The sequence below is a fragment of the Geothrix edaphica genome, assembly GCF_030268045.1.
GTDB lineage: Bacteria > Acidobacteriota > Holophagae > Holophagales > Holophagaceae > Geothrix > Geothrix edaphica.
This window is the reverse complement of the sequence record NZ_BSDC01000002.1, coordinates 1-53439: the sequence shown is the minus strand read 5'-3', so window position 1 is coordinate 53439 and position 53439 is coordinate 1. Positions and strand designations below refer to the sequence as shown.

General features: G+C 63.8%; 60 protein-coding genes, 2 tRNA genes and 1 riboswitch (1 of these 63 only partly in view). Of the genes, 28 read left to right on the top strand and 34 right to left on the bottom strand.

The genetic code is table 11. From position 1 onward, the window contains the following. From gltX to QSJ30_RS08030, 14 genes are all read left to right on the top strand, one after another. Positions 1 to 3, top strand: the final stretch of a protein-coding gene (gltX, locus tag QSJ30_RS08095) for a glutamate--tRNA ligase (RefSeq protein WP_285608185.1). Its footprint begins 1470 nt before the window's first position; the window shows 3 of its 1473 coding nt (coding positions 1471-1473); its start codon lies off the left edge, out of view; the stop codon is at positions 1 to 3. After that, positions 3 to 347, top strand: a complete 345-nt coding sequence (locus QSJ30_RS08090; RefSeq protein ID WP_285608183.1) for a hypothetical protein — start codon at positions 3 to 5, stop codon at positions 345 to 347. The genes gltX and QSJ30_RS08090 overlap by 1 nt, the downstream gene beginning before the upstream one ends. Before the next feature lie 182 nt (positions 348 to 529). Then, on the top strand, positions 530 to 1345 hold the full coding sequence (gene proC / locus QSJ30_RS08085) for a pyrroline-5-carboxylate reductase (RefSeq protein WP_285608181.1): 816 nt from the start codon (positions 530 to 532) through the stop codon (positions 1343 to 1345). A gap of 59 nt (positions 1346 to 1404) precedes the next feature. After that, positions 1405 to 3114, top strand: a complete 1710-nt coding sequence (locus QSJ30_RS08080) for a glutamine--tRNA ligase/YqeY domain fusion protein (RefSeq protein ID WP_285608179.1) — start codon at positions 1405 to 1407, stop codon at positions 3112 to 3114. A 222-nt stretch (positions 3115 to 3336) separates the two neighbouring features. Beyond that, on the top strand, positions 3337 to 4398 hold the full coding sequence (gene nuoH / locus QSJ30_RS08075; protein WP_285608177.1) for an NADH-quinone oxidoreductase subunit NuoH: 1062 nt from the start codon (positions 3337 to 3339) through the stop codon (positions 4396 to 4398). A gap of 11 nt (positions 4399 to 4409) precedes the next feature. After that, positions 4410 to 4973, top strand: coding sequence for a NuoI/complex I 23 kDa subunit family protein (locus QSJ30_RS08070; protein WP_285608175.1), 564 nt, complete (start codon positions 4410 to 4412; stop codon positions 4971 to 4973). Positions 4974 to 4983: 10 nt separating this feature from the next. Then, complete coding sequence (locus QSJ30_RS08065; RefSeq protein WP_285608173.1) at positions 4984 to 5478, top strand: NADH-quinone oxidoreductase subunit J; 495 nt, start codon at positions 4984 to 4986, stop codon at positions 5476 to 5478. 19 nt (positions 5479 to 5497) lie between these two features. Beyond that, positions 5498 to 5818 carry an NADH-quinone oxidoreductase subunit NuoK gene (gene nuoK / locus QSJ30_RS08060; RefSeq protein WP_420798780.1) on the top strand — a complete coding sequence of 107 codons (321 nt, stop codon included), beginning with the start codon at positions 5498 to 5500 and terminating at the stop codon, positions 5816 to 5818. A 7-nt stretch (positions 5819 to 5825) separates the two neighbouring features. Then, the gene (gene nuoL / locus QSJ30_RS08055; protein WP_285608170.1) at positions 5826 to 7730 is read left to right on the top strand and encodes an NADH-quinone oxidoreductase subunit L; all 1905 of its coding nucleotides are present in this window, start codon (positions 5826 to 5828) and stop codon (positions 7728 to 7730) included. 8 nt (positions 7731 to 7738) lie between these two features. Beyond that, positions 7739 to 9355, top strand: a complete 1617-nt coding sequence (locus QSJ30_RS08050) for a complex I subunit 4 family protein (protein ID WP_285608168.1) — start codon at positions 7739 to 7741, stop codon at positions 9353 to 9355. Further along, positions 9355 to 10854 (top strand): NADH-quinone oxidoreductase subunit N, encoded by a 1500-nt coding sequence (locus QSJ30_RS08045; protein ID WP_285608166.1) that lies wholly within the window; start codon positions 9355 to 9357, stop codon positions 10852 to 10854. The genes QSJ30_RS08050 and QSJ30_RS08045 overlap by 1 nt, the downstream gene beginning before the upstream one ends. Before the next feature lie 111 nt (positions 10855 to 10965). Continuing rightward, positions 10966 to 12510 (top strand): efflux RND transporter periplasmic adaptor subunit, encoded by a 1545-nt coding sequence (locus QSJ30_RS08040; protein WP_285608164.1) that lies wholly within the window; start codon positions 10966 to 10968, stop codon positions 12508 to 12510. Positions 12511 to 12521: 11 nt separating this feature from the next. Next, positions 12522 to 13739 carry an ABC transporter permease gene (locus tag QSJ30_RS08035; protein ID WP_285608162.1) on the top strand — a complete coding sequence of 406 codons (1218 nt, stop codon included), beginning with the start codon at positions 12522 to 12524 and terminating at the stop codon, positions 13737 to 13739. Between the two features lie 6 nt (positions 13740 to 13745). After that, positions 13746 to 14993 carry an MFS transporter gene (locus QSJ30_RS08030; protein WP_285608160.1) on the top strand — a complete coding sequence of 416 codons (1248 nt, stop codon included), beginning with the start codon at positions 13746 to 13748 and terminating at the stop codon, positions 14991 to 14993. Between the two features lie 43 nt (positions 14994 to 15036). Here the strand turns inward: QSJ30_RS08030 and tpx are convergent, their stop codons facing one another. Further along, entirely contained in the window at positions 15037 to 15534 is a 498-nt protein-coding gene (gene tpx / locus QSJ30_RS08025; RefSeq protein ID WP_285608158.1) for a thiol peroxidase, read from the bottom strand. A 403-nt stretch (positions 15535 to 15937) separates the two neighbouring features. Here tpx and QSJ30_RS08020 point away from each other — a divergent pair, with 403 nt between their 5' ends. Then, on the top strand, positions 15938 to 16495 hold the full coding sequence (locus tag QSJ30_RS08020; RefSeq protein ID WP_285608156.1) for a ferritin-like domain-containing protein: 558 nt from the start codon (positions 15938 to 15940) through the stop codon (positions 16493 to 16495). 130 nt (positions 16496 to 16625) lie between these two features. Then, complete coding sequence (locus QSJ30_RS08015) at positions 16626 to 18680, top strand: catalase (RefSeq protein WP_420798779.1); 2055 nt, start codon at positions 16626 to 16628, stop codon at positions 18678 to 18680. Between the two features lie 139 nt (positions 18681 to 18819). On the opposite strand, the gene QSJ30_RS08010 is transcribed toward QSJ30_RS08015, so the two are convergent. After that, the gene (locus tag QSJ30_RS08010; RefSeq protein ID WP_285608152.1) at positions 18820 to 19365 is read right to left on the bottom strand and encodes a DUF4136 domain-containing protein; all 546 of its coding nucleotides are present in this window, start codon (positions 19363 to 19365) and stop codon (positions 18820 to 18822) included. Positions 19366 to 19535: 170 nt separating this feature from the next. Here QSJ30_RS08010 and QSJ30_RS08005 point away from each other — a divergent pair, with 170 nt between their 5' ends. The 4 genes from QSJ30_RS08005 (at position 19536) to QSJ30_RS07990 (ending at position 23971) form a co-directional block, all read left to right on the top strand. Continuing rightward, complete coding sequence (locus QSJ30_RS08005) at positions 19536 to 20999, top strand: aminotransferase-like domain-containing protein (RefSeq protein WP_285608150.1); 1464 nt, start codon at positions 19536 to 19538, stop codon at positions 20997 to 20999. A 23-nt stretch (positions 21000 to 21022) separates the two neighbouring features. Then, positions 21023 to 22135, top strand: a complete 1113-nt coding sequence (locus QSJ30_RS08000) for a branched-chain amino acid aminotransferase (RefSeq protein ID WP_420798774.1) — start codon at positions 21023 to 21025, stop codon at positions 22133 to 22135. Positions 22136 to 22161: 26 nt separating this feature from the next. Continuing rightward, positions 22162 to 23535, top strand: a complete 1374-nt coding sequence (locus QSJ30_RS07995; protein WP_285608147.1) for a hypothetical protein — start codon at positions 22162 to 22164, stop codon at positions 23533 to 23535. 85 nt (positions 23536 to 23620) lie between these two features. Further along, positions 23621 to 23971 (top strand): cytochrome c3 family protein, encoded by a 351-nt coding sequence (locus QSJ30_RS07990; RefSeq protein ID WP_285608146.1) that lies wholly within the window; start codon positions 23621 to 23623, stop codon positions 23969 to 23971. Positions 23972 to 24059: 88 nt separating this feature from the next. Here QSJ30_RS07990 and QSJ30_RS07985 read toward each other — a convergent pair. Further along, positions 24060 to 24149 (bottom strand) — tRNA-Ser (locus QSJ30_RS07985). 83 nt (positions 24150 to 24232) lie between these two features. Between QSJ30_RS07985 and QSJ30_RS07980 the strand changes: the two genes are divergently transcribed. Further along, positions 24233 to 24325 (top strand) — tRNA-Ser (locus QSJ30_RS07980). A 285-nt stretch (positions 24326 to 24610) separates the two neighbouring features. On the opposite strand, the gene radC is transcribed toward QSJ30_RS07980, so the two are convergent. The 3 genes from radC to QSJ30_RS07965 form a co-directional block, all read right to left on the bottom strand. Then, the gene (radC, locus tag QSJ30_RS07975) at positions 24611 to 25291 is read right to left on the bottom strand and encodes a RadC family protein (protein WP_285608144.1); all 681 of its coding nucleotides are present in this window, start codon (positions 25289 to 25291) and stop codon (positions 24611 to 24613) included. Between the two features lie 96 nt (positions 25292 to 25387). After that, on the bottom strand, positions 25388 to 25888 hold the full coding sequence (locus tag QSJ30_RS07970) for a hypothetical protein (protein ID WP_285608142.1): 501 nt from the start codon (positions 25886 to 25888) through the stop codon (positions 25388 to 25390). Positions 25889 to 25897: 9 nt separating this feature from the next. Further along, a complete protein-coding gene (locus QSJ30_RS07965; protein WP_285608141.1) occupies positions 25898 to 26212 on the bottom strand; it encodes a ComEA family DNA-binding protein in 315 nt (104 codons plus the stop codon). Between the two features lie 254 nt (positions 26213 to 26466). Next, a riboswitch (S-adenosyl-L-homocysteine riboswitch) is annotated at positions 26467 to 26555 on the top strand. A 64-nt stretch (positions 26556 to 26619) separates the two neighbouring features. Here QSJ30_RS07965 and ahcY point away from each other — a divergent pair. Continuing rightward, positions 26620 to 28017: an adenosylhomocysteinase gene (gene ahcY / locus QSJ30_RS07960; protein ID WP_285608139.1), complete on the top strand. Its 1398-nt coding sequence runs from the start codon at positions 26620 to 26622 to the stop codon at positions 28015 to 28017. 66 nt (positions 28018 to 28083) lie between these two features. On the opposite strand, the gene QSJ30_RS07955 is transcribed toward ahcY, so the two are convergent. Then, complete coding sequence (locus tag QSJ30_RS07955) at positions 28084 to 28962, bottom strand: caspase family protein (RefSeq protein WP_285608137.1); 879 nt, start codon at positions 28960 to 28962, stop codon at positions 28084 to 28086. Positions 28963 to 29177: 215 nt separating this feature from the next. On the opposite strand from QSJ30_RS07955, the gene QSJ30_RS07950 reads away from it, so the two are divergent. Further along, positions 29178 to 29708, top strand: coding sequence for a DUF4337 domain-containing protein (locus QSJ30_RS07950; protein WP_285608135.1), 531 nt, complete (start codon positions 29178 to 29180; stop codon positions 29706 to 29708). Continuing rightward, positions 29708 to 30148 carry an NUDIX domain-containing protein gene (locus tag QSJ30_RS07945; protein ID WP_285608133.1) on the top strand — a complete coding sequence of 147 codons (441 nt, stop codon included), beginning with the start codon at positions 29708 to 29710 and terminating at the stop codon, positions 30146 to 30148. Before QSJ30_RS07950 ends, QSJ30_RS07945 begins: the two co-directional genes overlap by 1 nt. Before the next feature lies 1 nt (position 30149). Here the strand turns inward: QSJ30_RS07945 and QSJ30_RS07940 are convergent, their stop codons facing one another. Together QSJ30_RS07940 and QSJ30_RS07935 are read right to left on the bottom strand one after the other, a co-directional pair. Further along, positions 30150 to 30671, bottom strand: coding sequence for a DUF4199 domain-containing protein (locus QSJ30_RS07940; RefSeq protein ID WP_285608131.1), 522 nt, complete (start codon positions 30669 to 30671; stop codon positions 30150 to 30152). Continuing rightward, positions 30668 to 31171 (bottom strand): DinB family protein, encoded by a 504-nt coding sequence (locus QSJ30_RS07935; protein WP_285608129.1) that lies wholly within the window; start codon positions 31169 to 31171, stop codon positions 30668 to 30670. Before QSJ30_RS07935 ends, QSJ30_RS07940 begins: the two co-directional genes overlap by 4 nt. A 43-nt stretch (positions 31172 to 31214) precedes the next feature. Between QSJ30_RS07935 and QSJ30_RS07930 the strand changes: the two genes are divergently transcribed. Continuing rightward, positions 31215 to 32126, top strand: coding sequence for a glutaminase (locus tag QSJ30_RS07930; protein ID WP_285608126.1), 912 nt, complete (start codon positions 31215 to 31217; stop codon positions 32124 to 32126). 3 nt (positions 32127 to 32129) lie between these two features. Here the strand turns inward: QSJ30_RS07930 and QSJ30_RS07925 are convergent, their stop codons facing one another. From QSJ30_RS07925 to QSJ30_RS07905, 5 genes are read right to left on the bottom strand one after another with little or no spacing between them, the layout of a single operon-like run. Beyond that, positions 32130 to 32453: a hypothetical protein gene (locus QSJ30_RS07925; RefSeq protein ID WP_285608124.1), complete on the bottom strand. Its 324-nt coding sequence runs from the start codon at positions 32451 to 32453 to the stop codon at positions 32130 to 32132. A gap of 49 nt (positions 32454 to 32502) precedes the next feature. Beyond that, a complete protein-coding gene (rlmF, locus tag QSJ30_RS07920; RefSeq protein ID WP_285608122.1) occupies positions 32503 to 33477 on the bottom strand; it encodes a 23S rRNA (adenine(1618)-N(6))-methyltransferase RlmF in 975 nt (324 codons plus the stop codon). A gap of 1 nt (position 33478) precedes the next feature. Next, positions 33479 to 34066, bottom strand: a complete 588-nt coding sequence (locus QSJ30_RS07915; RefSeq protein ID WP_285608120.1) for a hypothetical protein — start codon at positions 34064 to 34066, stop codon at positions 33479 to 33481. 28 nt (positions 34067 to 34094) lie between these two features. Beyond that, positions 34095 to 34568, bottom strand: a complete 474-nt coding sequence (locus tag QSJ30_RS07910; protein WP_285608118.1) for a methyltransferase family protein — start codon at positions 34566 to 34568, stop codon at positions 34095 to 34097. Continuing rightward, positions 34561 to 35382, bottom strand: a complete 822-nt coding sequence (locus tag QSJ30_RS07905) for a class I SAM-dependent methyltransferase (RefSeq protein WP_285608116.1) — start codon at positions 35380 to 35382, stop codon at positions 34561 to 34563. Before QSJ30_RS07905 ends, QSJ30_RS07910 begins: the two co-directional genes overlap by 8 nt. A gap of 551 nt (positions 35383 to 35933) precedes the next feature. Between QSJ30_RS07905 and QSJ30_RS07900 the strand changes: the two genes are divergently transcribed. Beyond that, a complete protein-coding gene (locus QSJ30_RS07900) occupies positions 35934 to 36296 on the top strand; it encodes a hypothetical protein (RefSeq protein ID WP_285608115.1) in 363 nt (120 codons plus the stop codon). A gap of 19 nt (positions 36297 to 36315) precedes the next feature. Here the strand turns inward: QSJ30_RS07900 and QSJ30_RS07895 are convergent, their stop codons facing one another. The 6 genes from QSJ30_RS07895 to QSJ30_RS07870 form a co-directional block, all read right to left on the bottom strand. Next, complete coding sequence (locus QSJ30_RS07895; protein ID WP_285608113.1) at positions 36316 to 36750, bottom strand: pyrimidine dimer DNA glycosylase/endonuclease V; 435 nt, start codon at positions 36748 to 36750, stop codon at positions 36316 to 36318. 60 nt (positions 36751 to 36810) lie between these two features. Continuing rightward, entirely contained in the window at positions 36811 to 37035 is a 225-nt protein-coding gene (locus QSJ30_RS07890; protein WP_285608111.1) for a C40 family peptidase, read from the bottom strand. A gap of 462 nt (positions 37036 to 37497) precedes the next feature. After that, entirely contained in the window at positions 37498 to 37962 is a 465-nt protein-coding gene (locus tag QSJ30_RS07885) for a PAS domain-containing protein (protein WP_285608109.1), read from the bottom strand. Positions 37963 to 38055: 93 nt separating this feature from the next. Beyond that, positions 38056 to 38451 carry a hypothetical protein gene (locus tag QSJ30_RS07880; RefSeq protein WP_285608107.1) on the bottom strand — a complete coding sequence of 132 codons (396 nt, stop codon included), beginning with the start codon at positions 38449 to 38451 and terminating at the stop codon, positions 38056 to 38058. 58 nt (positions 38452 to 38509) lie between these two features. Next, positions 38510 to 38854, bottom strand: a complete 345-nt coding sequence (locus QSJ30_RS07875) for a cupin domain-containing protein (protein ID WP_285608105.1) — start codon at positions 38852 to 38854, stop codon at positions 38510 to 38512. Next, positions 38829 to 39479: a hypothetical protein gene (locus QSJ30_RS07870; RefSeq protein ID WP_285608103.1), complete on the bottom strand. Its 651-nt coding sequence runs from the start codon at positions 39477 to 39479 to the stop codon at positions 38829 to 38831. The genes QSJ30_RS07875 and QSJ30_RS07870 overlap by 26 nt, the downstream gene beginning before the upstream one ends. 379 nt (positions 39480 to 39858) lie before the next feature. Between QSJ30_RS07870 and QSJ30_RS07865 the strand changes: the two genes are divergently transcribed. Then, positions 39859 to 40023 (top strand): hypothetical protein, encoded by a 165-nt coding sequence (locus QSJ30_RS07865; RefSeq protein ID WP_285608101.1) that lies wholly within the window; start codon positions 39859 to 39861, stop codon positions 40021 to 40023. A gap of 199 nt (positions 40024 to 40222) precedes the next feature. Here the strand turns inward: QSJ30_RS07865 and QSJ30_RS07860 are convergent, their stop codons facing one another. From QSJ30_RS07860 to QSJ30_RS07805, 12 genes are all read right to left on the bottom strand, one after another. Beyond that, entirely contained in the window at positions 40223 to 40732 is a 510-nt protein-coding gene (locus tag QSJ30_RS07860) for a hypothetical protein (RefSeq protein WP_285608099.1), read from the bottom strand. A gap of 219 nt (positions 40733 to 40951) precedes the next feature. Continuing rightward, positions 40952 to 41476 (bottom strand): hypothetical protein, encoded by a 525-nt coding sequence (locus QSJ30_RS07855; protein ID WP_285608097.1) that lies wholly within the window; start codon positions 41474 to 41476, stop codon positions 40952 to 40954. A 180-nt stretch (positions 41477 to 41656) separates the two neighbouring features. Further along, on the bottom strand, positions 41657 to 41932 hold the full coding sequence (locus tag QSJ30_RS07850; RefSeq protein ID WP_285608095.1) for a hypothetical protein: 276 nt from the start codon (positions 41930 to 41932) through the stop codon (positions 41657 to 41659). Positions 41933 to 42092: 160 nt separating this feature from the next. After that, positions 42093 to 42557, bottom strand: coding sequence for a hypothetical protein (locus QSJ30_RS07845; RefSeq protein WP_285608093.1), 465 nt, complete (start codon positions 42555 to 42557; stop codon positions 42093 to 42095). Positions 42558 to 42720: 163 nt separating this feature from the next. Beyond that, positions 42721 to 43407: a tetratricopeptide repeat protein gene (locus QSJ30_RS07840; RefSeq protein ID WP_285608092.1), complete on the bottom strand. Its 687-nt coding sequence runs from the start codon at positions 43405 to 43407 to the stop codon at positions 42721 to 42723. 780 nt (positions 43408 to 44187) lie between these two features. Continuing rightward, positions 44188 to 44568 (bottom strand): hypothetical protein, encoded by a 381-nt coding sequence (locus QSJ30_RS07835; protein ID WP_285608090.1) that lies wholly within the window; start codon positions 44566 to 44568, stop codon positions 44188 to 44190. Positions 44569 to 45460: 892 nt separating this feature from the next. Beyond that, positions 45461 to 46153: a hypothetical protein gene (locus QSJ30_RS07830; protein WP_285608089.1), complete on the bottom strand. Its 693-nt coding sequence runs from the start codon at positions 46151 to 46153 to the stop codon at positions 45461 to 45463. A 119-nt stretch (positions 46154 to 46272) separates the two neighbouring features. After that, positions 46273 to 46743 (bottom strand): hypothetical protein, encoded by a 471-nt coding sequence (locus QSJ30_RS07825; RefSeq protein WP_285608087.1) that lies wholly within the window; start codon positions 46741 to 46743, stop codon positions 46273 to 46275. Between the two features lie 402 nt (positions 46744 to 47145). Continuing rightward, complete coding sequence (locus tag QSJ30_RS07820) at positions 47146 to 47535, bottom strand: hypothetical protein (protein WP_285608085.1); 390 nt, start codon at positions 47533 to 47535, stop codon at positions 47146 to 47148. A gap of 143 nt (positions 47536 to 47678) precedes the next feature. Further along, positions 47679 to 47969 carry an HNH endonuclease signature motif containing protein gene (locus tag QSJ30_RS07815; protein ID WP_285608083.1) on the bottom strand — a complete coding sequence of 97 codons (291 nt, stop codon included), beginning with the start codon at positions 47967 to 47969 and terminating at the stop codon, positions 47679 to 47681. A 139-nt stretch (positions 47970 to 48108) separates the two neighbouring features. Further along, the gene (locus tag QSJ30_RS07810; RefSeq protein ID WP_285608081.1) at positions 48109 to 48834 is read right to left on the bottom strand and encodes a hypothetical protein; all 726 of its coding nucleotides are present in this window, start codon (positions 48832 to 48834) and stop codon (positions 48109 to 48111) included. A 761-nt stretch (positions 48835 to 49595) separates the two neighbouring features. Next, complete coding sequence (locus tag QSJ30_RS07805; protein WP_285608080.1) at positions 49596 to 50090, bottom strand: hypothetical protein; 495 nt, start codon at positions 50088 to 50090, stop codon at positions 49596 to 49598. A gap of 970 nt (positions 50091 to 51060) precedes the next feature. On the opposite strand from QSJ30_RS07805, the gene QSJ30_RS07800 reads away from it, so the two are divergent. Further along, a complete protein-coding gene (locus QSJ30_RS07800) occupies positions 51061 to 51279 on the top strand; it encodes a hypothetical protein (RefSeq protein ID WP_285608078.1) in 219 nt (72 codons plus the stop codon). A 589-nt stretch (positions 51280 to 51868) separates the two neighbouring features. Here the strand turns inward: QSJ30_RS07800 and QSJ30_RS07795 are convergent. Next, positions 51869 to 52339 carry a DUF2314 domain-containing protein gene (locus tag QSJ30_RS07795; protein ID WP_285608076.1) on the bottom strand — a complete coding sequence of 157 codons (471 nt, stop codon included), beginning with the start codon at positions 52337 to 52339 and terminating at the stop codon, positions 51869 to 51871. 170 nt (positions 52340 to 52509) lie between these two features. After that, the gene (locus QSJ30_RS07790; RefSeq protein WP_285608073.1) at positions 52510 to 52956 is read right to left on the bottom strand and encodes a hypothetical protein; all 447 of its coding nucleotides are present in this window, start codon (positions 52954 to 52956) and stop codon (positions 52510 to 52512) included. Positions 52957 to 53439 lie beyond the last annotated feature (483 nt).

Genomic DNA, 53439 nt, shown 5'->3' with positions numbered 1-53439 from the left:
TGATGGACCTCCAGGAGTTCACCCACATCACCCTGGCCGTGCTGGAGGACCAGGGCGCCGCGGCCTACGCCCCCACCATCATCGCCGGGGAGACCGTGCAGGTGATCCAGGGCATCCCCGAGGGCATGGACCACCGGGAAGCCCTCCAGGAGACGGCGGTTCGGCTGGGCCTCGAACAGTCCGAGTTCTACTTCGGTGTGCGCTCGGGCCCCGGCGAGGTCACGACCGGCTTCCACACGCCCGCCTGCACCCGCTTCCAGCGCATCTCCGAGATGCGCCAGGGCTTCGTGGTCTCCGACCTGGAGGCCTGTGACTGGTGGACCCTGGGCCAGGGGCGGGACCAATAGCGGTTTTCTCCCGCCGGAAGCCCGAACTCGTTATATTGGTTGGCATGATCCTCATTCCGGCCATCCACCCGCGCCCTAGCACCTTGCGTGCGGGGGGAGTCGCGTGATCGGCTGACCTGGATCCAGGTTCCGCCATCCACCCCCGCCCCCCCGGCGGGGGTTTTTCGTTCCAGGGAGTCGCCATGAGCCGCCATCCCCAGCTCGCCATCCTCGGCTTCGGCACCATGGGCCAGGCCATCAGCGCCGGCCTGGTGGAGGCGTCGGGCTATCCCGCGGGCCGGATCCACGCCGCCACCCGGCATCCCGCGGCCGCCCAGGGCCGGGCCGAGGCCCTGGGCATCGCGCTGTCGAACGACGCCAACGCCGCGGTGCGGCGCGCGGAGGTGGTGCTGCTCTGCGTGAAGCCCAAGGAGCTGAAGGGCCTGCTGGCGGGCCTGGCCGCTGCGGGGGCGCTGGAGCACCGGCCCCTGGTGGTCTCCATCGCCGCGGGGACGACTCTGGACTTCCTGGCGGCGCACACGCCGGAGGGCACGCCCCTGGTGCGAGCCATGCCCAACACGCCCTGCTCCATCCGCCGGGGCATGACGGTGCTGGCGGCGGGGCAGGGGGTCACCGAGGCCCAGCTGGGCCAGGCTCGGACCCTCTTCGAGCCCCTGGGCCGGGTCATGGACCTGGACGAGCGGCACATGGACGCGGTAACGGGCCTCAGCGCCAGCGGCCCGGCCTTCATGTTCGTGATCCTCGAGGCCCTGGCCGAAGGCGGCGTCCAGTGCGGCCTGCCCCGGGCCGTGGCCGTGGAGCTCGCGGCCCAGATGACCCTGGGAGCCGCCTCCATGGTGCTGGAGACCGGCCGCCACCCCGCTGCCCTCAAGGACGATGTCACCACCCCCGCCGGCTGCACCATCGCCGGCCTGCTGGCCCTGGAGGACGGCCGCATCCGCTCCGTCGTCGCCCGCGGCATCGAGCGGGCCACCCAGGTGGCGGCGGGGCTGGGATGACCATTACCGGGGAGGGCCGGCCAGCGGGTATCTTTGAGGTTTGCATCCTGTGAGCCCCGATGTCCGCTGACCTGCCGACCCCCGAACCCAAGAGCCTCCACTTCATCGAGGAGATCGTGGAGGCGGACCGCGCCTCGGGGAAGCATGGGGGGCGGGTGCTCACGCGCTTCCCGCCGGAGCCTAACGGCTACCTGCACATCGGGCACGCCAAGAGCATCTGCCTGAACTTCGGCCTGGCGAAGGCCTATGGCGGCGCCACCAACCTGCGCTTCGACGATACGAACCCCGTCAAAGAGGATGTCGAATATGTGGACTCCATCCGCGAGGACGTCCAGTGGCTGGGCTTCCAGTGGAAGGGCGAGCACTACGCCTCGGACTACTTCCCCTTCCTCTATGACTACGCGGAGTACCTGATCCAGCAGGGCAGGGCCTACGTCTGCGACCTCACCGAGGCGGAGATCCGGGAGTACCGCGGCAACTTCCACACCCCGGGGCGGCCCAGCCCGTACCGCGATCGCAGCCCCGACGAGAACCTGGATCTCTTCCGGCGCATGAAGGCCGGCGAGTTCCCGGATGGCTCGAAGGTCCTGCGCGCCAAGATCGACATGGCGAGCGGCAACATGAACCTGCGGGATCCGCTCATGTACCGCATCCGCCGGGCGCACCACCACCGCACGGGCGATGACTGGTGCATCTACCCCATGTACGACTACGCCCACGGCGTGTCCGACGCCATCGAGACCATCACCCACTCCATCTGCACCCTGGAGTTCGAGGACCACCGGCCTCTCTACGAGTGGTTCCTGGAGCAGGATGTCGAGGGGAAGTTCTTCCAGCGCCCCCTGCCGCGCCAGATCGAGTTCGCCCGGCTCAACCTGACCTACACGGTGATGAGCAAGCGCCGCCTGCTCCAGCTGGTGCAGGACGGGGTAGTCCGCGGCTGGGACGATCCCCGCATGCCCACCATCTGCGGCCTGCGCCGTCGGGGCTACACGCCCGAGGCCGTGCGGGCCTTCGCCGAGCGGGTGGGCGTGGCCAAGCGCGATATGGTGGCCGACGTGGGCCTGCTGGAGTTCTGCATCCGCGAGGACCTGGAGAAGCGGGCCCCCCGCCGCATGGCGGTGCTGCGCCCCCTCAAGGTGGTCATCACCAACATGACGGAGGCTGAGGCCTTCGAGGTGGAGGTGGCGAACCACCCGGACGATCCGGCCATGGGCACCCGCAAGCTGCCCTTCACCCGGGAGCTCTTCATCGACCAGGACGACTTCCGCGAGGAGGCCCCCAGGAAGTGGTTCCGCCTGGCACCCGGCGCCGAGGTCCGCCTGCGGGGGGCCTGCCTGGTCACCTGCAAGGAGGTGGTCAAGGATGCCGCCGGGGCCGTGATGGAGCTCCGCTGCGAGTGGGACCCCGCGAGCCGGGGTGGCAACGCGCCCGATGGCCGCAAGGTGAAGGGCACCCTCCACTGGGTGAGCGCCGCCCACGCGGTGAAGGCCGAGGTGCGACTCTACGAGGCCCTCTTCACCCAGGAGGACCCCATGGACGTGGCCGAGGGCCAGGACTGGAAGACCCTCCTCAACCCCAGCAGCCTCGAGGTCCTGGCCGAAGCGCGCCTGGAACCCGGCCTGGCGGAGGCCCGCCCCGGCGAGCGCTTCCAGTTCGAGCGGACCGGCTACTTCGCGGTTGATGCGGACAGCCAGCCGGGCAGGCCCGTGTTCAACCGGACCGTGGGGCTGAAGGATAGCTGGAGCAAAATCGAGGCGAAAGGCTGAGAAATCGCGGGCTCCGCCCACGATTTCTCTAGAGCGCGGCCAGGCCGCGCGACATACCCTTGCTTTTTACATGAGGCCAAAGCTCCAGCTTTGGCCTTTGGGCTGTGACCGAGGTCGCATCGCCGCCCCCGGGGTTCTTTCCCTCCATGTCGGGAACGCCGCGGCTCTGATAGGCTCGATGGGTTGGGCCTCCCCGCGGGTGGCCCTGCCGGGAAGCCGCCCATGGACAAGCTCGCAAGCCTGCTGCACACCTCGCCTGCCACCGCTTGGATGGTGGCGAAACTCGTCATCGTCTTCGCCGGGGTCTTCTCGCTGGCGGCCCTCTGGACCTGGGTGGAGCGCCGGGGTTCGGCCATGATCCAGGACCGCATCGGCCCCAACCGCGCCGCCCTCTTCGGCAAGATCAAGATCCTCGGGCTCGTACAGCCGCTGGCGGACGGCATCAAGTTCTTCTTCAAGGAGGACCTGGTCCCGCACGATGCCAACAAGGCGCTCTTCTGGCTGGCGCCCTTCCTGGCCCTCGTGCCGGCCCTCATGGGCTTCGCCGTGATCCCCTTCGGCCGCAGCTTCACGAGCGGCGGCCAGGAGTACCATCTGGCCCTGCTGGACCCCGGCAACGGCATGGGGCTGCTCTATCCCCTGGCCATCGGCGGCATGGCGGTCTACGGCGTGCTGGTGGCGGCCTGGTCCAGCAACAACAAGTGGTCGATCCTCGGCGGCATGCGGGCCTCGGCGGCCATGGTGAGCTACGAGATCGGCATGAGCCTGGCCGTGGTCACGATCTTCATGACCACCGGCGGTTACGATCCCTCGGAGGTCATCAGCGCCCAGGGCCACCTGCCCTGGGCCTGGAACATCGTCCGCCAGCCCCTCGGGTTCATCGTGTTCTTCACCTGCATGTTCGCCGAGACGAACCGGCTGCCCTTCGACTTCGCCGAGGGTGAGAGCGAGATCGTGGCGGGCTTCAATACCGAATACGGCAGCATGAAGTTCAGCCTCCTGGCCCTGTCCGAGTACTGCCACCTGATGACCGCCTCGGCCCTCATGGCCACCCTCTACTTCGGGGGCTGGCAGGTGCCCTTCGTGAAGGACCCCTCGGTCATGCTCTCGGTGCTGAGCTTCCTGGTGAAGATGCTGTTCTTCGCCTGGGTCTTCGTCTGGATCCGCTGGACCCTGCCGCGGTTCCGCTATGACCAGCTCATGCGGCTCGGATGGAAGGCGATGCTGCCCATGTCCATGGTCAACCTGATCTTCCACGCCTGGCGCATGAGCCAGGGTCACTGAGGAGTAAGGCGATGGGTGTCGTCGTCAAGAAGGTCGAGCTGAGCTGGCTGGACCGCACCTATGTCTGGCCGGTGATGAAGGGCATGGGAATCACGTTCCAGCACTTCCTCAAGCAGCTCTTCACGCCCACCGCGAAGCGCTTCACGATCCAGTACCCGGACATGAAGAAGGCGATGCCTGAGGGCTACCGCGGCCTCCACGAGCTGAAGCGGTTCGAGGATGGCGCCATCAAGTGCGTGGCCTGCTTCATGTGCCAGGAGGCCTGCCCGGCCCGCTGCATCAGCATCGAGGCGGAGGAGTTCAGCGACCTGAACATCACCCAGGGCTTCGAAGAGAAGCGGCCGGCCAAGTTCAGCATCGACATGCTGCGCTGCATCTACTGCGGCATGTGCGAGGAGGCCTGCCCCAAGGACGCCATCTGGCTCCGCAAGGACTACGAAGTGGCCGCCTACGACCGGCTGTCCATGCAGTTCGGCAAGTGGGACCTGATGAACACCTACTCCGAGCCGGACGGCAAGGAGCGCATCTCCGAGGATCCCACCCCGTCCGTGCCGCGCCGCACGATCGCGTTGTAAGGGAGCGGCCATGTTCATCACCTTTGCCCTCATCACCCTCCTGGGCGCCCTGGGGATGCTGCTGCAGAAGAACGTCGTCGTGGCGGGCCTCTGCATGGTGGCCGCCTTCTTCGGCGTGGCGGGCCTCTTCGTGCTGCTGGCCAATCCGGTGGCCGCGGCCCTCCAGATCATCGTCTACACCGGCGCGATCATGGTGCTGGTGCTCTTCGTGATCATGATGCTGAACAGCCACCAGGAGGAGGAGGCCCAGGCCTCCCGTCCCGTCCAGCGCTGGGTGTCCCTGGCCCTGCTCGCGGCCCTGGCCTTCGGCGCGGTGAAGCTGGTGCTGGGTTCCGGCGGCCTGAAGGCCCTGGCGGTGAAGGGGGCCGAGATGCCCCAGGCCATGACGCTGCAGAAGGTGGGCACCACCCTCTTCGCGGACCACCTGCTGGGCTTCGAGGTGGCGGGCCTGGTGCTGCTGGCCGCCATGATCGGCGCCGTGGCGCTGACAAAACGGAACCTGTGAGGAGCCCACGATGACCGGCATGGATGCGATCCTCCACGGCGGCCTCCAGGGATACCTGGTGGTGGCCCTCCTGCTCTTCTTCCTGGGGCTGGCGACGGTGCTGCTGCGCCGCACCCTCCTGCTGCAGTTCATGGGCGTGGAGCTGATGCTCAACGCCGCCAACGTGGCCCTGCTGGCCTTCGCCCGCTTCCGCGGCGGCGATGCCCAGGCCATGGTGTTCTACCTCTTCATCATCGCCGTGGCCGCCTGCGAGGCAGCCATCGGCCTGGCGCTGGTCATCGGCCTCTACCGTCACCGGGACACCACCGACTCGGACCGGGCCGCCAGCCTGAAGCAGTGAGGATGCGATGAACAAGTACTACTGGCTCATTCCGATCCTCCCCCTGCTGGGCGCGGCCTTCAACGGCCTGCTGGGCAAGCGCGCAGGCAAGAGCGTCGTCACGATCGCCGGCCTGGGCGTGGTCCTCGGCTCCCTGCTGCTGGCCACCTCGGCATTCTTCGCCATGAAGGCCCTGCCGGATCACCGGCTGGTGCTGAACTACGGCGAATGGATGGTGACCGGCTCCATGGCCGTCCCCTTCGGCCTGGTGATCGATCCCCTCAGCGGCACCATGATGCTGGTGGTCACGGGCGTCGGCTTCCTCATCCATCTCTACTCCTTGGGGTACATGCACGCAGAGGAGGGCTACGCCCGCTTCTTCAGCTACCTGAACCTCTTCGTGTTCTTCATGCTGACCCTGGTCCTGGGCTCGAGCCTGCCCCTGATGTTCGTGGGCTGGGAGGGCGTGGGGCTCTGCTCCTACCTGCTCATCGGCTACTACTTCGAGACGGACTTCGCCCCCCAGGCGGGCCTCAAGGCCTTCCTCTTCAACCGCGTGGGTGACCTGGGCGTGTCCATCGGCATGCTGGTCCTCTTCGCCGCCTTCGGCACCCTCACCATCTCCGACATCCTCACCCAGGCGGGCCACCTGGCCCCCGAGGCGAGCTTCGGCATTCTCACCTTCGCCACGCTGATGCTCTTCGTGGGCGCCACGGGCAAGAGCGCCCAGCTGCCCCTCTACCTCTGGCTGCCGGACGCCATGGCGGGCCCCACGCCGGTCAGCGCCCTGATCCACGCGGCCACCATGGTGACCAGCGGCATCTACATGATCTGCCGCCTGGCCCCGGTCTACACCCTGACGCCCACCACCATGACCGTGGTGGCCTGGGTGGGTGCGGCCACAGCCCTGTTCGCCGCCAGCATCGGCCTCTTCCAGCGGGACATCAAGAAGGTGCTGGCCTACTCCACCGTCTCCCAGCTGGGCTACATGTTCCTGGGCCTCGGCGCGGCGGGCTTCGCGGCGGGCTTCTTCCACGTCTTCACCCACGCCTGGTTCAAGGCCCTCCTCTTCCTCGGCGCCGGCAGCGCGATCCACGCCATGCACCACGAGCAGGACCTCTTCAAGATGGGTGGCCTGAAGAACAAGACGAAGATCACCTTCCTCACCATGGTGGCCGGCACCGTCGCCATCATGGGCTTCCCCGGCACTTCGGGCTTCTTCAGCAAGGACGAGATCCTCTACCTGGCCTACCTGAAGTCCCCGGCCCTGTGGGCGGTCGGCGTGATCGCCGCCTGCTGCACGAGCTTCTACATGTGGCGCCTCATGGCCCTGGCCTTCTGGGGCGAGCCCCGCGACCGCCACGCCTACGACCACGCCCACGAGAGCCCGCTGTCCATGACGGTGCCGCTCATGGTGCTGGCGGTGGGCTCGCTGCTCTGGGGCTTCTGGGGCGTGCCCGAGGCCTTCGGCGGCCACTTCAGCATCGGCGAGTGGCTGAAGCCGGCCCTGACCTACGGGCAGACCCACGCCGCCCACGGCCACCACGAGGGCCCGGCGGTCCTGCTGGCGGTGATCTCCACCACCCTGGGCCTGGTCTTCGGCTTCCTGGGGTGGTCCAAGTACAAGGACGGTCCGGCCTGGGAGCTGGCCTTCGCGCAGAAGTTCCCCACGATCCACCGGGTGCTGCTGAACAAGTACTACGTGGATGAGGGCGTGGAGCTCTACCTGCTCCGGCCCATCCGCTGGTTCGGCAACGTGCTGTGGAAGCTCTTCGACGTCATCCTCATCGATGGCGTGGGCGTGAACCTGCCCGGCGCGTTGGCCCGGGTCTTCGGGGACTTCACCGCCCTCTTCCAGACCGGCCGAGTGCGCAACTACGCGCTCAGCATGGCGCTGGGGGCCGCGATCCTCCTCTATGTCTTCCTGAAGTAGGTGGGGCGATGACCTGGCTGAACCTCCATCCCCTCACCTTCCTGGTCTTCGCGCCGACCGTCCTGGGCTTCGCGCTGATGGCCCTGCCGCACAAGCTCGGCAAGCTCGCACGGCTGCTCGGCTTCCTGGGCGCCCTGGCCATCTTCATCCTGAGCCTGGCCTGGCTGCTGGGCCACAACCCGGCCGCGGGCGGCACAGTCCTGGCGGAGCGGGCCCCCTGGTTCACCCTGGTGGGCCTGCCGGTGGACTACGCCTTGGCGGTGGACGGCCTCAACCTCTGGCTCGTGCTCCTCACGACCTTCCTCGTGCCCCTCACCATGCTGGGCACCTGGAACAGCCTCAAGGACCGCATGGGCACCTTCGCGGCCCTGTTCCTCCTGCTGGAGACTGGCATGCTGGGCGCCCTGGTGGCCCAGGACCTGTTCGTGTTCTACCTCTTCTGGGAGGCCATGCTGATCCCGATGTACTTCATGATCGGGGTCTGGGGCGGCGACGAGCGCCGCTACGCGGCCAACAAGTTCTTCCTCTACACCCTGAGCGGGTCGCTGCTCTGGCTGGTGGCGCTGCTCTACCTGGCCAACAAGGCCGGCGGCTTCAACCCGGCGCTCATGGCCCAGGCCGCGTCCGCGCTGCCCTTCGGCGTGCAGGGCTGGCTCTTCATCGCCTTTGCGGTGGCCTTCGCCATCAAGGTGCCGCTGTTCCCCCTGCACACCTGGCTGCCGGACGCCCACGTGCAGGCGCCCACGGCGGGCTCGGTGATCCTTGCCGGCGTGCTGCTGAAGCTGGGCGGATACGGCTTCATCCGCTTCGCCATCCCCATGTTCCCCCAGGCGGCGATGCACTACGCCAAGCCCATCGCCCTGCTGAGCGTCATCGCCATCGTCTATGGGGCCCTGGTGGCCATGGTCCAGCGCGACATCAAGAAGCTGGTGGCCTACTCCTCCGTGAGCCACATGGGCTTCGTGATGCTGGGCCTCGCCTCCATGACCGTCATCGGCACCCAGGGCGCCATGCTCCAGATGCTCAACCACGGCATCAGCACCGGCGCGCTCTTCCTCCTGGTGGGCATGCTCTACGACCGGGCCCACACCCGGATGATCGCGGACTTCGGCGGTGTGGCCGTGAAGATGCCCATCTTCACCACCTTCTTCCTGATCGTGACGCTCAGCTCCATCGGCCTGCCCCTCACCAACGGGTTCGTGGGCGAGTTCTGGATCCTGAACGGCACGTTCCTCTCGGGCTTCGGCTGGGGCCGCCTCTACGCCTGCCTGGCTACCTCCGGCGTGCTGCTGGGTGCGGTCTACATGCTCTGGATGTTCATGCGGGTCTTCTGGGGCCCCGAGAACAAGGACGAGGACAGCGGCACCCATCACCTGCACAGCGACCTGAACGCCCGCGAGGTCGCGGTGATGCTGCCCCTGGTGGTGCTCATCGTCTGGATGGGCGTCCACCCGAAGACCTTCGTGGCCGCCAGCGAGACCCCCGTGGCCGCGCTGCTCCAGGAGATCAAGGCCCCGGCGCCGAGGACCTTCGTCCTGGCCCCGGCGGTCCACGCGGCCCCCGCGGCCCACGCCGAATCCGGAGCGCATCTTCCCGAAGCTCCCGCCGCGCACGAGGTGCACTGATGAGCCTCACCCCCAGCCAGTGGGCGGCCCTGCTGCCGCTGCTCCTCCCGGCCTTCGGGGCCTGCCTGGTCGTCCTGATGTCCCTCGACAAGGACCAGGCCACCGCCAAGTGGATCCGCGGCGCCATGTACGGCACGGCCCTCCTGGCCGTGGCCGGCAGCTTCTGGTACCTCACGGAGCTGTGGAACACCGGCGCCCAGCCCAGCTTCTTCCAGCTGCACATGGACCGCCTGGCCCAGTTCACGGGCATCTTCGTGGTCGTGGCCGCGGCCCTGACCATTCTCCAGAGCTGGGACCACTTCCACCAGGAGGGCTGGGTGAAGGGCGAGACGCTCTCCCTGCTCCTCTTCTCGGTGACGGGCATGATGCTCTTCGCCTCGACCACCCACTTCGTGGCGCTCTTCCTGGGGCTGGAGCTGTTCAGCATCCCCCTCTACGCCCTGGTGGGCACCGTGCGGGCCCGGTCCGAGAGCGCCGAAGGCGGCATGAAGTACTTCCTCACGGGCGCCGTGGCCTCCAGCTGCTTCCTCATGGGCGGTGTGCTGATCTACGGCATGAGCGGGACCTTCGACCTGGCCGCCGCCGCCACCGCCCTCAGGACTCAGGGCCTCGCCCTGGATCCCGTGGTGCTGGTGGGCGCCGCCCTGATGCTGCTGGGCTTCCTCTTCAAGGTCTCCGCCGTGCCCTTCCACCAGTGGACGCCGGATGCCTACGAGGCGTCGCCCCACCCCATCGCCGGCTTCATGTCCGTGGCCACCAAGGGCGTGGCCTTCATCGCCCTGCTGCGCGTGTTCCCCGGCAGCTTCGCCCCCCTGGGCGCCGTGGGCGCGAAGATGCAGACGGTGGTGGCCGTGCTGGCCGTCGCCACGCTGGTCCTCGGCAACCTCACGGCCCTGGTCCAGTCCAACGTGAAGCGCATGCTGGCCTACTCCAGCATCAGCCACGCCGGCTACCTCCTGCTGGGCTTCGTGGCCGGCACGCCGGCCGCCTACACGGGCGTGCTGTTCTACCTGGTCATCTACCTGGCCATGAACATGGGCGCCTTCGGCCTGCTGACGGCCTTCGGCCTGGTGGGCGAACACACCACCTTCGAGGACCTGCGGGGGCTGGGCTGGAAGCGCCCGGCCATGGGCTTCGCCGCCGCAGTCTTCATGCTGAGCCTGGCGGGCATTCCGCCCCTGGGCGGCTTCTACGGCAAGTACATGATCTTCCGCGAGCTGGTGGGCACGGGCCATGTGGGCCTGGCCATCCTGGGCGTGCTGGCGAGCCTGGTGTCCGCCTACTACTACCTGCGCCTCCTGGTGGCCCTCTTCCTCCAGGCCCCCAGCGCCGAGGCGGAGCGCCTGGCCTCGGACCGCCCGGCGGTGCATGCCCCCCTGGCGGGTGCGGCCGTGCTGGTCTGCGCCGTCATCGTGCTGGCCGGTGGCTTCCTCCAGTACGCCCTGTCGGACGGGTTCGCGAAGCGGGCCATCGTAGAGGGCTTGGGCCTGATCCGCTAGTTCCGGTTTTTCCGCCTCAACCGGGAACCTTGTATGCTGGTCCATACATCGTTATGCGAAGGTACCAGGCCGGGCCCTGCCCGGCCCCTTTGAGAAGCGGAGCGCGGCGTCATGAAGCGGAACACCTGGATCGGCCTTGGCATCGGCGTCGCGGTGGTGGCAGGCGGAACCGCCTACTTCCTCACGAGGCCCAAGGACGAGGTGAAGTGGCGCCAGGCCAAGCTGGACAAGGGCAACATCACCCAGCGCATCAACGCCACGGGCTCGGTGAGCCCGGTGGTGCAGGTGGCCGTGGGCACCCAGGTGTCGGGGGTGATCTCGGCCCTCTATGTGGACTACAACAGCATCGTGAAGAAGGGCCAGCTCATCGCCCAGATCGACCCCACGTTGTCTGACACCCAGCTCCAGGATGCCCAGGCGAGCCTCCTCCGGGCCCAGGCCGCCTATGATTTCGCCAAGTCCGACTACGAACGCAGCCGGCGGCTGGCGGAGGACAAGCTCCTGGCCGCCCAGGATCTCGACACCAAGGAGACGGCCCTCAAGAACGCCAAGGGCAATCTGGAGTCCGCCCGGGCCACCCTGAACCGGGCCAGGGCGAACCGGGGCTATTGCGACATCACGGCCCCGGTGGATGGGGTGGTGATCTCCCGGCTGGCGGACGTGGGGCAGACCGTGGCGGCCAGCTTCAGCACGCCCAACTTGTTCCAGATCGCCCAGGACCTTTCCAAGATGAAGGTCCAGGTCTCCATCGGCGAATCGGACATCGATGAGGTCCAGGTGGGCCAGCGCGCCCTCTTCACCGTGGACAGCCTGCCGGACAAGCAGTTCGCCGCCACTGTGAGCCTGGTCCGCCAGGAGCCGATCACGACGCAGAATGTCGTGAACTACGTGGTGGAGATGATCGTGCCCAATGAGCCCCTGGCCGGCGCCGACGGGGGTGGCCAGGCCCCGGCCTCGCCGCAGGCGGCCCGGGCCGCCGGCGCCGGCGCAGGTCACGAAGCCGCGCCGGATCCCGAGAAGGCCTGGGAGCGCCTGAAGGACCGCATGGAGGCCCAGGGTGTGACCAAGGACCAGTTCCTGAAGCGGTTCAAGGAGCGCCTGGCCGGCCAGACCCAGGCGCTTCCCGGCCGCTCGCGGGGCGCGGCTCCGGCCCAGGCCCCCAGCGGCGATCCGAAGCTGCTGGCCCGGATCCCCGGAGGCGCCAGCCTGCTCGGGGGCCCCAAGTTCACGGGAAGCCTGGCCCTGCGTTCCGGCATGACCGCCAACGTCACCATCATCACCAACCAGCGCAAGGACGTGCTCCGCGTGCCCAATTCGGCCCTGCGCTTCAATCCCGCCGCCTTCATCAAGGAGGAGAAGAAGGCCGACGGCCCCCGTCTCGGTCAGCCCATGACCATGGGCGGCGGCCCGCGGCCGGGGGCCCAGAGCGGCACCGGCAGCAAGGGCGGAATGGTGGCCCGGCGGGAGGACCGCATCTGGGTGCTGGAGAATGGCAAGCCCAAGGCCATCGTGGTGAAAGCCGGCATCACCGATGGACAGTTCACCGAGGTCACGGGCGAGGGGCTCCAGGAGGGCATGCAGATCCTGACCGGCGTGGAGAACACCAAGCAGACCAACGGCGCGGCACCCATGGGCGCGACCGGGGGACGGCGCTAGCCGGGGGGTCCATGCGATTCCTGGAATTCATCAAACTCGCCTTATTTGCCATCACCCGGAACAAGACGCGGGCCTTCCTCACCATGCTCGGCATCATCGTCGGTGTGGGCGCCGTCATCGCCATGATCGGCATCGGCGAGGGTTCCAAGCGCGCCTCCATCGCCCTCATCCAGAACATGGGCTCCAACATGCTGACCATCTTCCCGGGCAGCGGCGGCAACCGCTTCGGGCCTTCCGCCATGGGCAGCGCGGACATCCTGCTGGAGAGCGACCCCCCCCTGATCCAGCAGGAGCTGGCGCAGAGCAGCGTGGTGGCCGCCTCGGCCCAGGTCCAGACCACGCGGCCCATCATCTACCAGAACAGCAACTACGTGACGCAGGTCCAGGGCACCGGCCCCGAGTTCCTCCAGATCCGCGGCTGGGAGGTCGAGAACGGGCGCTTCTTCACAGACACCGAGATCCGCGGCATGGCCAAGGTCTGCGTCATCGGCCAGACCGTGAAGGACAACCTCTTCCCCAACGGCGAGGATCCCGTGGGCCAGACGGTGCGGGTGGGCGCGCTGCCCTTCCAGGTGGTGGGCGTCCTCGAGAAGAAGGGCGCCGGCATGTGGGGCGACCAGGACGATCTCATCGTGGCGCCCTACACCACCGTCATGCGCAAGATCATGGGTCGCGACAAGATCCAGCGCATCATGGTGAGCGCCCAGGAGGGCAAGGCCGAGCTGGCCGAGGCCGAGGTCACGGCGCTGCTGCGCCAGCGCATGAAGGTGGCGCCCAAGGACGACAACCCCTTCCAGATCCGCAAGCAGGATGACATCGTGCAGATGCAGACCCAGCAGGCGGGCATCCTCACCGCCCTGCTCGCCGTGGCCGCCAGCATCTCCCTGGTGGTGGGCGGCATCGGGATCTCCAACATCATGCTGGTGAGCGTCACGGAACGCACCCGGGAGATCGGCATCCGCCGTGCCTTGGGCGCCACCCAGCACAGCATCCTCTGGCAGTTCCTCATCGAGGCGATCGTGCTCTCCGTGTTCGGCGGCCTCATCGGCATCGCGTTCGCCTACTCCGCCGTGTTCATCCTCCAGAAGTTCCAGATTCCCGCCGTGACCGAATCCTGGGCCGTGGCCCTGGGCCTGGGCTTCTCGGGGCTGGTGGGTGTGGCGGCGGGCTTCCTGCCGGCCCTGAAGGCCGCCAGGCTGGATGTCATTGACGCATTGAGGTACGAGTAACCCGCCGTGACAGAATCGGCGGTTCCCCACGATCCCTACGCGGCCCTGAGGGACGGGAACTACCGCTGGTTCATCGCGACCATGGGCCTTGTCACGCTGGGCCTCCAGATGCAGGGCGTGGTGGTGGGCTGGCAGGTCTACGACCGCACGGGGGATCCCCTGGCCCTGGGCCTGGTGGGCCTGTCCGAGGCGCTGCCCTTCCTGACCCTGGCGCTGTTCGGCGGCCACGCGGCGGACCGGGTGAACCGCCTGCGCCTCTGCATGGCCGCCACCCTGGGCCTCGCCTTCTGCTCCGGGCTGCTGGGGGCCTTCAGCTGGCGCTTCCAGGCTGGACCCCTGGCTCGGGCGGTCTGGCCCATCTACGCGGTCATCTTCCTCACGGGCATCATGCGGGCCTTCTACCGCCCGGCCAACGTGGCCCTGGGCACGGACCTGCTCCCGAAGGCGCTCTATGCCAACGGCTCCACCTGGCGCGTGTCGGTGTTCCACTCGGGCATGGTGCTGGGGCCGGCCCTGGGCGGCCTCGTCTACGCCTGGCGCGGCCCGGTGGCGGCCCACTTCCTGGTGATGACCCTCCTGGCCTGCGGCCTGCTGGGCCTGCTCTTCATCCGCTACATGCCCCGGGCCGTCGCGCCGCGCAGCGGCTCGATCCTGCAGAGCCTGGGCGAGGGCCTGCGCTTCGTGTTCTCCCAGCGGCTGCTGCTGGGCGCCATCAGCCTCGACCTATTCGCCGTGCTCTTCGGCGGGGCCGTCGCCGTGCTGCCTGTGTTCGCCAAGGAGGTCCTGAAGGTCGGGCCCCAGGGCCTCGGCGCCCTGCGGGCGGCCCCGGCCCTGGGCTCGGTGCTCATGGGCATCACCCTGGCCCACCTGCCGCCCCTGCGGCGGGCTGGGCGGACGCTCCTGATCTGCGTCGGCGCTTTCGGTGCGGCCATGATCGCCTTCGCCCTGAGCCGCAGCTTCCTGCTCAGCCTGCTGCTGCTGGTCGCCAGCGGCGCCGTGGACAACGTGAGCGTGGTCCTGCGCGCCACCCTGCTCCAGACCCTCACGCCCGAGCACATGCTGGGCCGCGTATCGTCGGTGAACCAGGTGTTCATCGGCTCCAGCAACGAGATCGGCGCCTTCGAGAGCGGCCTGGCGGCGCGGCTCCTGGGCCTGGTGCCCTCCGTGGTCTTCGGGGGCTGCATGACCCTGCTGGTGGTGGCCACCACCGCCTGGAAGGTGCCGGGGCTCCGCAAGATGGACCGCATCGGATGAAAAAGCGGCCCCGAAGGGCCGCTCACGGAGGACTGAAGACTGCCTACAGCACCGCCAGCGCGGCGTTGTAGTCGGGCTCCTGGGCGATCTCGGGCACCAGCTCCGTGTGGACCACCTTGCCGGCTCCATCCACCACCACCACGGCGCGGGCGAGCAGGCCCTTGAGGGGGCCGTCCAGCAGGGTCACCCCGTAGGTCTGGCCGAAATCCTGGGAGCGGAACGTGGAGGCGGGCACCACGTTGTCCAGGCCCTCGGCCCCGCAGAACCGCTTCTGGGCGAAGGGCAGGTCGGCGCTCACGCAGAGGATGGTCGTGTTGGGCTTCTCGTTGGCGCGGGCGTTGAACTTGCGCACGCTGGCCGCGCAGGTGGGCGTGTCCAGGCTGGGGAAGATGTTCAGCACCACGCGCTGGCCGGCGAGGTCCTTGGCGGAGACTTCGGAGAGGTCGGTGCGCACCAGGGTGAAGGCCGGCGCCGCGACGCCCACCTTCGGCAGGTCGCCGGAGGTGTGGATGGGAGTGCCTTTAATGGTGATCTGGGCCATGGGGGCTCCTTGATGAGGCCTCCAGGTTACGCCTCCCCGTCCTCAATCGTCCGAATGTCCAGCGACTTGGCCGGTGCCTGATGCTGACCTTCCACTCCTTCGATATGAAGTAGGACACCACTTCGTAGTGATTGATCCATCCCTCATCCTGGTCTCGGTACAAGTTTAAATAGCTTATTTACATACGCGTTAACCATTGGCCCAGAAGATGCCTGACTAAGTGCTCATGGTCAGAATTGATTTCCCTGGTCATGAGGTCCGTCTTCCCTCGAATCCACAAGGGTCTTTGAACCCCGCATCCCCTAGTCATTCCCGCGCCGTTCGTCGCGGCCGTGCTCCGCCCCGCTGGGCACCGGCGCGGCCGATCAGTCCCGCCCCAACGCCACCTGTCCAAGGAGCCCCCATGAGTGCCAAGAATCATCCTGCCAGTGCCCGAAAGGGCGAGCGTTTGGTGCTCGATGAAGCCGGGCTTGACGCGGCGAAGCGTTCGCTCGATCAGGGCGCGGTGACCCCGAGCTATGGCCCGTGGCGCGAGGACATCATCAAGCTGTTGAACGACGCGCTGGCGACTGAACTCGTCTGTGTGCTGCGCTACAAGCGCCACCACTTCACCGCCAAGGGCTTGGCCTCGCCGAAGATCGCCGAGGAGTTCATGGTGCACGCGTTGGAGGAAACGGCGCACGCCGACCAGGTGGCGGAGCGCATTGTACAGCTCGGCGGCGAGCCCGACTTTTCACCTGGCTCCTTGCTCGCGCGCAGCCACGCCGACTACGACGACTCGAGCGACCTGCAGGCCATGATCAAGACGAACCTGATTGCCGAACGCGTTGCCATCGAGGCCTACAGCCAGATGATCGCGCTGATCGGCGACAAGGACTCGTCCACCCGACGCATGCTCGAAGGCATCCTGAGCCAGGAGCAGGAGCATGCCGAGGAGTTGAGCGACTGGCTGACGGTGTGACGCCCATCGCCGAGCCGCCCTGGAGGCCACCCGCTCCGATCCTTCGCCCTCGTGCCAGCACAACAGGAGGTTCAGGATGACCAAAGGGAAAACAACGACACCGGCCCGGGCAAAGCAGAGAAAACAGGGCATGGAACCCACTGTTTCAGTTGGTGCCGGCGGTGAATGGCATCAAAGCGGGGGCAGCGATCAGGCGCGATTGACGACCAATCAGGGCCTGAGCCTTTCAGACAACCAGAACTCCCTGAGAGCCAACTCCCGCGGTCCCACCCTGCTGGAGGACTTCATCATCCGGGAAAAAATCACCCATTTTGACCACGAACGAATCCCCGAACGGATCGTCCACGCGCGTGGCACTGGCGCACATGGTTATTTCGAGCTGACCAAATCGTTGGGGAAATACACATCAGCGAAGGTGCTGACCGAAGTGGGCGTGCAAACGCCGGTCTTCACGCGCATTTCCACGGTGGCAGGCGGATCTGGCTCAGCTGATACGCCGAGAGATGTTCGCGGCTTTGCTGTCAAATTTTATACGAAAGAAGGGAACTGGGACTTGGTCGGCAATAACGTTCCAGTGTTCTTCATTCAGGACGCGATTAAATTCCCCGACCTGGTACATGCAATCAAGATGGAACCGGACCGTGCTTTTCCGCAGGCCGCAACGGCGCATGACACCTTCTGGGACTATATTTCCCTGACACCAGAGTCCATGCACATGGTGATGTGGATCATGTCCGATCGCACCTTGCCACGGTCGCTACGAATGATCGAAGGTTTCGGTGTCCATTCGTTCCGCTTGCTCAATGCTGCAGGCGACTCGACCTTCGTAAAATTTCACTGGCGGCCCAAGCTTGGTTTGCAAGCGACGACCTGGAACGAAACGGTCAAACTCGCGGGTGCCGATCCCGATTTCCATCGGCGGGACATGTTCGAAGCGATCAGCTCCGGGGCATTTCCGGAATGGGAATTGGCAGTCCAACTGTTCTCCGAAGAAGACGCAGATGCCTTTCCGTTTGATCACCTCGACGCGACCAAACTGATACCGGAAGAACTGGTACCCTTGCAGGTCATAGGCCGCATGGTGCTCAACCGCTGGCCGAACAATTTTTTCGCCGAGACTGAGCAAGTGGCCTTTTGCCCGTCACACATTGTGCCCGGCATGGATTTCACCAACGACCCGCTCCTGCAGGGGCGGCTGTTTTCGTATTTGGACACGCAATTGTCCCGGCTAGGTTCGCCGAATTTCCACCAGCTACCAATCAACGCGCCGAAATGCCCTTTCGCCAACCACCAGCGCGACGCCCACATGCAAATGGCGCAACCCACTGGTCGGGTGTCCTACGAACCGAATACGCTGGCGGCAGACTCTCCGCGCGAACATCCAGTCGACGGATTTCACAGTGCGGTGTCGGAGGAGACCGGTGCCAAGGGCCGGATTCGGCCTGAGCGTTTCGCCGACCATTACAGCCAGGCCCGGCAGTTCTATCGCAGCCAGACTTCCTGCGAACAGACCCATCTTGCCTCTGCCTTGGTGTTTGAACTGTCGAAGGTCGAGCATCCACATATCCGCGAAGCGATGGTGGGCCACCTGCGCCATATCGAAGAGGACCTCGCGCAACGCGTCGCCTCGGGACTCGGAATGACCGAACTGCCGCCGGCACCGGCTTCGGCCGTGGCCGTTCAGGATCTCGCCCCATCCCCGGCACTGCAACTCATCGGCAAGATGAAAGATACGCTCGAAGGACGCACGATCGGGCTGTTGGTGGCGGATGGATCGGACGCTGGAAGTATCGAGGCTATCGCCAAGGCTGTCCTTGCAGCAGGCGCCAACGTGAAGCGGGTCGCACTGAACATCGGCGACGTGAAACTGTCGGATGGCTCCCACCTGAAAATCGATGGACAGCTGGCCGGCATGCCATCGGTCCTGTTTGATGCGGTCGCAGTCATCCTCTCCAAGGCAGCTGCCGTGATGCTTAGTGAAGAATCTGACGCTATGGATTTCGTGCGCGACGCCTTTGGTCATCTAAAAGCGATTGGTGTCGACAAGGGCGGAGAGTTCCTGCTGAATAAGGCAGGCATTAAACATGATGCTGGCGTGATGGCCATCGGCGCCCTGGAGCGCTTCATCGCCGCGGCAAAGACTCGTCAATGGGACCGGGAAGCGAGCGTCCGGACACTCGCCTGATTTTCTCAACGGTGCGGTCAGTCCCAGAGCAAGGCTTACCTGGGACGATCCACGTCATTCATCGCCATGGGGAGTTGTGGGCGGTGGGTGGCTCAAATGGCGCCTTGCCGCTAAGCGGGGCTAGTGGGTGGGGCAGGGCCTACCTTGGCGGGAACTTGGCCAGAATGTCGCGCACGGCCCGGGGCACGACTTCGTCGGCATCCTCGGGGTTCTCCAAGCCTGTGAGGGCGCCGGCGGCGGCGCCCTGCCAGATCATCTGATTGGTCTTGAAGTCCACGATCTCGATGACGATGGTGCCTTCCTGGTAGCTGTGCACCTGGCTCATGCTGGTGCCGACACCTCCGTAGAAGGGCCGGTAGCCCCAACCCCAGCCCCAGCCCATATGGGTGGTGGTGCGGTATCGCCGCTCATGGACGATGGGGTAGTAGGTCACGAGGAAGTCGGGATCCGCCTTGGTCTCCATCGCAAAGCCCTTGGCCTGGAGCTCCTTCTCCACGGCCGCGCGCACCCGCTTGTCCATGAGGCTGGTGGTGCCGCCGGTGCCCTTCTTGGAGGTGTAGTAGTCGAAGGTCTTGTATCGGGCGAACGAGGCGGTCACATCGTAGTCGTAGTTCACGCTGTAGCCCGTGCAGGCACCCAGGGCGAGGAGCGAGAGCAGGGCGGCGGGCAGAGCAAGGCGGCGCATGGGACCTCCGGTTCACCATTATGGACGCCCGGATGCGGGGGAGGTTGAGCCTCGCCACTGGTCTACGGTGGTCTGAGGAATACCTCGAAGCCCATCGCCCCCGGGCCATGGTCTGTTGCAGACTGTCAATTCCATCGTTTTTAGGGGGGATTTGACCGATCCTGATGGGGATGGTTCTCGATCCCACCCTCGACCCGGGCGCCTCCAGCCCCTTGTATCTGCAGCTGCAGCGGCGGCTGCGGGGACTGATCCAGGAGGGCGAGTGGCGGCCGGGTTCCCGCCTGCCGGCGGTGCCGGAGCTGGCCCAGCGCTGGGGCGTCCACCGCCTGACGGTGCTGAAGGCCCTGGCGGGTCTGAAGCGGACCGGCTGGATCCAGACGGTGCAGGGCCGGGGCAGCTTCGTGGCGCCCCGCCTGCCGGAGGCCCCGGGTCTGCGGGCCAGCAGCGAGTTCCCCTTCGAGGGTTCGCCCCTGCTGGTCCATGACGGCGAGCTGGGCTCCTGGCTGGGCGAGACCCTGGAGCGGGTGCAGGACCGCCACCTGGTGAGCTTCTCCGCGGGCTTCATCCCCTCGGACCTGCTGCCGGGCGAGCAGCTGCGCCGCATCACGACCCAGGTGCTCAAGGAGATGGGCTCGGAGGTCTGGGTCTACGCAGCCCCGGCCGGCCATCCCCCCTACCTGGAGGCCGTGGCCCGCTGGCTGGCTTCCGAGGGCGAGCCCATCGACGCGGGCTGGGGCATCCGCTCCCTGCCCGGCGCCCAGTCCGGCCTGGCGTTGGCCCTGGAATCCTTCACCGTGCCCGGCGACCGCGTGCTGGTGGAAAGCCCCTGCTACGTGGGCATCCTGGCCCTCATCCGCGCCCTGGGCCGGGAGGCCGTGCCCGTGCCTGTGGACCGCCAGGGGCTGGATCCCGAGCGGCTGGCCTCGGCCCTCCAGCGCAGCGAGGCCAAGCTGCTCTTCACCGTGCCCAGCTTCCACAATCCCACGGGCATGACCCAGTCCAAGGCCCGGCGGGAGCGCGTGCTGGCCGTGGCCCGGACCCACGGCGTGATCGTGGTGACGGACTCCGCCTACGGCGACCTGCGGTTCTCCGGCAACTCCCTGCCGCCCTTCCGGCGCCTGGAGGGGTCCGACAACGTCATCCACCTGGGGAGCTTCTCCAAGTCGCTGGCGGCGGGCCTGCGTCTGGGCTACCTCATCGCGAAGGACGACCTGCTGCGGCGCATGGCGCCCATCCAGGAGGTACAGACCATCGGCCAGCCCCCCCTCCTGCAGGCGGTGGTGGCCCGCTTCCTTGATACCGGCGGCTTCCGGCGCCACCTGGCCCGGCTCCGCCGCGCGCTCAAGGAGCGCCGCGACGCGATGGTGGAGGCTCTGGCCGAGCACTTCCCCCCGGGCACCCAGGTGTCCGAGCCCAAGGGCGGCATGCACCTCTGGGTGGTGATGCCTGAGGATTTCTCCGCCCTGGACCTGCACCGCGACGCGCTGCAGCACGGCATCGGCTTCGCGCCGGGCCCCCTCTTCTTCGCCGACGGGCGCGGTACCAACTGCCTCCGCCTGAACTTTTCCACGCACGACCCCGCGACCACCCGGGACGCCATCGCGCGGCTCGGGCACCTGGTCCGCCGGGCCTGATCGTCCATCTTCAAGGAGCGCCTGTGAATCCCGTGACGTCCACTTCCACCCTCGAGATCTGCCCCTCGGACCATGCCGCCAGCCCCGAGGAGCGCGCGAAGCGCATGACCAATCCCCGGTTCGGGCAGGTGTTCACCGACCACATGGTGGTGATCCCCTACAAGGAAGGGCAGGGCTGGGGCAGGGGCGTGCTGAAGGCCTACGGTCCCATCGAGATGTCCCCGGCCTCCTCCGTGTTGCACTACGGCCAGGCCATCTTCGAGGGGTTCAAGGCCTACAAGCAGAAAGACGGCAGCATCGCCTCCTTCCGCCCCGAGGCCAATGCCCAGCGCCTCAACAAGTCGGCAGCCCGCCTCGCCATGCCCGAGCTGCCCGAGGCCCGCTTCCTCGAGGCCACCAGGGCCCTGATCACGCAGGACCAGGCCTGGGTGCCCGGCGCCGTGGGCGAGAGCCTCTACATGCGCCCGCTCATGATCGGCACCGAGCCCGCGCTGGGCGTCCACGCCAGCAGCGAGTACCTCTTCATCCTCATGGCCAGCCCCAGCGGCGCCTACTTCTCCGGCGGCGTGAAGCCTGTGACCGTGTGGATCTCCGATGACTACGTCCGGGCCGCCCCCGGCGGCACCGGGTTCGCGAAGTGCGCCGGCAACTACGCCGCCAGCCTCGTGGCCCAGCGCCAGGCCAAGGGCGAGGGCTGCGACCAGGTGGTGTGGCTCGACGCCATCCACCGCGAGTACATCGAGGAGATGGGCGGCATGAACATCTTCTTCGTCTACCAGGAGAAGGGCGAGACCGTGGTCGTCACGCCCGAGCTCACCGGCACCCTGCTGCCCGGCATCACCCGCGACAGCCTGCTGCAGCTGGCCCGCGAGCTGGGCTTCCGGTCGGAGGAGCGCAAGATCAGCGTGGCGGAGTGGAAGGCCGCCGTCGCCGAGGGCCGCATGACCGAGGCCTTCGCCTGCGGGACCGCCGCGGTCATCACGCCCGTGGGCCACGTGAAGTCCCGCCAGGGCGAGTGGCTCGTGAACAACGGCGAGACCGGCCCTGTGGCCGCCAAGCTGCGCGAGGCCCTCCTCAACCTCCAGCACGGCCTCGCGCCTGATTCCCATGGCTGGATGAAGACCATCGTCGGATAATCCGAGCCGGCATTCCGGAGGGGGCCATGCCCACCGTCCGTCACGGGAGACCCGCCTGGGGAGGCCACCTCTCCGCGGGTCTCCTGGCCGTTCTGGCCTGGGGCTGCACCGCCCCGCACCCCCTGGCCTATACCTCCGCCGTGCCGGAACCCGCCCGCCGGGGGACCACCACGGTGGAGGTTGTGTCCGTCGCGCCGGAGGCGGGAACGCAGGCCCGGCTGGACGGCGAGGTCGGCAAGGGCCACGCCACCGGCAAGGGTGCGGCCACCGGCGCGGCCACCGGGGCCGCCGCAGGTTTGATGGTCTCCCTGCAGACGGGCCCCTTCTTCGTGATCCTCGCGCCCATCCTCGTCCCGGCGGGGACCCTGATGGGCGGGGCAGGGGGCGCGGTGGTCGGCTACGCCCAGGGCATCCCTGAGAAGGAGGCCCAGGCGGTGAAGGCCCTCCTCGCCCGCGATCCAGCGGATCTCTCCGCCGAGCTGGCCCGCAAGGTGGCCCGGCGGCTGCCCTCGGCCGGGAAGGCCCCGGCCCCTCCGGGCTCCACGCCGGGCCTGCGCCTGGAGGTGTCCGCCCTCTCCTGGGGCCTGTACGGCGGGGCCGGATCTTATCCCGTGGCGGACTTCGAACTGACGACCTCCTACCGCGTGCTGGATCCGCAGGGGACCGCGCTGCTGTTCCGGACCTTCACCGTGGGCGGTCCCCGCCGCCCCTTCCAGGAGTGGAGTGCGGAAGAGGGGAGGCGGTTGCGGGAGGCGCTGGAGGCCACCCTGGATGCGGCTGCCGAAGCCGTCGCCGACTCGGCCTTCCTGGTCCAGGACTTCCACCTCTCGATGTCGACCACCCCTTCGACCTGCGGGCTGCGGCCCCGCAAGCCCGGACAGGTGTCCCTCGCCGCCTCCCCGCTCCACGGCGCCACGCCGAAGGTGGAGAGCCTCAGCCCCACCCTCCAGTGGGAGGCTTTTCCCCGCCGGGAGGATCTCGACCATGATTCCGGACGCCTGTTCGCGCGCATCTCCGAGGTCCGGTACGACCTCCGGATCTGGAAGTCGGTCGGGGGTGGCCCGGGTGAGTTGGTGTACGAGCGGCTGGGATTCAGGCTGGACCCGCAGAGCGATCCGGCGACGCCTGGCGAGGACCCCCAGCCGCCCTCCGCAGCCTTCGTGGAGCACCGCTTGGACTGCGTCCTGGCGCCGGCCACCGAGTACCTGTGGTCCGTGCGGGCCCGCTTCCGCCTCGACGGAGAGGAGCGGGCCTCCCGCTGGTCCATGAACCAGGCCCCTGACAGCCGGACGCAGCCGGCCTTCCGGCGCTGGCTTCCCTACCGCCTGCCTCCCGCCCGCGGACTGTGCGTCTACGATGGCATTCCGCCCCTCCGCCACCATCGGTTCTGCACGCCTTGAGCCCCGGTTTTATTCTTGACCTCGAGGTTGCGTGAAGATTCCGGCCCAGGGGCGTAGCCTGGGGGCTTCTTTCAAGGAGGAACTCATGCTGTTGATCCGTTCCATGGCGCTGGGCCTCGTCGCGAGCGCCGTGGCCCTCACCGCCGCACCGACCAAGGTCGGCGCCGCGGCCTGCAAGATGTGTCACAAGGTTCAGTTCGAGTCCTGGAACGCCTCGGCGCACGCCAAGACGAAGCCCGTGCTGGATTGCGAGGCCTGCCACGGTCCCGGCAGCGAGTACAAGGCCGTCAAGGTCATGAAGGATCCCGCCGCCGCGAAGAAGGCGGGCCTCATCATGCCGGACAAGGCCCAGTGCGCCACCTGCCACGGCAAGCACATGGTGTCCCCCATGACCGACGCCATGTTCGCCAAGGTCCACGCCCACAAGAAGAAATAGTCAGGGCATTCCTGCCGGCGATTCAGTGATTTCGAATCCCGCTCCCGCGTACCTGAATGAAGGCGCCCCGCGATGCGGGGCGCTGATGTGGCGGAGGGAGCGAGATTCGAACTCGCGGTGAGCTCACACCCACGACGGTTTTCAAGACCGTTGCCTTAAACCGCTCGGCCATCCCTCCATGCCTCCATCTTGAAGGCTGGGCGCGGCTTCCGGCAAGAAGCCTTGTGCGAGGCGGCCGCCAACGGTAATCTGGGGGGCCTTGGAGAGATGCCGGAGTGGCCGATCGGGCTCGCCTGCTAAGCGAGTGTATTGGGTAAACCAGTACCGGGGGTTCGAATCCCCCTCTCTCCGCCACTGAAGCCGCCGAAAGGCGGCTTCTTCGTAGCGGAGAGGGGGATTCGAAGTCACAGAAATGCTGGCAGGCTGACTCGGGCCTCCGGCCCGTCCTATCCTCCCTGCACTTCGTTGCGATCAGATGGTGACCCCGCCGCTGGCGATCAAGACCGTACCAGCATTTCGTGCGGCCGGAGCGTCATGCGTCGCGTGGCGCGGAGGGAATCCCCCTGACCGGTCGACCTGGTCATTCATCGAAGCCTGGCAGAGAGGGGAGCTCGTCCTCGCGGAGTCGCAAGCACCTGATCACCCCCGGTGGTCCCATCCCTCCGCCGCCCGGAAGCTGTGGTAGCGCTCATGGCCGAGGATGAGGTGGTCGGCCAGGGGCACGCCGAGGGACTCGCCGGCGGCCTGGAGACGCCGCGTGAGCTGGATGTCCTCGCGGCTGGGGGCGGGGTCGCCGCTGGGGTGGTTGTGGAAGGCCAGGGCGGTGCTGGCGCCGTAGCGCAGAGCCTCGCGGAAGAACTCGCGGGGGCTGATGAGCGTGGCCGTGGCCGTGCCCTGGCTGAGGATGCGCTCGGCCAGCAGGTCGCCCTTGGCATTGAGGGCCAGCAGGCCGAAGCGCTCTTCCGTCCAGCCCTGGCACCGGGGCAGCAGGTAGCTGCCGGCGGCGCGGGGGCTGGTGATGCGGGGCCGGTCCGAACCGCGCTGGGCGCGCCGGGTCAGTTCGAGGGCGGCCCAGAGCTGGCCGGCCTTGGCGGGGCCGAGGCCCGGCTGGTCCAGCCAGTCGGTCAGCCCCAAGGCCAGGAGACCCGCCAGGCCGCCAGTGCGCCCGAGAACGCCCTGGGCCAGCTCCACGGCGCTGTGCCCGCGGAGCCCCGTGCCCCAGAGCAGGGCCAGGAGGTCGGCATCGGAGAGGGTCTCGCCGTGGCCCGCCAGCAGGCGTTCCCGGGGGCGCTGATCGGGGGAAAGGTCCAGAATGCGCATGATCATGCTCCTAGCTGGCAGGGGGACGGACGAGGATGCAGTTCCCTGTGTTCGAAGGAGAGGTCTGAGCCGCTTTGGCGGCGAAGAAGATGCGCATCAGACCCTCGTCCACTTCTGGCGGTCCCGGTGCCAGCGGAGCACCTGGAGCTTCCCCTGGCCGGACAGCCGCATGCACAGGGCTTCCCGGCCGTCATTCAGGAACCAGGTGCTGGCCAGGGCCGTGTGGCGGGGCGTGACGGTGAGGATGGGGTGGGCCTCGCCGGTGCGGGTCGCCACCGTGGGCGTGTCCATGCCCGGAGGCAGGGGAATGTGGGCGGGCTTGCCCCACTTCACCCGGCGGCTGAGCTGCACCCGCAGGTGCTCCCCCTCTCCGCTGGCCTGGCCCAGGGCCACGGTGACGTTGGTGCCCCGGGCCCAGGCGAGGCTGAAGGCCTGCTCCAGGCTGCCGCGGATCTCCTGGTGGGCCATCGAGAGGTCGAGGCTGCCCGAGTCCCACTGGGCCAGACACACCATGGTCACGGCGGCGGCCACGGCCATGGAGACGGTGAGGTCCAGCAGGGAGGCTCCCAGCTGGGAGGCGCGGCGGCTCTGGAGCATGGCCGCCCCCTACTTCGCCGCGGCCGCGGGGCGCGGCGCGGGGGAGAGGGCCAGGTAGGGCTTGAGCTTGGCGTAGGACTTCTCGCCGATGCCCTTGACGTTCATCAGCTCCTCCGGCCGCTGGAAGCCGCCGTGCTGCTTGCGGAAGGACACGATGCGCTCGGCGGTCTTCTGGCCGATGCGGGGCAGCTGCATCAGCTCGGTCACCGAGGCCGTGTTGAGGTTCACGGCCCGCTGGGGGGCCCGGGGGGCGCGGCCGGCCGCGGCGGAGAGGGGAAGGGCCAGGGCGAGCGCCAAGGCGAGGGTGGTGAAGGGGTTGGACATGGTTGCCTCCTTTCAGGCAGTCATGTCCAATCGAGGGTTGTGCCAGTTTGCAAGTCGCGTATTTTCAGCCGAATAAATTTTTATACGAAGAAATTTTGTTAGCTAAATATTACAAAATTGATTAAATATTTATCAAATAGAATTATTTCTAGTTTTATTTCTTGTAGCAAAATTTTGAAGAAATTTTGCTACAAGACACGGTCTGAATTGAAGGAAAACCACCCCGACTTCCTGTCGTCACCGCTATCCTGGGAGGGTCCGAGGAGCGCTGCAGGACCCGGCAGATCGGCTGTGCGGGATCTCAGGCTCGGACCCATCCTTTCTGGAACGGCGCTCGCCTCAACCCTGAACCGGGGCGCTGGGGTGGGCCGACCACCTTCTCGACCTGGCCCTCTGTGGAGGTCCCCATGACCGTCGCCACCTCTGATTTCATCGTCGCTGATCTCGGCCTCGCCGCCTGGGGCCGCAGGGAGATCGCCATCGCCGAGGGCGAGATGCCAGCCCTCATGGCCATCCGGCAGCAGTACGCCGCCACGCAGCCCCTCAAGGGCGCGCGCATCGCGGGCTCGCTGCACATGACCATCCAGACCGCCGTGCTCATCGAGACGCTGAAGGCGCTGGGCGCCGAGGTGCGCTGGGCCAGCTGCAACATCTTCAGCACGCAGGACCACGCCGCCGCCGCCATCGCCGCGGACGGCACGCCGGTCTTCGCCATCAAGGGCGAGACCCTGCCGGACTACTGGGACTACACGCACCGCATCTTCGATTTCGACGGCGGCGCCAACATGATCCTCGATGACGGCGGCGACGCCACGCTGCTGCTGCACCTGGGCGCTCGCGCCGAGCAGGACATCCACGTCCTTGATCATCCCGACAGCGAGGAGGCCACCGTGCTCTTCGCGGCCATCCGCAAGCGCCTGGCCGAGAAGCCGGGCTGGTACTCGGCCCAGCTGGCCAAGATCCAGGGCGTGACGGAAGAGACCACCACCGGAGTGCACCGCCTCTATGAGATGGCCAAGAAGGGCGAGCTGAAGTTCCCCGCCATCAACGTCAACGACAGCGTCACCAAGAGCAAGTTCGACAACCTCTACGGCTGCCGCGAGTCCCTGGTGGATGCCATCAAGCGCGCCACCGACGTGATGGTCGCCGGCAAGATCGCCGTCGTCTGCGGCTACGGCGATGTGGGCAAGGGCAGCGCCCAGGCCCTGCGTGCGCTGAGCGCCCAGGTGTGGGTCACGGAGGTCGATCCCATCTGCGCCCTGCAGGCGGCCATGGAGGGCTACCGCGTGGTGACCATGGACGAGGCCTGCGGGCAGGCCGACATCTTCGTCACCTGCACGGGCAACTTCCACGTGATCACCCACGACCACATGAAGCGCATGAAGCACAACGCCATCGTGTGCAACATCGGCCACTTCGACAGCGAGATCGATGTCGCCAGCCTGGAGCAGTACCCCTGGGAGGAGATCAAGCCCCAGGTGGACCACATCATCTTCCCCGATGGCCGGCGCATCATCCTCCTGGCCAAGGGGCGCCTGGTGAACCTGGGCTGCGGCACGGGCCACCCCAGCTATGTGATGAGCAGCAGCTTCGCCAACCAGACCCTGGCCCAGATCGAGCTGTGGACGAAGCAGAAGGACTACCCGGTCGGCGTCTACACCCTCCCCAAGCACCTCGACGAGCAGGTGGCGCGGCTCCAGCTGCAGACGCTCAACGCGAAGCTCACGACCCTGCGCCCCGACCAGGCCAAGTACATCGGCGTGCCGGTGGATGGGCCGTACAAAGCCGATCACTACCGCTACTGAAACGCGGCGCGTTTCAGAGAGAAGGGCGCCTTTTGGCGCCCTTCTTCATTCTGGGACTGGATTACGTCAACTCGGCATGTCGCTGGGCAGGGGGGCGACGCTGGCGGGCACCTCGATGGCCTTCATCACGGCGTGCCGGGTGACGGCCTCGCAGTCCAGCTGGGGTGTCTGCGTGAAGTGGGCGGCGCTGAGGTCGGAGCGGATCTTGGCCAGCACCTTGGCGCGGGTGAGGTGGTTGCCGCTGGCCATGGCCTCGCGGCAGAAGTGCCAGGTGAAGGCGCCGTGCCAGTCGCCCTGCATGAAGGCGTCCGCGGCGGTCTGACTGTCCTTGCAGGCGGTCCACAGGATGTGGTGAGACAGGCCCTTCTCCAGGAGCTTGATGTGGGCCGGCCGGGCGCGGCGGTACTCGATGTCGCGGAAGGCCTCGAGCGAAGGCGGCGGCAGGTAGCGGGGCTTGCGGTCCATGAGCAGGTCCGCGGCGCGAAGGCCCGCGCCGCTGTGGGACGTGTCGAGCAGGATCTCCAGGATCACGCTTGGGGGCAGCTGCACGAACAGGTCGTGGAGTTCGTCGTCCACGATGAGGTGGTCGCGGTCCCACTGGGGGCCGCTCTTGGCCAGGTCATGGGGGCAGAAGGCCTCGTCGGCCCGGTCGAACTCGTCGAGGTTCAGGTCCGGCACTTGTGTGCCATGGCCCGCGAAGGTGAAGACCAGGTGGTTGTACCGGCCGGCCAGGGCGCCCTCCACCATGCGACGCAGCTCGCGCATGATGTTGGCCTTGGTGGCGGCCTGGTCCGTCAACTGGATGATGTCGGAATCCTCGAAGCCCAGCAGGTCCTTCAGCAGGGCGGCCATGTCGCGGGCGTCGTTGACGCACCCGTGCAGGCTGGCTGAAGGGAAGTTCTGGTACTGGTTGATCCCGACGCAAAGCGCAGTGCGATGCAACATGGGAGCCTCCTGGGGCTTTGCCGGGGGAACGTGGGGACGGGCACGGAGCGCCCGCCCCCGGAAGGGCAGCAGATCTCGGCAGGATCGGAGGAGGACTGCGGCAGACGGCGCACATCCCGGAGGACTCCACTTCCCACGATAGGCCGGGGCCTGCCCGGTTCAAGCAACCACCCGTTTTTCCGTAAGATGGAGGGAGCTAGTTGAGGCGGAGTCCCATGAGCGACGAGAAGAAAGAACCCTGGCTGAGCCTGCTGGCCCTGACGACGGTGATCCTGGCGGTCTGCGCCACGCTGGCCACCTTCAAGGGCGGCGGCCACTCCACGCGGGCGGTGCTGAGCCAGAGCCAGGCCTCGGATCAGTGGGCCTACTACCAGGCCAAGGGCATCAAGGGAAACCTCTATGAGGTCGAGGCCATGCGCCTGCGCCGGGAACTGGAGCTGGCCCCGAAGGCCGCCGCGCCCACCCTGGAGAAGAGCCTCGCCGACGTCGAGAAGAAGGTCGCCAAGTACGACGGCGAGAAGGCCGAGATCCAGAAGGAGGCCCGCCGCTTCGAGGAGGCCAAGGCCGATGCCCAGAAGCATGGCGCCGCCTTCGGCCTGGCCGTGATCTTCCTCCAGATCGGCATCCTGCTCTCCTCCATCGCCGCCCTGCTGAAGCAGAAGCCCGTCTACCTCCTGGGCCTCGTGGTGGGCGTGGTGGGCATCGTCTACTTCATCAACGGCTTCTACCTGTTCCTGGCGGTCTGATGTGGGCCCTCACGGTCGCGGCCGTCATCGAGCGGAACGGCCGCTTCCTTTTCGTCGAGGAGACGGACGGCTCGCCTGAGCGTGTCCTCAACCAGCCTGCGGGGCACGTGGAACCCGGCGAAGGCCTCCTGGATGCCGTTCGGCGCGAGGTGCGGGAGGAGACCGGGCTGGCCTTCACGCCCGAGGCGGTGGTGGGCATCTACCAGCTGCGGGCCCGCAACGGGAGGGACTACTGCCGCATCTGCTTCCGGGGCTCCGTGCCCGAAGGCGCGGAGGCCGTTCCCGAGGACCCGCAGATCCTGGGCTGTCGCTGGCTCAGCCGCGAGGAGCTGGCGGCCGCGCCCCTGCGCTCGGGCCTCGTGCTGCGCTGCGTGGACGACGCCCGGGCCGGCGCCGCCCACCCCCTGGCGCTCGTGGAGGGCGTGCGGCAGGAGCGGTAGCCTACTTCTTGCGGAACCACGCCGCCGCGATGAGCGAGGTGAACAGCCCCGTGATCCAGGTGCCCAGGGCCCCGGCGAAGGCGCTACCCAGGGGCTTCTGCATGGGGGCCTGGGCCTTCACCACGGCCTCGATCTGCTCGGGGCTGAGGCCCTGCTTCGCCATCTGGAGACGCCCCAGGGCCTCCAGCTCCGCGAAGTAGCTGGGGAACACCACCATGGTGAAGAGCAGGCTGGCCGCGAAGATGATGATGGACGCGATGAACGAGGCTCCCATGCCGTTCTGCACCTGGCGCAGGTAGCCGGCGGTGGGGGCGGTCCTCCAGAGCATCAGCACCAGGACGACGATCTGCAGGGGGATCACCAGCCAGAAGAGGAAGAGCAGGCTGGGGTGGCGGTACCAGCCCGTGAAGCCCATGACGAAGGTCCAGAGGGCCACCAGGACGCCCAGCAGGGCCCCGGCCTGGAGGGGCAGCAGCAGGGTCTCTTCCGAGGCGGTGGGGTGGGTCAGGGCAGGGTCGTTCATCGGTGCTCCAGCAGTTCGGCCACGGACATGCCCCCGGCGCTGGCCGGATCGCCCGTGAGGGCCCGGCGCAGGTAGCCCACCTGGCCCAGGTGGAAGGCCAGGTGCGTGGCCAGGTGCATCAGGAAGATCCCCGTGAGAGGCCGGTGGGGCCCCACGGGCGCGGGGAAGGTGGCCGCTTCGGCCTCTTCCGTCAGGGCAGCCAGCCCCGCCTCCACGGCGGCGAGCGTGGCCTCCAGCTCCGCGATCACGGAGGCGCGACTGCCCTCCCGCTGGGCGAACTCCCGCTCCCGCTGGCGCACGTAGCCCGTGGCGCCCAGCACGGCGCCCACGAAGTGCTGGAGGTTGCCCGCCAGGTGCAGGGCCAGGTTCCCGGCGCTGTTGGCGATGCCCGGCACCGTGCGCCACAGGCTGGCGTCATCGGGGAAGAGGTCCACCTCGCGGATGAGGCAGCGCAGGTCGCGGCGGAACAGCAGGAGGAGGTCGGCGGCGAGAGGCGTCATGGCGACCATCCTAAACCCATTGCTCCTGTGGGATTCTGGGGGCATGGATCTCCAAGCCCTCCTCGACGACCTGGCCATGGAATCGGCCCCCTGCGCGGCGCAGGGGAAGGTGGCGGACTACATCCCGGCCCTGGCGGCGGTGGATCCCGCGCGTTTCGGCCTCGCCCTGGCCACCATGGACGGGCAGCTCGTGGGCAGCGGCGACTGGCGGACGCCCTTCTCCATCCAGAGCGTGTCCAAGGCCTTCTCCCTGGCCCTGGTGCTGGCCCGCGATGGCGAGGCCCTGTGGCGGCGCGTGGGCCGCGAACCCTCGGGCAACCCCTTCAACTCTCTCGTGCAGCTGGAGTACGAGAAGGGCATTCCGCGCAACCCCTTCATCAACGCCGGCGCTCTCGTGCTCATCGACCGGCTGCTCACGCTGACTGGCGACTCCCTGGGCACCCTGCGGGACTTCCTGCGCGCCGAAAGCGGCAACCCGGCCGTGGACGTGGATCCCGAGGTGGCCGCGTCGGAAGCCTCCCACGGCCACCGCAACGCGGCCCTGGCCCACTTCATGGCCAGCTGCGGCAACCTCGAGAACCCGGTGGACCGGGTGCTGGACCACTACTTCCGCCAGTGCAGCCTCAGCATGAGCTGCGCGGATCTGGCCAGGGCGGGCCTCTTCCTGGCCAACCACGGCCTGCGGGCCGACGGCTCGCGCCTGCTCTCCCGCAGCGAGTCCAAGCGCATCAACTCGATCATGCTCACCTGCGGCACCTACGACGCCGCCGGCGACTTCGCCTATCGCGTGGGCCTGCCCGGCAAGAGCGGCGTGGGCGGCGGCATCCTGGCCGTGCTGCCCGAGCGCGGCGTCCTCTGCGTCTGGAGCCCCGCCCTCGACCCCCACGGCAACAGCATCGCCGGCGTCGAGGCCCTGGACCGCTTCACGACCCGGACCGGGTGGTCGGTGTTCTGAGCTTCAACCCCGTCTGTCCTGTTTCCGCAGCAGCCACGCGGCCCAGGCCGTGAACGCCGCCACGGCGCCGAGGATGAGCGCCAGGCGCAGCCAGGGCTCGCCGAAGGCCAGGCGCGTACGGACGCCTCCCGCCAGGGTCCACAGCCATACCACCGTGCCCAGCGCGAGGGCCCAGCGCGCCGTGGCCTGCGCCCATGGCCGCGGCACGAAGAGCGGCGCCAGCAGGGCGAGGCAGAGCAGCATCAGGGCCAGCTGCCCGAAGCGGAGGAAGTGCGCCCCCAGCATGAGCAGGGCGAGCAGGGCGGGCAGGCGGCGAAGGACGAACACGGGGACTCCGGTGACGGAGTAATCATACCTGTCAGTCCGAAACATCGGATCACAACCCGGAGCGCCGCTTCCGCCAGGCTTCCCGCGCCGCCGCATCAAGGAAGGTCCAGGCCAGGAACCGGCTCTGCTTCTGGCCCTGGGCCATGGGCACCGTGTGGACCTCCACGGCCCCGGCCTGGCGGAGGGCCCGCTGCAGGGCGGGCAGGTTCCTGGAGCTGGAGATCAGCGTGGTGAACCAGAGCACCTGGCCTGGCATCCGGGCGCTCTCTTCGATCAGGCGCCGGGCGAAGCCCGCCTCGCCGCCCTCGCACCAGAGCTCCGCCCCCTGGCCGCCGAAGTTCAGGACCGGTGTCGCGCCCTGGCCGCGGCCCAGGTTGCGCCACTTCCGCTGGGTGCCCTCCCGGGCCTCGCGGAGCGATCCGTGGAAGGGGGGATTGCAGAGGGTCAGGTCGAAGGTCTCTCCCGGCCCCACCACGCCCGCGAGGATGGCCTTCGGGTCGGCCTGCTTCCGCAGGGCGACGGCCGCCTCCAGCCCCGGGTTCGCGGCCAGGGTGCGGGCCGCCGAGGCCAGGGCGGCGCCATCGATGTCCGTGCCCACGAAGGACCAGCCGTATTCCCGGTGGCCCAGCAGGGGGTAGATGGCGCTGGCGCCGGTGCCGATATCCAGCACGCGCACGGCGGGGCCCCGGGGGATGGGCCCGTCCTCCGCCAGCAGGTCCGCCAGGTGGTGCAGGTAGTCCGCCCGGCCGGGAATGGGCGGGCACAGGTAGCCCGGAGGGAGGTCCCAGCCCCGGATGCCGTAGGCCTCCGCCAGCAGGGCGCGGTTCAGGGCCTTCACCGCCGCGGGGTCCGCGAAGTCGATGGTGGACCCGCCGTGGGGGGCGCGCCGCAGGAAGGGCCCGAGCTCGGGGCTGGCCGCGATCAGCCCGGGGAAGGCGTAGCCCCCGGCGTGCCGGTTGCGCGGGTGCAGGCCGGGCTTGGCGGACCGGGGCTCCTTCGGGCCTGGGGCTGGGCGCGGGCGCATGTCAGCGGCCCCCATCCGCATCCGTGTCCGCAGGCGTTCCCACGGCCAGCCGGGTGCTCAGGAACCAGAAGGCGGCGGCGAGCAGGACCGTCAGCCAGGCCACGGTGAAGGCCAGCTGGCGCCCCTGCCAGAGCCCCTCGAACCAGCGCTGGAACTCCGTGCCCACCACGTTGGCCTTGCCCCCGACGACCTCCAACTGCCGCAGGTACCGCTTGGTGTTCTCGGGCTCGTAGCCCAGGGGGGTGGCCGCCGGTGGCTTGGCGGTGACGTAGAGGAGCGTGGCCGCGCCGAGGCCCGCGGCCAGGAGGCCGGCCGTGATGCGGCGGAGGCGTGCCCTCCGGGCGGCCGGGGAGGCCCCGAGCAGGCTGTCGGGCCCGGGCTCCAGCTCCGCCTGCCGGGCGGCGTCGCGGGTATCGAGGAGGCGCTGGAGGCGCGCCAGGTCGTCCGCGGGGATCGCGTGGCCGCGCCGGCGGAGCTCTGCGAGGGCCAGCTCCACCGCCTCGGTCTTGTAGACCAGGGGCTGCTCGAGGTAGCGCCGCAGGTCGGCGTCGGAGAGCGTGGGAATGCGGGCGTGGAACGAATCGGCCATGTCGTAAGCATAGGGCCGGCCGCCCCGGTCAGAACCAGCGCCGTACCCTGCGGCAGTAGGCCTGGTACTCGGCCCCGAACAGGCCCAGCAGGTGCCGCTCCTCCCGGGCGATGACGTGGTAGCGGATCAGGAGGAGGACCGGCACCAGCATGAGCGCGGGCCAGAGGGCATTGGCCAGGAAGGCGAGGCCTGCGTGGAGGAGCGAGAGGCTGAGATAGAGGGGGTTCCGGGTGAACCGGAAGGGCCCCCCAGTGAGGAGCGTCGAGGCGCTGCGGTCGGGCCTCACGGTGGTGTGGGCGCGGTGGAAGGTGCGGAAGGCCCAGAGGGCCAGCGCCGCGGAGCCCAGGGCGAGGAGCCCGCCCAGCCAGCGGGGGAGGGGCTGGCCCTGGGCGGCGAAGGCCAGGGGGGCGATGCGCTGGAGCAGGAAGCCGAGGCCCAGCCCCGCGAGGAACACCAGGGGCGGGGGCAGGCGGACGCCGGGGCCCGCATCCCGGTCAGGCATGGCCGATGCCAAGGCAGGCCTCCACGGTCAGGGTCGGCACGCCGTCCTTGGACTGGGCCCGGAGGGCCTCGATGTACTCCCGTCCTACGGCCGCCGTGCGCTCGGGTCCGAGCTGGCTGAACAGGTAGGCCAGGGGCGGCGCCGAGCGCGTGAAGCCGGCCCAGTAGGCTTCCGGTGCGTCGATGCGCTGGATGGCCGTGGAGGTCACGACCTCCACCCTCCGGAAGCCAGCCGCTTCCATCCGGATCTTCAGCACCTCGGCGCCCGCGAGGCGGGCCCAGACAGGCGGTGCGGAAGGGGGCTGGAACTCTGGGGCCACGCGCTGGATGGCCTGCCTCACCAGGGTCATCAGCGGCAGGCTGGCGGGATCGCGCCAGCAGACGACCGCGGCGCGCCCACCCGCCCGCAGCACCCGCCGCAGCTCGCCCAGCCCGCGCTCCAGGTCGGGGAAGAAGATCAGTCCCAGCACCGAGGCCGCGACATCGAAGGAGGCATCGGGGAGGGCCAGCGCCTGCCCGTCCATGACCTCGGCGGAGATGCCGCCGAGCCCTTCCGCGGCGATGCGTTCCCGCAGCCGGGCCACCATCCCCGGCGCGAAATCCGTGGCGAGGACCTCGGCCCCGGCTCGCGCCGCCTGGAGGCTGAAGGTGCCGGTGCCCGCGGCCACGTCGAGGACGCGGTCGCCCGCCCGGAGGGCCAGCAGCCGGAGGGCATGGGCGGCGTACTGGGCGCTCAGGTTCTCGAAGGCCCGCTCGTAGTCCGAGGCGATGGCCCCCCAGTTTCCGGCAACCTGGTCGGGGCTCAGCTGGGTCATGTGCGAGGCTCCATCCTGGATCCTTCAAATTGAATGGGACAGCGCTCCATTCTGACTGGAATGAGCGTTCCCATGCGTGAAACGACATATTTTAAATGTTTTGAATAAAGCAGATGCGATAACGGAATGGATGTTGCCCCTGAGGGTTTCCTCGGGAGCGAGCCGGGGGATGGCCGACCCGCCTCCGCTCGCTCCGTGAGGCTCAACCATCCTCTGAGGTGATCCATGCATAAACATCCAAGCAAAACGGAGACGCCCGTTCCGATGAAGGGCGGCGTGAAGACACCTCCGACAACGCCGGCCCGGGAGATGGACGTGGACATCCCAGGCCCTGACCAGAAGCCTGACCGGCAGGTGGAGCAGTCGACCGGGAAGCCCTCTCCGAAAAAAGCCGGTTCCATCTGAAGAGAGCCCGCAGCGGCAGGGGCTGGGTGGATCCTGGGTCCGACCACTTGGGGAGGATGGGGCTGCCGCTGGCCCTGCCAACCAGGATCCTCCCCGCTATGATCTTTCGTGCCTGCCCGCAAGGGCCAAGGCTGGTGGGGGTCGCCATGCTGCACACCCGCACGATCAGGGACCTGGACGAGATGTGCACCCTGGCCTTTCCGCCTCCGTACGCGCTCGTGGACGCCCTCGAGGCGGCCGAGGGCCGCAGCGAGGCGTGGTCCGTTCTCATGGCCTTCGAGCAGGGCTCCAGCCATGCCCAGTGGATCGCGGTGTTCCCGGAGGCCGAGGAGGCCCGCTTCTATACCGAGGACGACCAGTGGATCGGCCGCTGGGACCCCCACCGGGAGATCTTCATCCCCGAGGAGGGCTCCCCCCTGGACTTGCGGGGCCGACCGGTGTCCCTGGCCTCCATCGAGGATGAGGAGGAGGAGGAGGACGCCGAGGACGAGGCGCGGAAGCGGGGCTGAGGGGCCGGTCCGGGTGGGGTCACGCCGTCACCACTTCCCAGGGCGCGATGCCGCCCGGGATGACTTGAAAGAGGGGATGGGGGACAGGCTGTCTGATGGCCTCGAACGGCTTGAGCCACTCCGGGTCGCGAACGCGAAGCTTGGTCGTGAGGTGCGTCCACTCATAGTCAAGCTGGCCCTGGGTGACGGACAGCGGAGGAAGGGCCGGGAACGCCCCGATTTTCCGCGCATCGAAGTGGTAGCTGCGGCGAAGCGATTCGGCATGCACCTCCTTCAGGTAGGCCGCGATGTACGACGGCGGCGCCGAGGACTGGAGGAAGCGCGCCAGCTGGGGATGGCTTCTATAGCCCTTGGTCTGGCCGGCCAGGACGGCCTGGGCAAGCAGCCCTTCGCGCCACAGAGCCACGAGGCCCTTGGCATCTAGATACTGGGGATGGATGGACCAGAGACGCATCGGTGATTTCCTGAAGCCTGGCGGATGGCGGTATCCGGGTTGAGCGGAGGGTTGGGCGGCTCATTCCTGGGCGACGACCTGCAGGAGTCCAGAGTTGAACATGGCGGCGGGCGAGATGACCGGCTCATCGAGGGGGATCTGAGCGCCATATCGTTCTCGGAGCTTGGCCTGAACCGCAGGGTCATCGAGCTTGAACTCGCGGAGCCGCTGCTGCTGGCCGACCTCGATGTCGTAGGGCCCGCCTTCAAAGCCGCGGGCGGTCGGGAGCCACCTGCGCGGGAGCATCGGGCCGCTCATGGTTCGCGCCGATAGATGCCCGTGCCGTTGCAGGTCTTGCAATCGACGACAACTTGGAGGCTGCCGTGGCATTTCTTGCATGGAAGGCTGACCGAGCCACTGCCGGCGCACTTGGCACAGGCAGAGGAGAAGGCCTTCTGGGTTCTGCGGCCCTTGCAGCGGGGGCAGGTCGTGCCATCACGGAGCACACCTTTGGCTTCGCAGCGGGAGCACGGCCCGGCCTCTTGCGAATAGGTGCCGCTTCCAGAGCATTTTCGGCAGCTGAGGACCACCAGGCCTTTTCCATCGCAGATATCGCAGCCAACAGAGAGGCGGCCGGTGCCTTCACACCTCAGGCACTGGACGCCGAGGCCCGCGGGGGAAAACCCCTTGGGGGCGCGTTTCGGATGATTCATACCTGAATGGTTCAAGGCCTCTCCCGGCTGAAGGTCCCATGGTGTCGACGCGAGCCTAGCCTCCGTGGCCCATTTCCGTGAAAGCTTTCACCAGCACAAAGGCCGATGCGTGCTCGGACCGGACAAAGGCAATGCTGACCTTCGTGGTTCGACCTGGGAACCGAAAGGTGAAGTTGAAGCTCTCGGGGCCTGACTGGGACGATATGAACGAGTGGAATCGGCCTTCAAAGTCCTTCACGGAAGTGCAGGGCGCGACTTCGCGGAAGAAATGCCTGCCCACCACACTCGAGGAAGCCATCCCGGAAAGGGACTCCTCCGCCTTGTTGTAGCTCAGGACAAACCCATCCGGATCAAGCTCGATGACGCCGAAGGGCATGGCTTCAAGCTGCTCTGCCGAAAGCAGGGGCACGCCGACCAGCGCAGCGCGGCAGGACCGGCAAATGCCATGCGAGTGGGGCACCTGGCCTTGGCCCGTTGTCGTTCCGCACCAGGCGCACAGAACAGGGTAGGTGGTTTCCATTCGAAGCTCCAACAGATGGCCCAGAGCAGACGGGAACCCGACAGACGATTGAAAGAGCCAGGGGAACCGGAAGAAGGAACCTCGACCTTGGGCCTAGCGGCGGATCAGAGCCAAGGCTAGCGCCGGGACGAGCAGAAAGGCAAAGCCGATGAAATAGGCGGTTCGCGCGGCCCTGAAGCTCCGCAGAAGCAGGGCGACCCCAAGGCACCCGAACAGGAGCGCAAAGGCAGCCACCACCAGGCCGGCGTGGCCATCGACGAAACTGGTCGCACCGCTCTTGCCCTTCAGGGTGATGCCCTTTTGCCAGAGGGCGAACCAGGCGAAGGCGGTGAAGAAGCCCGCCAACAACCCTGAGGCGATTCGTTCACCGGTTGGATCTTGTCCATGAGGTTTCATGAGGCCTGACTGGGAGTGACCGGACTCGCCAGTGCTGGGGCGAAGAGCGGTGCCGAGGAAAGGGGAAGTTGGGAGCGCGCGGCGGAACGACATTCGCGATCCGGGTGGAGGGGGCCGTCGGGCCCGATCCTGTCGGATGCAGGGCCTGAGTTTACGCTTGCCGGACGATATCGACCGAGATCTCCACGGCCGGCAGCGTTCCCCTGTTCTCCAGCCAGTGCGTCGTGTTCCTGTCCTCGGGCCAGCCCACTCCCGGCCCATAGTCCGTTGCGACGCCATTCCGGTGATCCGTGATGGTTCCTTGCAGAATGTAGACGGTGCCTGGTCTGTCCTTATGGTCATGGATCGGGCCGAAGACGCCTCCAGGCTCGATGGTCACCATCCGCATCCGAAGCTGGCGCCCTGCCATGCCCTCGATCTCGGGGCCCAGATCCACCGTCGCGAGCAGCTGCACCGTGACACCCCTGGTCTCAGGCACCACCTGTCCGTTGCTCATCGCGCTCTCCTTTCGAAGGGGTTGCCTGCTGGTGCCTGGGGCTCCGCGAGGCCAGCACCGCGAGGGTGCCGTTGAGGATGAACACATAGGCTACGAAAGCGACATTTTCAAAATGGTAGGTTTGAACCGACAGGAAGCTTATTCCGAATCCGAATGCACTGACAGCATAGGCAATCCAGCTCTCGGAATGAGGGTGCCGATACGACTTGATGAGGGTCGGGATGCTCGCCAGCACATCGGCCAGCAGCGAGAACAGCAGAGCCAGGTTGGGCCTGTCGGTCATGGCCCAGAGAATGAGGCCCAGGATGGCCGCTGCCATCAGGTAGTAGTCGCGCGGCTCGCTTTTCCAATAGGCATTCTTGTTGAAGAACGATGCGGCGAAGACAAGCAGCGGCGTGAAGCCGGCGGCAAACGACGCCCACGAGGCCCCCTCGACGCCCTGTGCCCTTTGCGCCACGAAGATGACCATCGGGAAGATTCCCCAAAGCAGCCACGTGATGCGGTTGGGCTGGGCCTTGCCGGCGATGGTTTCGTATAGGTAATAGAAGCCCCCGAGCGAGCCGATGACGGCGCCGATCATCGCGAAGTGGTCGGGAAGCATGGCGGCCTGACGAAGGAAGCTCACGGGACCAGCCTGCGCCGAGGCGCTGAACGAAGCCGAGGAAGCGAGATGATGAGAGCGTGGATAACCATGCCGTCGGGGGCCGAGCGGGTGGGGGGTCAGGCCGCAAGACGGTGGCGCTGGAGGTGCAAGAGGGCACGTCAGGTCATTCGTATTGAAAGGCGACAGGTCATTTTGATCAAGGGATGTTAACCCCCTTTTCCATTGGGTATTTGGGATGACCTGTATTCAAACACTTACCTGGGATAAAGGAACGGCACGGAGCTTGCTCCTTTTCTGAGGCCGTTTGCGGCGCCGTAGGTTTCCGGCTCTAGGACCATCAGGCCGACAGTCACCTTGAGAGCCTATTGATCCTGCTGAAATCGTGGAGTGGGAGCCTGCCATGACCACCAAGGTACGGGGGGAAAAGGGGTCATGGCTCAACCGGGCGATCCTGATCGCCTTTGTCGTCCTGCTGGGAATCTTGCTGCGGATCGAAACCCGGCCTCGCGAAAATCAGCCCGCAAGTCATGAATCCTTCATTGCTCAAATCGCCTACCGACGATAGCCCCTGACCATCAACCTGGATCCAAGCGTGGGTGGAAGGGTGGTGTCCCTGTTCCGGTGAGGGCTTTCCCATGACCGGCCCTGCAAGCCCCGAGGCCATGAGCGGAGCCGAGGACGCAAGAAGAAGAGAAAGAGTGGAAGGCAATGGAGGCGGGATCCGAGCTGAGCGGAGGGTTAGGCGACCCAGGCAGAAACATGATTTATGGTTTTGGAGTCACACTCAGGATGGTCAAACCAATTTCACCCTCCGTTTTCAGAAAGGGACTTGAATCTTTGCCTTGCGGCGCGTGACTGGGATCAGGCTGTCTCGCCGAAAAATAAATTTCAACGTCCCATGGGCCCGGTTCTGTCGCGTCGTTTGGTCTGAATTCAAGTTTATAAATGGAACGCCCAATCAAACGCCACATGTGGCCGTTGGATTCGATCAATTCGCTTTTTGAAATTCGGCCATCAAGGCCGACTGAAATCTTTACTCTCGCATATCCCAACGTAAATGCACTCTGTTGGCTGAATGTATTTACAGCGATTGGGTCGTTCGGATGAGTATAGGAATCTCTAAAAAAATAGATCATAGATTCTGGCTTAATACTCAATGATGATGCGCTCGAAGAAGGTATTGGCGGGGTTCGAGGTTGGGTTGTCAATGGCTGGCCACAATGAAATAGAGCGAGAGAAATTCCAAAAACCACGAAGACTCTGTACTGCTGCATGGGAGACTCCTAACGAAGGGGCAGGGACAGTATCTGAACAACAAGGGCTAGGTTGACGGCAGTACGACTGATCATGGGAATGCCTAACGATGAAGCTAACCGGCCCCGCCTGCACCGAGGCGATGAACGAAGCCGAGGAAGCAGAGAGATGAGAGAGAGCAGAAGGCAAAGCAGGCGGGGTCCGAGTTGAGCGCAAGGTTAGGCGCCTCTGGTAAAGGCCTACTTGGTATTAGGGATGGCGATGATTTTTGCCTTCGGTTGCCCATCTATTTCAGTGCCAACGAGAATGTTTGGTTTGCCGTCCTGGGTAAGCCCGTTCTGTCGGGCGTACAACACAATTCGACCGTCATCGAAGGTGGTTGTCAGAGCGTGAAATCTCACAGAGCTGGAACGAACCACCTGATTCGCCGAATCGTAAATGGTGTAAGTAGCTGGAAGGCCGAGGAGGACGCGAAGGCCTGGAGCCTCTAGTGGAGCGGCTTTAAGCGGAATATCGAGGGCAAGCCCCTCCGACTGGCCCGAAAGCAGAACGACCTCATGGGTACTGACAGACTCACCAAGAATCCGTTCTTTCAGGTCATCCGATTTGCCAATCTTTTCGGGAATGCCCAGAACAGTGGCTCCGATCTTGAATTCAATCCGGTACCCCGGAGGCAGCCCCTGGTCCTTGACCTTAATGCGAACAACCTGAGCCGCGAGAGAACTCGAAACGGCAAGAAGGACGACCGGGATGAGTATGTGCATTGCAGTGCCCCTTTCTGGTTGGTTTTGATGAATGTTGGCTGCTGTGGTTCCTAGTCGATGGCGCCTAACGAATGAAGCTAAGCGGCCGCGCCTGCGCCGAGGCGATGAGCAGAGCCGAGATAGCGAAATGATGAGAGAGAGCGGAAGGCAATGCAGGCGGGGTCCGACTTGAGCGAGGGGTTAGGCGCGCCCGGGGGAGAGAGGTTTCGATTTATCGACCAATAGTGCCAGGAACAAGATGCCGAGGATTGGAATGAAGATCAGAACCACCCACGCCAGGTTTCGGTTCTTCGCCTTCAGGTAATAACCAAGCCCGAAAAGTAACAGGATTGTCCCGATGAGAATGGCCAACACACCGACTGGAAAGAAATCAACAGCCAGAAACAACCCGCCGTACTGCAGGACCAAACCTGGAACACCAAGCTGAAGGCTTTTCTTGTTGAGCGTGGCGATCATGGCTTGCTCCGTGGAACTGTGAGCGCCTAACGAATGAAGCTCACCGGCACCGCCTGCACCGAGGCGCTGAACGGAGCCGAGGAAGCGAGAAGTTGAGAGAGAACGAAAGGCAATGCAGGCGGGGTCCGAGTGCAGCGGAGGGTTAGGCCGCCGATTGAATTCATGGAAATTTCTTTCTTGCTGCCGAGAAGTCAGGATCGTAGATATGGTTGGCCTGTTGATGGTCGGAGCCATTCTCAATACTGATTCCTTTGCCCAACCGAATTCGTATGTGTTGATGGTTGCCGTCGAAATCATAAGTCTTACCATTTATATACAATCGATTGTTGCCTGCACCCTTATCAGTGACTAGAAATGTCTCTGCCGAATCTGAAATGAATATCCTTTCGAACCCCGGATCTAGGAATCCACCGCCTAACGTGTTGTAGCCTTGCCAGTCGATGTTCACTGGATTGGAATTCGGGACAATTTCGACCACTGTCAAATTGCGAATGCCAATCGTAAGCGAAGCAGAGATCGATCCAGATTTGTGCTCTTGGAGCTTTGGTGAACAACTGGCCAGACCTAGCACGCAGGCAAGCGCAATGAGTCTTGTGAGTAGCCGTGGGCGGGGAGTGTGAGTCATTTGCAGCGGCCTAACGAAAGCAGCTAAGCGGCCCAACCTGCAGCCGAAAAGCTAAACAGAGACGAGAAAGGCGGAAACAAGAGAGAGGATACCAGGCCGTGCAGGTTGGGTCCGACTTGAGCGGAGGGTTAGGCGAAATGGGTGCAAACTTTGCAATTAAACCCTAGTTGATTCGCAACTCAGCGAGAATAACTTTGGCCCTTGCCTGTGCTTTTTCGATCTGATTTGAATTCATTTTTGCAGCCAAGGCATCTCGTTCTTGGTCAAAGGATACTGTTTCGCTCTTGCTCTGCGTGGCCGCAAGATTCAACCACGCATGGGCTTCGATGAAGTTTTGAGGAACCCCCTCACCTTCCAAATACATCCTTGCGAGCTTTGCCATAGCCACAGAATTTCCTTTGGAAGAGGCTTTTCTGTACCACTTGATTGCTTGAACAAACTCGATGTTGGTCCCCCAACCCTCTCGGTAGCAGTCGGCTAGCAAAATCATGGCGCCAACATCTCCGTGAGTAGCTGCCTTTTTGAACCAATAAACCCCTTTTGAACGATCGTGGGGCAAGCCACTATTCTCGCTACCTGTTCCATATGCATATTCATTGGCTAAAAAGTATTGAGCATCTGGATCACCACTCTCAGCAGAGGATTTTATAAGTTCCCAACCACGAACAATATCACGCGTAATCCCTGGATAAATTCGACTGCCTTCGAGATAAATTGTTCCAACGATAAACTGGGCTGATGGATTCTTCTTATTGAGAAGTGGGCGTAGGACCAAAATGGCAGATTGTCCATCTCGTTGTCTTTCAAAAGCTTTTCCTCGTCTCAACAACTCTTGGTCGCTTTGGGCCATGAGCACGCATGAAACCAGGATTGGTAGGAATACTCTGATTAAATTCATATCGGTTCCTGATGAGAGAAGCATATTTTTGGACTGAGCCTACATGTCTGGATTTCGCCTAACGAACAAAGGTAACCGGCCCAACCGCAGCCGGATGATGAGTGGAGAGCGGAAATCAGAATGAACGGAGGAGAACGGAAGGCAAGAGCGGTTGGGTCCGAGTTGAGCTAACGGTTAGGCCGAGACGCTGGTTCTGCCGACGAATGAACCAGGGCGACGGAAGAATTGAGCGACTTTGGAAAGAACGAAACAAGCTGCGAATTGATTGGAAATGCGGAATGCCAGAAACAGAGCGAATCAACCTGCTTTCGAGGCCTAACGAATGGAGCTAACCGGCCACGCCTGCACCGAGACGCTGAGCGGAGCCGAGGAAGCGAAATGATGAGAGAGAGCGGAAGGCAATGCAGGCGGGGTCCGAGTTGAGCTGAAGGTTAGGCCGAGACGCCAGTTCTGACGGGACATGAACCGAGGTGCTGGGAAAACCGAGCGGAGATTGGAAAGAGCGTGAAATGGCTTGTCACCATGAACGCATGCCCGCCGCGAAACCCAAAGCAGAACGGTCGAACAGGCGAATTGGCCGGCTGAACGGAATGCAGCCAGGCCGGCCTTTCGAGGCCTAACGAATGAAGCTAACCGGCCCCGCCTGCACCGAGGCGACGAACGGAGCCGAGGAAGCGGGATGTTGAGAGAGAGCGGAAGGCAATGCAGGCGGGGTCCGAGTTGAGCGGAGGGTTAGGCTTGGGGCGAGGCTTCGGATAAGGGGGCGCCGAAGAAATAAGGGCCATCGGGCATTTTGCGAAGGTAGAGCCAATAGAGTATTGGCATGATAATTGGCCCAATCATGAACGAACCGATGGCCCAGATCACTTTCGCTTCAGTGCTCAAAGTGATTCCTTTGAGCAGCCAAATAACGAAGAAGGCCATCAGTAAGAACATGAGAAACATTACGAAAATGTGAAAGATGAAGATGACAGCGAACCAAATGGGCATCCCATGACCATTCTCTTTCGGAGCATTCGTGATCATCAGAATCATGAATGCCATGAAGAACAGCATGTAGATGCCGGGGACATGGCATAACACGCCGACAGTGTTGCGGACCCAAGGTTTCATGGTGACTCCAGATGAGCCTAACGAAAGAAGCTAACCGGCCCCGCCTGCACCGAGGCGCTGAACGGAGCCGAGGAAGCGAGTGGATGAGAGAGAGCGGGAGACAATGCGGGCTGGGTCCGCGTTGAGCGACCGGTTAGGCCGTGCGCCGGTGTTGGATGAACCGAGGCCAAGAGACGGGAACGTTAGGCGGAGGTGGGCGGGCAAGGCCACAACGCCGGAGCCACCGGCCCAAGCGCTAAGAATGGAAAAGAGCGGAAGAACGGAAAGCCAGGGCCAGCGGGAAGTGACGGAGATGGAGTAATCCACTTTAGCGCGACGGGACCTCGGGGAAGTCAGACCAGAAGCGTTGTGCCGAGCCCGCCCACGTCGGCCTAACGAATGAAGCTAAGCGGCACCGCCTGCACCGAGACGATGAGCGGAGCCGGGATAGCGGAATGTTGGGAGAGAGCGAGAGGCAATGCAGGCGGGGTCCGAGTTGAGCGAGAGGTTAGGCCGTACGCCGATTGCTGGGTGAACCGAGCCCACGAGACGGGCACGTTAGGCGGAGGTGGGCGGGAAGGCCACAACGCCGGATCTTACGGCCCGAGCGCTACAACTTTGGAAAGAGCGAACAGCTGGTTAAGCCAGGTTTGACAGGGGCAAAGCGGAAGATGGAATGACACACGATAGCGCGACGGGATGCTGAGGAGGCAGACCAGAAAGCGTTGTGCCGAGCCCGCCCACGTCGGCCTAACGAATGAGCTAACCGGCCCCGCCTGCACCGAGGCGACGAACGGAGCCGAGGAAGCGAAACGATGAGAGAGAGTGGAAGGCAATGCAGGCGGGGTCCGAGTTGAGCTAGGGGTTAGGACGATGTGACGGAGGGTCACTTTTATAGCTGCAGTTCTAGAGATTATGGCCGTACCTCTTGAGAAAGGGCATCTTTCAATTTGGATTCAATTGAATGCAACCGATATCTTGTAATAAGATTAATTCGATCAATATTATTATTAACTCCGGACAAATAGCGGTTTTGAATCTCCAGCCCGTACCTAGCACTAGCTAGTTCTTCCAATAATTCTACCCCGCTAATTTTTCTATTCCTTTCTAGAATATAGTTATAATTAGGGAGTTGTTTTTCTAGGGTTTTAATTATATATTGTGCTTTCGCTTCATAGTATTCATTAAGAAATTTGGATTTTCTTTGAGGGTCATCATAGATAAAACTTGGGAACGTATCGCCATTATCTGTATCTTTAATGGCTTGCCTCATTTTCATCAATAGAGGCTCGTTGGTTTTATATTTAATTTGAATTTGTGATTCAAGTTCTTTCAGCCCATTGCAATTCTCAGTAATCCCCCGTTCGATATCTTTTCCTCTTTCTTCGTCATATGCATCTTCTCCGAGCCAATGTTGGCAGATTCTATATCGATCGATGAAAACGGCAATATCGGATGGAAAAACTTCATTTAACCGTTGTGTGAATAATTCCGCGTCAGAAACTGAACGATCATACGTCTTGTAGATTGATTTGCAGCCCAAGAAGAGTAGAGACATTGAAGTAAAAATAATCAACAGAATGTATTTTGAGGAATTCGTTCTCATGGGAGTTCCTGCGAGAGTCCTAACGTGAAGCTAACCGGCCGCCGGAGGCCGAAGGCCGGAGGGAACCCAACAGCGCAGCTGTTGGGCGGTCCGTGTTGAGCGTAGGGTTAGGTGCGTCGTTACCCATCAACAGAAACTTTCGTTGCATTCATTCCGGAGAATGCCACGGAGAATAGGTGGTTTTCGTCAGTCTTGGACTCGAAGGACATTTCCCAATCGGCATTGTCAAATGCCACGCAGGGAATTGAAAAGCTTGTCAGAGTGAACTCAACGTCAAATGGATTAGATAGAGGCTGGTGGGTCCATTTTTCGAACAAGGGACGTAATACGTATTCAGCGGCAGCGGCAATCTCGATGAACCGACTTTCGACGTTTTCGAAAAATTGTCGCTGCAATGTGTTTGGCGGCTGCTCCGGAGCGGGAGCATCGATGAAAAGCTCAATCTCACGACCGGTCGGAGCGAATGAGCGCTTGGCCTCCCAATAGGATGCATTTGCAGTGTGCACCTTCATGTAGGTGATTCGCCCAAAGAATGAGTCGTCCACTTGTAGCGGACGGAACTTCTTAAGCAGCCCAGAGAGCAATCCCATGCAAGCACCTAACGAAGGGAGCTAACCGGCCCCGCCTGCACCGAGACGATGAACGAAGCCGAGGAAGCGAAATGATGAGAGAGAGCGGAAGACAATGCAGGCGGGGTCCGAGTTGAGCTGAAGGTTAGGCCGAGACGCCAGGTTTGCCGGGGCATGGACCGAGACGACGAGGAAACCGAGCGGACGATTGAAAGAACGAACGAACAGCGAGACGAACGGGATATTCGAAGTGCCTGACAGTTAGATGCGATGCGGCTTTTCGAGGCCTAACGAAGGAAGCTAACCGGCCCCGCCTGCACCGAGGCGTTGAACAAAGCCGAGGAAGCGGAACGAAGAGAAAGAGCGGAAGACACTGCAGGCGGGGTCCGAGTTGAGCGGAGGGTTAGGTGCGCGATGGACAGCTTAGCCTTCCGGATCTGGCCGGCTATCTTCAGCCTCTTTGTCAGAGACAAGACGATGAATAGGAAGTTCAATCCAACCGTCTTTGAACAGCAGGCCAATATTCCAGAGGAAGCAGGAACAGTCGCCTTCAATATTGGCAGGCTTCCAAATTTCGAGAATGGTCGGCCCGACTTTGATCTTCGCTTTGGCCAGAATCTCTGCCTGCTGTTTCTTTGTTAGCTTGAGCTTCATCCCCGGTTCGAAGTGCTTACGAAGAATGGCCATTTGTGATTGTGTTAGTCGGATCTCAATCACTGGTTCATCTGCAAGCCTGCCGTCCTTGAATTTGAAGCCATCAGCAAACAGGCCAACGGCTGACGAAAGGAGGAAGCAGGCGGCGAGTCGGAGCAAACGATGTTTCACGTAGCACCTAACGAATGAAGCTAACCGGCCCAACCGCGACCGGACGATGGAAGGGGAACGGAAATCCCAGCGCACATGGGAGAGCGGAGGGCACGTGCGGTTGGGTCCGAGTTGAGCGAGAGGTTAGGCCCTTACCCATTGTCGATGTTCTTTGTGCCACTTGCGACGACGTTGCACTTAAGGCGGCCGTCGCTTTTATCAAGATTGTTCTTCCATTGAAGAGGGCGAAGATTGGAAACGTCGTCGGAACCCCCAGGTGAAACGTGGTCAATTTCCCATCCGTACTGTGAATCACGGTTGCCGTAATGCTTTCTATATATCCAGGCTCCACACTGATCCTTCCGCCATTCATTGGGATCATTGTTTGCGACCTTCTCGCCCTTCTCCCAGACTTGCTGGACCTTTTCTTCGCTGAATGCCATATGGGCTCCTGTGGTTATGCGGCCTAACGAATGAAGCTAACCGGCCCCGCCTGCGCCGAGGCGCTGAACGGAGCCGAGGAAGCGGAATGTTGAGAGAGAGCGGAAGGCAATGCAGGCGGGGTCCGAGTTGAGCGGAGGGTTAGGCGTGTAGAGCAACTGGTTGGATTTCAAAAGCTTCGTCATACAACTCTGTGCATGGGAAGAAGAATCTGGCAATCGAATGCATGTGTTCAATTGAGAAAGAGCCATCGAGGCGGAAGTGCTTTTGGTAGTTGGTGCCCTTTATCTTCCTTGAATCGAGCAGAAGCACATCTAGGTCGGGCTCTGAAAACGAAATGGTCGCTCCATCAAGGTGATAGATCTCGTGGTTGAACGCGGGAGACAGGGCATGGAGGTAATAAGCATAGGTCTGCCCAGGAGTGTAGTGCCATGCCTGCAGCTGGACTAAATCTCCGCGAGCATCTTGAGTACGGTCTAGGTGCAATAGCAATGTTTTGTAGTGCTTATTGAACGCCTGATTAGGGAAATAAAATTTTGATTTTACGTGACCAGACGCTAGAGCGATTTCCACAGCGCGTCGAAATGGAACACCGAACATAGGTGCAGATCCGCAGATAGATGGAGCGAAACTAAGGCGCAGAGACGCCTGCCGCCAAAGATCTGAGTGATCGACAAGGTAATCAGTTACTTGGTCGCCTTCAGGTACGGGGAAAACCGGAAGGTTATTTTGGGATGGTAACAACAATTCATACCGGTCTTGTGTGATCTGAATCTGGATCTTGGAACATGGCACGAGGCCATCTATTGTGCTTTCTCGAAGCAGAAATGAGGAAAAGCTATCCTCGTTTGCGAGGAAGGCCCGCATAGATCCAGGTTTGAGTGGTTGTCTGAGCATTGGCGATTTTGAGTGTTTCCGAACCGGATGGAGTAACGCCTAACGAATGAAGCTAACCGGCCCCGCCTGCACCGAGGCGACGAACGGAGCCGAGAAAGCGAGTAGCTGAGAGAGAGCAGAAGGCAATGCAGGTGGGGTCCGAGTTGAGCGGAGGGTTAGGCGTGGAGCGTTACCCTAATGAAGTCGAAGAAGTGACTGAATTGTGGCCGAAATAATCTGTTGTGAAGTTGGTTGAAGCTTAATGGATACAGAGTACTCATTGGATGGTGTGGCCAATTTAAAGTTATATAGATTGGCTGAGAAAGTTTTTAGATGTGCTTGATCGACTTTCCATCGAACAAGGGAATATCCATTCTGAGTCAGGACTTCAAGTTTTTCAGGCGCCGAGCCCTCAAACGCCACACGGCATGGAGTGTTATCTGGAATGGGCGAAAGTCTGAAATCAACAAAGAGTTCGTCTCCGAACTTCTTGCACTCAACAGAGGTCGACATACCCGCAGGATTGCGAACGGTGTGGACTAAAGGCCCGCAAGCGAGCATGAAGGGAAGGATGGCTATGAAAAGGCGTTGGATGGTTTTTGGCATGAGGAACGCCTAACGATGAAGCTAACCGGCCCCGCCTGCACCGAGGCGCTGAGCGGAGCCGAGGAAGCGGGAAGCTAAGAGAGAGCGGATGGCAATGCAGGCGGGGTCCGAGTTGAGCTGAGGGTTAGGCCGACTGTAGATCAAGGTCAACCTCCGACCGGATTGCCGACACCCGTGGATTTGAACCATTCTGCAAGCCGGTCAGCGTGCTTACCTGCCGCTAAACGAATGGATTTGCCGTTGTTCATGTCATTCAATGTTAATGCTCGCCCAATCCATTCGAGCACAACAGCGGATTTGGGTTTCACAAGCCTCTGAGTGATGCCGAGGGGAATGGGGATGCCATTGATATTCAGCCAGGTGGTTGGGACTTTATGAAAGACGATAGATTCACCCTCGAGGCTTACTTTCCTTGGGAATGTTCTGATGGCATATTTCGCGACTGCCAGATAAATACAGCAGCTGATTATGCCGGTAATGATGTAGAGAAAGTTGCGCTCCTGAAAGGACTCAACGACTGAGGCAATCAGTACCCAAATTGCCCCAACCTGAAAGAACCGTTTCAGGAAAAGTAAGAACCCCGAGACCTCAATGATGAACTCGGAGTCAGCGATCGTGGTTGTCTGGGCTTCGGAAGTCATCAGAGGCCTAACGAATGAAGCTAACCGGCCCCGCCTGCACCGAGGCGCTGAACGGAGCCGAGGAAGCGGGGCGTTGAGAGAGAGCGGAGGGCAATGCAGGTGGGGTCCGAGTTGAGCGGAAGGTTAGGCATCGCTGCCAGGGATGCCTAGGTGTGTAGCCTTGGTGAAGAAAGTCATGATAGTTCCGATAGCGATGAAGAACAGTGAACCGAGGAAAACCCACAGGCCATTCATCAAGGTGAGGTTTTGCTCTCTGCTGAGCCTGATCATCCAGTAGACGAGTATCCATAGCCCACCGCTCAGGAAGAGGACTCCAAGAGATCGGTATATGAATGCGAACATCAAGATGCCTAACGAATGAAGCTAACCGGCCCCGCCTGCACCGAGGCGATGAACGGAGCCGAGGAAGCGAGACGAAGAGAAAGAGCGGAAGGCAATGCAGGCGGGGTCCGAGTTGAGCGGAGGGTTAGGCACCCCTCGAACATGAAGCCCACCCGAGCTGCCGAGACGCTGAGATGAGAACGGACGAAGGGAATGCTGACCGAACAAGGACAGGCATTCACACGACCGAGCCCAAAGGCAAAGAACTGAGGCGGATTGCGCCAAAGATGGAGCGAGTTGAGGAACGGCGGAGCCAGGATGCCACGGGAAACCGTTGGATTCACCACAAGGCCCGCAGGAGAGTGGTGCCGGTGCATAGCAGCGCAAGCCCGCCATTCAGGAGCAGACGGAGCCACCAGACCCAAGTGATTCACGACCAGCGAAGCCAGGACACTGAACCCGAAATCCGATTGAGAAGGACCAAACCCAAAAGACGAAGGGGAAGAGCCGGGTGTGCCTAACGAAGGAAGCTAACCGGCCCAACCGCAACCGGACGATGGATGGAGAACGGAAATCGGAAGGATCGCAGGAGAGCGGGAGGCAAGGGCGGTTGGGTCCGGGTTGAGCGAAGGGTTAGGCCGGATAACGGATGCTAGTATTCAGCGTGGCGAATGGCTGGGTATTTGCGACCCAGATCAATACGTATGATGGTTTTGCCCTGTTTTGGAATATCAATCTGAAGGAAGGTTGGGTGCTGCTTGCCGATGGAAATAATCCCCGGGGGCTCAGTGAATTCGACCTTGTGAGGACCTGGTTCGAGGTAGGCGGTTGCCGATTCCCAGATCTGGATATCAGCGAAGCGGACTGAATCTATCGCTACAGGAAGTGCGAAATCAGCACCGTAGTATCCGGCGTCTCGAATGATGATGAGTTCTGAACGTGAATTTTTAGGGGCAAAGGTATTGGAATTGAATAATCGATCAGGCGGAGTGCGATTGCACTTCTCAAGTTTGATGTGGGTAGGGAATAGGGGGATGTGGCATCCAGTCAACCATGGAATGCACAGTAAGAGGAGGATGATGGATTCTCGTCGCATATACGGCCTAACTAGACTTGGACGGCGAGGACGAAGATGTTCGTAATCCGCCTAATCCGGTTTGAGAGGGATGTAATTGCTGATTTTACCGTGGGGCTATAGATCAGCGCAATTTGAATGGGCAGACCGGAAAACCACGGATGAAGCGGGTTTTGGAGCAACTGGAGCCTATTGATTCGATGCAGGCCTAAATTTTAGAGCGTACTCCGCTGGTTGGGCGGCCTAACGAATGAAGCTAACCGGCCCCGCCTGCACCGAGACGCTGAACGAAGCCGAGGTAGCGAGAAGTTGAGAGAGAGCGGAAGGCAATGCAGGCGGGGTCCGAGTTGAGCTAAGGGTTAGACCGCATGGTTACTGACCATCAGAGCTTATAGGTCTCGAGAAACTTACCTACGAGGTTTCCGTCTTCGGTGCCATCAGGTTTGGAGATAGTCCAATCCCAGATTTCTGCCTCTGCGATTGAAAATCTCTGACCTGCTTTGTACCCAGACACGGTAGAGATTTCGTTCGCGATCAGGCCAGTGATGATGCCGTTCTCGATTTTCTGAACTTCCACGAAAGTGATCTCACGTTTCCCTCGCATGTCAGCCAGTTCGACGGTCACAAAAAAAACATGCTTGGGTGGAAGCCCTTTGAGGTAATTCGCCTTGGCCGTTGGCCATGTCTTTCTGGCTTGAGCCACATAAGGCGCCACCGCCTTCAATAGTCTCTGATGCTGGTCCCCAGTGAACCCGACAGGCTTATCTTCTGGGGCGTTTGGCGCAAGTGTCGACTGGGTGTAAGCGACTGAGGAACAAGCCAAGGCGAGGGCAATTAGGAACACTCTAAGCATGCTTTGACTCCTTGGATGCGGCCTAACGAATGAAGCTAACCGGACCCGCCTGCGCCGAGGCGCTGAACGGAGCCGAGGAAGCGGGAAGCTGAGAGAGAACGGGAGGCAATGCAGGCGGGGTCCGAGTTGAGCGGAGGGTTAGGCGCAATGGATGTGCGCGAAGAATATGCTCATTGAACATGAAGGACACCGTGAGTTTTGCACTCCTGGAGACGGTCATCTACCCAAGCCTGGGAAACAAGGTAGGTGCTGCCGTTGATGTCATCGTCAGTTGGGACCACACCTGTATCTAGGTTTACGCAGTATTTCGATTTAAGAGCGAGGAGGTCTTCGTCATCAGCATTGAGAGGGTGGTACAGGACTAGAATTCGGCGGCGGTTTTTCCACCAAACGAACTGCAGCCCGTCTTGCCCACCAATTACGCGGCTCACAAGAAACACCTCTTTGCCTGGCGAGTAGTCGGGTTCTGCCTTGGCCGCGCGAGCCAAGAGCTTCTTGACCTCACTCCAGTCGCGGTGAGACTTCGCTGGAATTCCCGGCCCATCAGAAATCTTCTTATCACCCGCCGATGCAGTGACACAGATCAATGCGATGGAGATGAAGGGCTGGAGTTTCATGGTGTGACCAGTTTCCCCGCGGATGGAATGCGCCTAACGAATGGAGCTAACCGGCCACGCCTGCACCGAGGCGGTGAGCGAAGCCGAGGAAGCAGGAAGATGAGAGAGAACGGAAGGCAATGCAGGCGGGGTCCGAGTTGAGCTGAAGGTTAGGCCGAGACGTCAGCTCTGACGGAACATGAACCGAGGCGCTGGGAAAAGCGAGCAGATTGGAAAGAGCACCGTGAGGCTTGCCACCATGAAGGCACGCCCGCCATGAGAACCCAAGCAGAACGGCCGAACAGGCGAATTGACAGGCCGAACGGGATTCAGACGAGCCCGCTGTTCGAAGCCTAACGAATGATGACGTCCTCCCGGAAAACTAGACCAAGGATAATGTGAGTCCTCCCCCTCTGGAGGGCCCCTTGAGAAAGAGCAGATACACCGAGGAGCAGATCATCTTGGCCTTGAAAGAGCACGAGGCCGGCAGGACGACGGCACAGA

Bases quoted from the DNA above. Each gene is read 5' to 3' on its own strand.
- QSJ30_RS07910 (WP_285608118.1), bottom strand. From the start codon at position 34,568: ATGCCTGACCGGGATGCGGGCCCCGGCGTCCGCCTGCCCCCGCCCCTG.
- QSJ30_RS08080 (WP_285608179.1), top strand. From the start codon at position 1,405: ATGTCCGCTGACCTGCCGACCCCCGAACCCAAGAGCCTCCACTTCATC.
- QSJ30_RS07900 (WP_285608115.1), top strand. From the start codon at position 35,934: ATGCTGCACACCCGCACGATCAGGGACCTGGACGAGATGTGCACCCTG.
- QSJ30_RS07930 (WP_285608126.1), top strand. From the start codon at position 31,215: ATGGATCTCCAAGCCCTCCTCGACGACCTGGCCATGGAATCGGCCCCC.
- QSJ30_RS07935 (WP_285608129.1), bottom strand. From the start codon at position 31,171: ATGACGCCTCTCGCCGCCGACCTCCTCCTGCTGTTCCGCCGCGACCTG.
- QSJ30_RS08035 (WP_285608162.1), top strand. From the start codon at position 12,522: ATGCGATTCCTGGAATTCATCAAACTCGCCTTATTTGCCATCACCCGG.
- QSJ30_RS07890 (WP_285608111.1), bottom strand. From the start codon at position 37,035: ATGCTCCCGCGCAGGTGGCTCCCGACCGCCCGCGGCTTTGAAGGCGGG.
- QSJ30_RS07850 (WP_285608095.1), bottom strand. From the start codon at position 41,932: ATGATCGCCACGCTCAACAAGAAAAGCCTTCAGCTTGGTGTTCCAGGT.
- QSJ30_RS07965 (WP_285608141.1), bottom strand. From the start codon at position 26,212: ATGTCCAACCCCTTCACCACCCTCGCCTTGGCGCTCGCCCTGGCCCTT.
- QSJ30_RS07805 (WP_285608080.1), bottom strand. From the start codon at position 50,090: ATGACTTCCGAAGCCCAGACAACCACGATCGCTGACTCCGAGTTCATC.
- tpx (WP_285608158.1), bottom strand. From the start codon at position 15,534: ATGGCCCAGATCACCATTAAAGGCACTCCCATCCACACCTCCGGCGAC.
- QSJ30_RS07885 (WP_285608109.1), bottom strand. From the start codon at position 37,962: ATGGAAACCACCTACCCTGTTCTGTGCGCCTGGTGCGGAACGACAACG.
- QSJ30_RS07835 (WP_285608090.1), bottom strand. From the start codon at position 44,568: ATGAAACCTTGGGTCCGCAACACTGTCGGCGTGTTATGCCATGTCCCC.
- QSJ30_RS07955 (WP_285608137.1), bottom strand. From the start codon at position 28,962: ATGTTGCATCGCACTGCGCTTTGCGTCGGGATCAACCAGTACCAGAAC.
- nuoL (WP_285608170.1), top strand. From the start codon at position 5,826: ATGAACAAGTACTACTGGCTCATTCCGATCCTCCCCCTGCTGGGCGCG.
- rlmF (WP_285608122.1), bottom strand. From the start codon at position 33,477: ATGCGCCCGCGCCCAGCCCCAGGCCCGAAGGAGCCCCGGTCCGCCAAG.
- QSJ30_RS07995 (WP_285608147.1), top strand. From the start codon at position 22,162: ATGCCCACCGTCCGTCACGGGAGACCCGCCTGGGGAGGCCACCTCTCC.
- QSJ30_RS07945 (WP_285608133.1), top strand. From the start codon at position 29,708: ATGTGGGCCCTCACGGTCGCGGCCGTCATCGAGCGGAACGGCCGCTTC.
- QSJ30_RS07840 (WP_285608092.1), bottom strand. From the start codon at position 43,407: ATGGCCCAAAGCGACCAAGAGTTGTTGAGACGAGGAAAAGCTTTTGAA.
- QSJ30_RS07825 (WP_285608087.1), bottom strand. From the start codon at position 46,743: ATGGGATTGCTCTCTGGGCTGCTTAAGAAGTTCCGTCCGCTACAAGTG.
- QSJ30_RS07860 (WP_285608099.1), bottom strand. From the start codon at position 40,732: ATGCAGCAGTACAGAGTCTTCGTGGTTTTTGGAATTTCTCTCGCTCTA.
- QSJ30_RS07905 (WP_285608116.1), bottom strand. From the start codon at position 35,382: ATGACCCAGCTGAGCCCCGACCAGGTTGCCGGAAACTGGGGGGCCATC.
- QSJ30_RS07795 (WP_285608076.1), bottom strand. From the start codon at position 52,339: ATGCTTAGAGTGTTCCTAATTGCCCTCGCCTTGGCTTGTTCCTCAGTC.
- QSJ30_RS07790 (WP_285608073.1), bottom strand. From the start codon at position 52,956: ATGAAACTCCAGCCCTTCATCTCCATCGCATTGATCTGTGTCACTGCA.
- QSJ30_RS07990 (WP_285608146.1), top strand. From the start codon at position 23,621: ATGCTGTTGATCCGTTCCATGGCGCTGGGCCTCGTCGCGAGCGCCGTG.
- QSJ30_RS07895 (WP_285608113.1), bottom strand. From the start codon at position 36,750: ATGCGTCTCTGGTCCATCCATCCCCAGTATCTAGATGCCAAGGGCCTC.
- QSJ30_RS08005 (WP_285608150.1), top strand. From the start codon at position 19,536: ATGGTTCTCGATCCCACCCTCGACCCGGGCGCCTCCAGCCCCTTGTAT.
- QSJ30_RS07830 (WP_285608089.1), bottom strand. From the start codon at position 46,153: ATGAGAACGAATTCCTCAAAATACATTCTGTTGATTATTTTTACTTCA.
- QSJ30_RS07815 (WP_285608083.1), bottom strand. From the start codon at position 47,969: ATGGCATTCAGCGAAGAAAAGGTCCAGCAAGTCTGGGAGAAGGGCGAG.
- QSJ30_RS07845 (WP_285608093.1), bottom strand. From the start codon at position 42,557: ATGACTCACACTCCCCGCCCACGGCTACTCACAAGACTCATTGCGCTT.
- QSJ30_RS08020 (WP_285608156.1), top strand. From the start codon at position 15,938: ATGAGTGCCAAGAATCATCCTGCCAGTGCCCGAAAGGGCGAGCGTTTG.
- QSJ30_RS07810 (WP_285608081.1), bottom strand. From the start codon at position 48,834: ATGCGGGCCTTCCTCGCAAACGAGGATAGCTTTTCCTCATTTCTGCTT.
- proC (WP_285608181.1), top strand. From the start codon at position 530: ATGAGCCGCCATCCCCAGCTCGCCATCCTCGGCTTCGGCACCATGGGC.
- QSJ30_RS08090 (WP_285608183.1), top strand. From the start codon at position 3: ATGGACCTCCAGGAGTTCACCCACATCACCCTGGCCGTGCTGGAGGAC.
- QSJ30_RS07855 (WP_285608097.1), bottom strand. From the start codon at position 41,476: ATGCACATACTCATCCCGGTCGTCCTTCTTGCCGTTTCGAGTTCTCTC.
- QSJ30_RS08045 (WP_285608166.1), top strand. From the start codon at position 9,355: ATGAGCCTCACCCCCAGCCAGTGGGCGGCCCTGCTGCCGCTGCTCCTC.
- QSJ30_RS08010 (WP_285608152.1), bottom strand. From the start codon at position 19,365: ATGCGCCGCCTTGCTCTGCCCGCCGCCCTGCTCTCGCTCCTCGCCCTG.
- nuoH (WP_285608177.1), top strand. From the start codon at position 3,337: ATGGACAAGCTCGCAAGCCTGCTGCACACCTCGCCTGCCACCGCTTGG.
- QSJ30_RS07880 (WP_285608107.1), bottom strand. From the start codon at position 38,451: ATGTCGTTCCGCCGCGCGCTCCCAACTTCCCCTTTCCTCGGCACCGCT.
- QSJ30_RS07915 (WP_285608120.1), bottom strand. From the start codon at position 34,066: ATGGCCGATTCGTTCCACGCCCGCATTCCCACGCTCTCCGACGCCGAC.
- QSJ30_RS08015 (WP_420798779.1), top strand. From the start codon at position 16,626: ATGGAACCCACTGTTTCAGTTGGTGCCGGCGGTGAATGGCATCAAAGC.
- QSJ30_RS08065 (WP_285608173.1), top strand. From the start codon at position 4,984: ATGTTCATCACCTTTGCCCTCATCACCCTCCTGGGCGCCCTGGGGATG.
- QSJ30_RS07875 (WP_285608105.1), bottom strand. From the start codon at position 38,854: ATGAGCAACGGACAGGTGGTGCCTGAGACCAGGGGTGTCACGGTGCAG.
- radC (WP_285608144.1), bottom strand. From the start codon at position 25,291: ATGCGCATTCTGGACCTTTCCCCCGATCAGCGCCCCCGGGAACGCCTG.
- QSJ30_RS08070 (WP_285608175.1), top strand. From the start codon at position 4,410: ATGGGTGTCGTCGTCAAGAAGGTCGAGCTGAGCTGGCTGGACCGCACC.
- QSJ30_RS07940 (WP_285608131.1), bottom strand. From the start codon at position 30,671: ATGAACGACCCTGCCCTGACCCACCCCACCGCCTCGGAAGAGACCCTG.
- QSJ30_RS07970 (WP_285608142.1), bottom strand. From the start codon at position 25,888: ATGCTCCAGAGCCGCCGCGCCTCCCAGCTGGGAGCCTCCCTGCTGGAC.
- QSJ30_RS07865 (WP_285608101.1), top strand. From the start codon at position 39,859: ATGACCACCAAGGTACGGGGGGAAAAGGGGTCATGGCTCAACCGGGCG.
- QSJ30_RS08050 (WP_285608168.1), top strand. From the start codon at position 7,739: ATGACCTGGCTGAACCTCCATCCCCTCACCTTCCTGGTCTTCGCGCCG.
- nuoK (WP_420798780.1), top strand. From the start codon at position 5,498: ATGGATGCGATCCTCCACGGCGGCCTCCAGGGATACCTGGTGGTGGCC.
- QSJ30_RS07950 (WP_285608135.1), top strand. From the start codon at position 29,178: ATGAGCGACGAGAAGAAAGAACCCTGGCTGAGCCTGCTGGCCCTGACG.
- QSJ30_RS08040 (WP_285608164.1), top strand. From the start codon at position 10,966: ATGAAGCGGAACACCTGGATCGGCCTTGGCATCGGCGTCGCGGTGGTG.
- QSJ30_RS07800 (WP_285608078.1), top strand. From the start codon at position 51,061: ATGCTAGTATTCAGCGTGGCGAATGGCTGGGTATTTGCGACCCAGATC.
- ahcY (WP_285608139.1), top strand. From the start codon at position 26,620: ATGACCGTCGCCACCTCTGATTTCATCGTCGCTGATCTCGGCCTCGCC.